The following is a 56,214-nucleotide window of genomic DNA, read 5'->3' as shown; positions in this document are numbered from 1 at the left end:
GCTGCATTTCCAGGCGGGACAGTACGTTCAACTGACGATTCCGGGCATCGCGCAAACGCGCGCATTCTCGATCGCGAACGCGCCGGCCGACGTCGCGGCAACCGGCGAGATCGAGCTGAACGTGCGGCAGGTGCCCGGCGGCCTCGGCACCGCGTGGCTGCACGAAAAGCTTGCCGTCGGCGACCGGCTGCATCTGTCCGGCCCGTATGGGCGTTTCTTCGCGCGCAAGTCCGCGGGCCGGCCGATGATTTTCATGGCGGGCGGCTCGGGATTGTCGAGCCCGCGCTCGATGATCCTTGATCTGCTCGCGCAGGGCGCGACCGTGCCGATCACGCTGGTCTACGGTCAGCGCAGCGCCGCCGAGCTTTACTACGACGACGAGTTTCGCGCGCTGAGCAAGCGCTATCCGAACTTCACCTACCTGCCTGCGTTGTCCGAAGGCGCGGCCGAAGCGGGCGCGGACGTCGGGCAGGGTTTCGTCCACGAAGTCGCGAAGGCGCATTTCGGCAACGACTTCGCGGGCCATCAGGCGTATCTGTGCGGACCGCCCGCGATGATCGACGCGTGCATCTCGACGCTCATGCAGGGTCGCCTCTTCGAGCGCGACATTTATCACGAGAAGTTCATCTCGGCGGCGGACGTGCAGCAGGTCCGCAGCCCGCTCTTTCGCAAGGTGTGACATGGGCGCGAGCGACACGAAAGCCACCGTCACGGTCGTGCAGACCGGCGAGCGTTTCCCGTGCCCGCCCGGCCAGTCGCTGCTCGCGGCAATGGCGCAACTGGGCCGGCGCGGCATTCCGGTCGGCTGCCTGAACGGCGGCTGCGGCGTGTGCAAGGTGCGCGTGCTGCGCGGCGAGGTCTGCAAGCTCGGGCCCGTCAGCCGCGCGCACGTGAGCGTGGAGGAAGAATGCGCGGGCTATACGCTCGCGTGCCGCGTCGCGCCGCTCGGCGACGTCGAACTCGAAGTGGCGGGAAAGATGCAGAAGCCGTTTTTCAAGGGATGCGCCCTCGCGGCCGTCCCCATTTCAACAAAGCAGTCTGGAGGAGACACATCATGGGTGTGATGCGTATCGGCCATGTCAACCTCAAGGTCATGGACATGGATGCGGCGCTTCGGCATTACGAGCGGGTGCTGGGCCTGAAGGTGACAATGCGCGACAGCGCGGGCAACGTCTATCTGAAATGCTGGGACGAGTGGGACAAATACTCGCTGATTTTGAGCCCCTCGGAGGAGGCGGGGCTCAGGCACATCGCCTACAAGGTCGAGAAGGACGCCGATCTCGACGCGTTGCAGGCGCGCATCGAGGCCTACGGCACCCCCACCGAAATGCTGCCCGAAGGCAGCCTGCCCGCGGTCGGCCGCACGCTGAAGTTCAATCTGCCGAGCGGGCACGAGATGCGTCTCTACGCGCACAAGGAACAGGTGGGCACCGACGTCGGCTCGCTCAATCCCGATCCGTGGCCCGACGGCGTGCAGGGTTCGGCGGTCCACTGGCTCGACCACGCGCTGCTGATGTGCGAGCTCGATCCGGAGCGGGGCGTGAACCGCGTCGCGGACAACACGCGCTTCATGGAGCAATGTCTCGACTTCCACCTGGCCGAGCAGTTGATGGTCGGCCCCGACCACAGCGTTCAGGCGGCGACGTGGCTGTTCCGCAGTTCGACGCCGCACGACATCGCGTTCGTCGGCGGGCCGCGCAATGGTCTGCACCACATTGCGTTCTTCCTCGACGACTGGTCCGACGTGCTGAAGTCCGCCGACGTCATGGCGAAGAACAAGGTGAAGATCGACGTCGCGCCGACGCGGCACGGCATCACGCGCGGCACGACGATCTACTTCTTCGATCCGAGCGGCAACCGCAACGAGACCTTCGCGGGGCTCGGCTATCTCGCGCAGCCGGACCGTCCGGTCACGACGTGGACCGGCGACGAGATCGGCCGCGCCATCTTCTATCACTCGGGTGAACTCAACGAAGCGTTCACCACGGTGTACACCTGATGCAAAAAAAGGAGCGTGCGCGATGAACTCCACCGTTTCCGGGCATAGCGTGGCGGCGCGCGCGATCGACTGGCCCGCTGCCCAGCGCGCCGTCGAGTCCGCCGCGCGCGAGGCCGTCCGGCTCGGCGTGCGCGTGAACGTGGCGGTGGTCGATGCGGCCGGGCATCTCGCCGCGTCCGTCCGGATGCCCGGCGCGCCGCTGCATTCGATCGACATCGCCATCGACAAGGCCTATACGGCGGCGAGCTTCGGCCTGCCGACAGGCCGCTGGCACGACGAGCTGCAGGCGCATTCGGCGGCCGTGCGCGAAGGCATCGTGCTGCGTCCGCGGTTCGTCGCGTTCGGCGGCGGCCTGCCCGTCGTCGAGGACGGCGGGTGCATCGGCGGCATCGGCGTGTCGGGCGGCAGCGAGTCGCAGGACGAAGCCTGCGCGCGCGCGGGCCTCGAAGCGCTCGGGCTCGCGGGGCCTTGACGGACTGCGGCGGCATTTTTTCAACCTCCCGACTACGACAACCTCGACGACAACTCGATAACAACTCGACAACTTCGCTGGAACGATCATGTACGAAACAGAACCGACCGCCGCCGTGCGCGGCGAACCAGGCAGCCAGGCCGGCGCAAAGCCGGTCCGCAACTTCATCGACGGCGAGTACCGCGACAGCGGGCGCTGGTTCGACAAGCGCTCGCCGCTCGACAACGCGCTGATCGCGCGCGTGGCCGAGGCGAGCCGCGAGGACGTCGATGCCGCCGTGCGCGCCGCGCGCGCCGCGCTGGCCGGGCCGTGGGGCGGCCTGACCATCGCGCAGCGCGTCGATCTGCTGTACGCGGTGGCGGACGGCATCGAGCGCCGCTTCGACGACTTCCTCGCAGCCGAAGTGGCCGACACGGGCAAGCCCGTGAGTCTCGCGCGGCACATCGACATCCCGCGCGGCGCGGCGAACTTCAAGGTCTTCGCGGACGTCGTGAAGAACGTGCCAGCCGAGAGCTTCGAGATGGCGACGCCGGACGGCGCGGGCGCGCTCAACTATGCGATTCGCCGGCCGGTCGGCGTGGTCGGCGTGATCTGCCCGTGGAATCTGCCGCTGCTGCTGATGACGTGGAAGGTCGGCCCGGCGCTCGCGTGCGGCAACACGGTGGTCGTCAAGCCCTCGGAAGAGACGCCGCAGACGGCCGCGCTGCTCGGCGAAGTGATGAACGCGGCGGGCGTGCCGCGCGGCGTCTACAACGTCGTACACGGCTTTGGGCCCGGCTCGGCGGGCGAGTTCGTGACGACGCATCCGGGCGTGAACGCGATCACGTTCACGGGCGAAACGCGTACGGGCGCTGCAATCATGAAAGCAGCCGCCGACGGCGCCCGCCCGGTCAGCCTGGAGATGGGCGGCAAGAACGCGGCGATCGTGTTCGCCGACTGCGACTTCGATGCCGCTATCGAAGGCACGTTGCGCTCGTGCTTCTCGAACGCGGGCCAGGTGTGCCTCGGCACGGAGCGCGTCTACGTCGAGCGGCCGATTTTCGAGCGCTTCGTGGCCGCGCTCAAGGAAGGCGCCGAGCGCCTGCGTCCTGGCCGTCCCGAGGAGGCCGCCACGGGCATCGGCCCGCTCATCAGCCACGAGCATCGCAACAAGGTGCTGTCGTACTACCGCAAAGCGGTCGAGCTGGGCGCGACGGTCGTGACCGGCGGCGGCGTGCCCGACCTGCCGGCCAATCTGCGCGAGGGCGCGTGGGTGCAGCCTACGCTGTGGACTGGCCTCGGCGACGACTCGCCGATCGCGCGCGAGGAGATCTTCGGCCCGTGCGCGCTCGTGATGCCGTTCGATTCCGAAGCCGAAGTCGTGGGCCGCGCAAACGCGAATGCGTACGGTCTCGCCACTGCGATCTGGACAACGAATCTTTCTCGCGCGCATCGCGTCGCGGCGGCGATCGAGGTCGGCATCGCGTGGGTCAACTCGTGGTTCCTGCGCGATCTGCGCACGGCGTTCGGCGGCGCGAAGCAGTCGGGCATCGGCCGCGAAGGGGGCGTGCATTCGCTCGAGTTCTACACCGAACTCAAGAACATCTGCGTGAAGCTCTGACGAACCCGTTGAACTATTTCGGATTACCTATGGAAACCACGTTGATCGAAACGCTGGGCGACCGGCTCTACGACGCGTTCGTCGCCCGCGAAGCCGTCGCGCCGCTGACCTCGCAGCACGAAGACCTTTCGGTGCGCGACGCCTACCGCATCCAGCAACGCTTCGTGCAGCGGCGGCTCGACGCCGGCGAAACCGTCGTCGGCAAGAAGATCGGCGTCACCTCGAAGGCGGTGATGGACATGCTGGGCGTCTACCAGCCCGATTTCGGCTATCTGCTGTCCGGCATGGTGTACGGCGAGGGCGAACGCATCCCGCTCGACACGCTGATCCAGCCGAAAGCCGAAGGCGAGATCGCGTTCATCCTCAAGCGCGACCTGCTGGGGCCCGGCATCACGAACGCGATGGTGCTCGCGGCCACCGAATGCGTGATGCCGTGCTTCGAGATCGTCGATTCGCGCATTCGCGACTGGAAGATCAAGATCGGCGACACCGTGGCGGACAACGCGTCATGCGGCGTATTCGCGCTCGGCGACCAGGCGGTGAGCCTGCGCCGCGTCGATCTCGCCACCTGCGGCATGGTGCTGGAGAAGAACGGCGAAGTGATCGGCACCGGCGCGGGCGCGGCGGCGCTCGGCTCGCCCGCGAACGCCGTCGCGTGGCTCGCGAACACGCTCGGCGAACTCGGCATTCCGCTCAAGGCGGGCGAGGTGATCCTCTCCGGCGCACTGGCCGCGATGGCGCCGGTCGCGGCGGGCGACAGCTTCCGCGTATCGATCGGCGGCATCGGCGCCTGCTCGGTGCGCTTCGCGTAGTTCGCCTGGATCGCTTCGATACGGCATCCCATCGATATTCCCAAGGACATTGCAATGACACAGAAAATCCGTTGCGCGCTGATCGGGCCTGGCAACATCGGCACCGACCTGCTCGCCAAGCTCATGCGCAGCCCCGTGCTCGAACCCGTGTGGATGGTCGGCATCGATCCCGAATCGGACGGCCTGAAGAAGGCGCGCGAACTGGGCCTCAAGACGACCGCCGACGGCGTGGACGGCCTCGTGCCGCACGTGAAGGCCGACAATGTGCAGATCGCGTTCGACGCGACGAGCGCCTACGTTCACGCGGAAAACAGCCGCAAGCTCAACGCGCTCGGCGTGATGATGGTCGATCTCACGCCGGCCGCGATCGGCCCGTACTGCGTGCCGCCCGTCAACCTGAAGGAGCACATCGGCCGGCGCGAGATGAACGTCAACATGGTGACGTGCGGCGGCCAGGCGACCATTCCGATGGTGCGCGCGATCTCGCGCGTGCAGCCCGTCGATTACGCGGAGATCGTGGCGACCGTGTCGTCGCGCTCGGTCGGTCCCGGCACGCGCAAAAACATCGACGAATTCACGCGCACCACGGCGTCGGCGGTTGCGCAGGTCGGCGGCGCGAAGCGCGGCAAGGCGATCATCGTCATCAACCCGGCCGAGCCGCCGCTCATCATGCGCGACACCGTGCATTGCCTGACCGAAGGCACGCCCGACGAGGCGCGCATCGTCGAGTCGGTGAACGCGATGATCGCCGACGTGCAGCGCTACGTGCCCGGCTATCGGCTCGTGAACGGGCCGGTGTTCGACGGCCACCGCGTGTCGGTCTTTCTCGAAGTGGAAGGGCTCGGCGACTACCTGCCGCGCTATGCCGGCAACCTCGACATCATGACGGCCGCCGCCGCGCGGACCGCCGAGATGTTCGCCGAAGAACTGCTCGCGGGCCGCATCACGCTTGCGCCGGTCGAGCGTGTCACGGCGTGATTTTTCCGCGAATTTCCGCGATCCATAGGGAATCGATATGAATCTCCAAGGCAAACGAATCACCGTCCACGACATGACGCTGCGTGACGGTATGCACCCGAAGCGTCACCAGATGACCCTCGACCAGATGCGCTCGGTCGCGCGTGGCCTCGACGAAGCGGGCGTGCCGCTCATCGAGGTCACGCATGGCGACGGGCTTGGCGGCGCGTCGGTCAATTACGGCTTTCCCGCGCACAGCGACGAGGAATACCTCGGCGCCGTGATCCCGCTGCTCAAGCGCGCGAAGGTGTCCGCGCTGCTGTTGCCGGGCATCGGCACCGTCGATCACCTGAAGATGGCGCACGAACTCGGCGTCCACACGATCCGCGTCGCGACGCATTGCACCGAGGCCGACGTGTCGGAGCAGCACATCACGTTCGCGCGCAAGCTCGAGATGGACACGGTCGGCTTCCTGATGATGAGCCACATGAACAGCCCCGAAGGGCTCGTCAAGCAGGCGAAGCTGATGGAGGGCTACGGCGCGAACTGCGTCTACATCACCGATTCGGCGGGCTACATGCTGCCCGACGACGTGAAGGCGCGCCTTGGCGCGGTGCGCGACGCGCTCGATCCGAAGACGGAACTCGGTTTTCACGGCCACCACAACCTTGCGATGGGCGTCGCGAACTCGATTGCCGCAATCGAGGTGGGCGCGAACCGCATCGACGGCGCGGCGGCGGGCCTCGGCGCGGGCGCGGGCAACACGCCGCTCGAAGTGTTCGTGGCCGTGTGCGACCGCATGGGCATCGAAACGGGCGTCGACGTGTGGAAGATCCAGGACGTCGCCGAGGATCTCGTCGTGCCGATGATGGACTTCCCGATCCGTATCGACCGCGACGCGCTCACGCTCGGCTACGCCGGCGTGTACGGCTCGTTCCTGCTGTTCGCGAAGCGCGCGGCGGCGAAGTACGGCGTGTCGTCGCGCGACATCCTCGTCGAACTGGGCCGTCGCAAGATGGTCGGCGGCCAGGAGGACATGATCGAGGACACGGCGCTCACGCTTGCGCGGCAACGCCGGGCGGGTGCCAGGAAGGAGGCTGCATGAAGCTGTCGAATGAAACGATCGAGTCGCTGGCGAAGCATCTCGACGATTGCGCGCTCGAAGCGCGCGATACGCCGAAGATCACCGACACGCACCCCGACATGGACTGGGACGACGCCTATGCGGTGCAGGACGCGCTGCGCCGCCGCCAGCTTGCGCGCGGCGCGCGCATCGTCGGCTACAAGGCGGGGCTCACGTCGCACGCGAAGATGCGGCAGATGGGCGTCGAAACGCCGGTGTTCGGCTATCTCGTCGATACGTTCGGCGTTGCCGATGGCGGAATCTGCAAGGTATCCGAACTAATCCATCCGAAGGTGGAGCCCGAGATCGCGTTCGTCACGAAGGCCGAGTTGAAGGGGCCGGGCTGCCACATCGGCGCGGTGCTCGCCGCGACCGACTTCGTGATTCCGGGCATCGAGGTGATCGACAGCCGCTATCGCGACTTTCGCTTCGACCTGAAGAGCGTCGTGGCCGACAACACGTCGGCGGCGCGCTTCGTCGTGGGCGGCCAGCCGCTCGCCGTCGAGGGCGTCGATCTGCGCACGCTCGGCATCGTGCTGGAGAAGAACGGCGAGCCGGTGGCGTTCGGCGCGGGCGCGGCAGTGCTCGGCCATCCGGCCGCGGCCGTCGCGATGCTCGCGAACCATCTCGGCGCACGCGGCGAATCGATTCCGGCGGGCAGCCTGATCCTTTCCGGCGGCATCACCGAGGCCGTGGCGGTCGCGGCAGGCGACCACGTCACGTTGCGCGCGCAGGGCATGGGCTCGACCGGCCTGCGCTTCGTCTGAGCTGTATTCCTTCATCCGACAAGGAGGCCACCGTGCCCATTGCCCATCTGTACATCCTCGAAGGCCGCGACGAAGAGAAAAAGGAGCGGCTGATCGCCGAAGTGAGCGAAGCGATTCACCGCGCGATCGACGCGCCGCTGGAGTCCGTGCGCGTGCTGATCGTCGAGATGCCGAAGGCGCACTTCGGCATTGCCGGGCAGAGCGCGAAGAAGCGCGGACGCTGACCGGCGCTCCATCCCCCGAAAGAGGCACCACAGGAACCAACATGCAGACCAATCCAGAAGTCGGCCGCAGCATCGTGGTCGACGGCATCCGGACCAACTATCACGATGTCGGCGAGGGCGTGCCGGTGCTGCTCATTCACGGCTCCGGGCCGGGCGTGACCGCTTACGCGAACTGGCGGCTCACGATGCCGGCGCTCGCGAAGTCGTTCCGCGTGATTGCGCCCGACATCGTGGGCTTCGGCGAGACGGATCGCCCGCAGGGCTTTCGTTACGCGATGGACCATTGGGTCACGCACGTGCTCGGGCTGCTCGACGCGCTCGGCGTCGAACGCGCGCACGTGGTAGGCAATTCGTTCGGCGGCGGGCTTGCGCTCGCGCTGGCGATCCGCGCGCCGGAGCGGGTCGGCCGGCTCGTGCTGATGGGCAGCGCGGGCGTGCCGTTTCGGATCACCGAAGGGCTCGACGCGGTGTGGGGCTACACGCCGTCGATCGCGAACATGCGCGCGTTGCTCGACATCTTCGCGTTCGACCGCTCGCTCGTGAACGACGAACTGGCGAAGCTGCGTTACGAGGCGAGCATCCGGCCCGGCTACCAGGAAGCGTTCGCCGCGATGTTCCCGGCGCCGCGGCAACGCTGGGTGGAGGCGCTCGCGAGCCCGGAGGCGGCCATTCGCGCGTTGACGCACGAAACGCTGATCGTGCACGGGCGCGAGGATCGCGTGATCCCGCTCGCGAGTTCGCTGCGCCTGATCGACCTGATTCCGCGCGCGCAGTTGCACGTGTTCGGACAATGCGGACACTGGACGCAGATCGAGCACGCGGCCCGCTTCAACGAACTGGTGACGCGTCACTTCCTCGAATAGAAGCGCATCGCGTACCGCGCAGCTTCATGCGCGGTACGAGAAAAGTAGTGCGAAGTAAATAAAAAAACCAGACAGATAATTCAAGGTCAGGAGACAAATGCATGTTCAGTCAACGAAAGTTCCGCATGGCCGGAATCGCCGGCATGGCGAGTGTTCTGTTCGCGGGCGCCGCGCACGCGCAGTCGAACGTGACGCTGTACGGCGTGATCGACGGCGGCCTGCTTTATACGAGCAAGACGCTCGATCCCGCGACGGGCGGCAATGCCGGCAAGCAGTTCTCGTTCGTCGATAGCGGCACGGCGCCCTCGCAGTTCGGGTTGATGGGGACCGAGGATCTTGGCGGCGGCCTGAAGGCGGAATTCAGGCTCGAAAGCGGCTTCAGCGTCGCAAACGGCGGCTTCAACGATTCGAACGGCAACCTGTTCGGGCGCCAGGCCTACGTCGGGCTTGCCAACCGCTTCGGCGAGCTGAAGCTCGGTTTGCAGTTCTCGCCGTTCTTCCTGTCGCTCTACGATCTCGATCCGCGCGGGTTGTCGCAGTTCGGCAGCGGCCTGCCGATCTACCTCGATCACGTGCTCGGCACCGGCGTCTTCAATGCCAACGCGGTGTCGTACTCGAGCCCGGTCGTGGCGGGTTTCTCGGGACGCGCGATGTTCTCGTTCGGCGGCGTGGCGGGCAATTTCCAGTCGGGGCGACAGTATTCGGTGAGCCTGAAGTACGACAACGGCACGTTCATGGTCGAGGGCGCGTTCTATGACGGCAACAGCGGCGGCTCGGTCAACACGGCGCCGCCGACCAACGTCGCGTTCGAGGGGCGCATGCTGGGCGCGTCGTACAAGATCGGGAAGCTGACCGCGAAGGCGTCGTTCACCAACTACAAGGTGGCCGGCGGCTTCGACAGCAATGTCTACGATGCCGGCCTCGACTTTCTCGCACTGCCGGACCTCGATCTCAACGGCGGCGTCTGGTACGTGAGCGACCGTAATGCGACGACCAACCATTCCGTGATGGGCGCGCTCGGCGCGCAGTATTTCCTCTCGCACAGAACGACGCTCTATGGGCAGGTGGCCGTGGTCAACAACCACGGGGCAATGGACACGGGGCTGTCGGTCAACAATGCGCTATTCAGCCCGTCCGGAACGACGACGGGCGTGAACATCGGCGTCCGCCACGTTTTCTGATCCGCTTCGGTAGCGGTCGGACATGGCTCAACGGGTACATCGAGGATATATGAGCGTGAAGATGAAAAGGCTTGATCTGTGGATGGCGGCGGCGCTGCTCGCCGCGATAATCGGCGTTCCGGGCGCGTATGCCCAGTCGCAGGGGGATTCGGGCGTCGCCGCTTCGGCGCCGGCTGCGGTCTCCGCGCCCGCGCAGAGCCGCAAGGAGAAACGCAGGGCCGACCGGGCGCTTGCGAAGACGGTGCGTCGTGCACTGGTCCGCGTCAAGGGGCTGGACTCGGGACGGATCGTCGTGATCGCGCAAGGCGGCGCGGTCACGCTCGGTGGCTCCGTGCCCGACGCGGGGCAGATCGACGTAGCGGTCGCGGCCGCAAAAGGCGTGAACGGCGTGCGCGACGTAACCAGCAGTTTGAGCGTGAAGGCGCCAGGGCAGTAGCAGCGCGACCGCACGAGAGAGAGGGCGAAGCGTGACGTTTGCCGATTGTGCCTGTACGCCGTTCACGCTTCGCGCCGAGCTGCGGTTGCTCTGGCTAATGCGCGGCAACGCGCCGGGGCGCACGGCATACGGCTCGTTCCGGAGCGATAGCCGCAACGGGCCGGTGAGGCGCGCTCGTGCATTGCTGATGAGCACGTTGCGCGCGCCGGGAAATCGCCCGGCGACGCGAAACGTTCTACATGCGCCGCCAGGCGGGAGACTGGAATGAACGGGTATCAGGCCCGGCTCGCCCCCGACGCCGCCGTCACCGACGCCGACGCCGCGCTCTGCGTCAGCGTCAGCACCGCTCCGGCCAGCAGCGCCAATGCGACGACGATCAGGCCGGCGTTCGTGCTGTGCGTCGCGTCCTTCATCCAGCCGATGATCGACGGGCTGACGAAGCCGGCGAGATTGCCGATCGAGTTGATCATCGCAATCCCGGCGGCGGCGGCTGTGCCGCTTAGCACGCTGCTCGGATAGGTCCAGAAAACCGGCATCATCGACAATACGCCGGCCGTGCCGAGCGACAGCGTGATCAATACGAAGGCCAGATTTCCCGTGTGGAGCGTGCTTGCGTACAGGCCCACTGCCGCGGCGACGGCCGCCGTTGCGAGATGCCAGCGCCGCTCGTTGCGGCGGTCCGAACTGCGCGCAACGAGAATCATCGATACGATCGCGACCGCATACGGCACCGCGGCCAGAAAGCCGACGTCGAGTGCGTCTTTCACGCCTGCCGCCTTGATCAGCGTCGGCAAATAGAAACTCACGCCGTAGAGACCCATCATGCAGCAGAAGTAAACCGCTGCGAGCTGCCATACACGGCCATTCGACACGATGCTTTTCAGCGACGCCTCCGCTCCCGCGTGCGCGTCGCAAGCGATGTTTCCTTCGAGCAGCTGCTTCTGCCGATCGTCGAGCCACGAGGCGGCGCGGATGCCGTTCGGCAGCACGAACGGCGTGATGACGCCGAGCACCAGCGACGGGATCGCTTCGAGCAGAAACAGCCACTGCCAGTTCGACAGGCCGCGCACGCCGTTGAACGCCTGCATGATCCAGCCCGACAGCGGGCCGCCGAGTACGCCGGCAACGGGAATGCCGATCATGAAAAGCGCGTTCATCCGGCCGCGGCGCATCGACGGATACCAGTAGGTCAGATAGAGCACGATGCCGGGAAAGAACCCTGCCTCGGCGATGCCAAGCAAAAAGCGTAGCGCGTAGAACGTCCCCGGCGACTTCACGAAGACCGACGCCGCCGATACGATCGCCCATGTCACCATGATGCGGCTGATCCAGACACGCGCCCCTACACGATGCAGGAGGATATTGCTCGGGACTTCGAACACGAAATAGCCGATGAAGAAAATCCCCGCGCCGAGCCCATATACCGACTCGCTGAACTTCAGGTCGCTGAGCATTTGCAGCTTCGCGAACCCGACGTTGACGCGATCCAGATAAGCCGCGACATAGCAGATGAAAAGGAACGGCAACAAACGCAAAGTCACCTTCGCGTAAGTTGCGGTTTCGAATCCGGCAGGTGCCGTCAGGGTTTGGGGGCGGTGGGTGGCAAGGCGAGCGGACACGCCCGTTGGGTCATGCGGGTTCATCGCGAGTCTCCAGATTCGTGTGCGGCTTCACGCCGCCGCTTAGTTTGCGTGCCCGCATTGTTCCGCGCCATTACGCGGCTGTCGAGACGCAACAGCGCTGGTCCTACCAGTTAATTTTTCGGTGCCAGATGCGATTTTCCGCGCGACTCAGTCGTGGCGCGGGCACGCGGCTGGACGCGTGGGCCCGCTTAGACGCGCCGCCTGTGCTATTCCCAGCCCTTGAGCCGCAACGCCGCCCGCACCAGACGTTGCTCTTCCGCTTCGATTTCTCTCAGACGGGCAATCGTGGAGGCGATGTGCGTGCTCGCAGCCCGGCGTGCCGGCGCGGGTTGTTTGCCGATCACGGCCTTGTAAAGACGGGCATGCTGCCTGTCGATCACGCGCTTTTCCGCTTCGCGATGGTAGAGATTGTTCACGGAGGCGAAGACCGAACTCAGCAGCAGGTCGGTGAGCGAACTTAACGTGTGCACGAGCACGGGGTTATGCGACGCTTCGCAGATCGCGAGGTGGAACGCATAGTCGAGCCGTGCCCTGGCCGATTCTCCAACCTCGCTTTGGTTTGCGGCGACCATCTCCTCGTATCGGCGGGTAATGAGCGCAAAATCCGCCTGCGTACCGCGCAGCGCGGCAAGCCGCGCGGATTCGGCCTCGAGCAGTTCGCGCACTTCGAAAATGTCGTAGAGCGTCCTCGGCTGCGAGCCGAGCAGATGCATCATGGGCGTGAGGGCGGGTTGCGTGGTCAGGGCAGCAACGAACGAACCGCGCCCCTGTTCAGTTTCGATAATCCCGTGCGCGCGCAGCACCTTCAGCCCTTCTCGCAGCGCCGAGCGCGATACGCCCAGTTTGACCATCAGACGTCGCTCGGAAGGCAGCGCCTGGCCCGGCTTCAATACGCCATCGACAATCAGGCTTTCCATGCGCTCCGCCACCACGTCGGCGATCTTCACGCGTACTTCCGGGTTGTCTTTTCGCATGGCAATTCTCACTGGTCCGACCACTTCAAGGCAACGTGCTTTTACTCGCCGATCCTAGCATTTTTGCCGCCAGACACGCCTGGCGTTCTTCTGACGACAAGAATTTTGCGCTAAGCAGCGGCGTTCCTTGGTATTCAGGAAATCGCGACGCGAATTGATCTGAAATCGTGCGATTCCGACGATTGAAACCCACGTGCGACACTACATCGCGTTTCCGGTTCTTCAGGCCCATTGTCCACGCCTGTTGCGGGTTTCTCCGGATTTTTACGGTTTTTTCGACCTCTTCCGCGCCGGACCAACGAATGCCGCCGCAGCAATTTTTCGCCGACCCATATAAGATGCGCTAAAAATGTATGTATATGCGGGAGCATCCATGAACGTCTATCGAATCGAGGAGCCTGCCCCGAGGGCCCGTGGCGGCTTCGCGCTGTGGGCCCTCGGCTTCCGGCCGTTCTATCTCGGCGGGGCGCTGTTCGGCGCCGCCGCGTTGCTCGCCTGGATGGCCGCCTATGCCGGGCACCCGTTGCCCGGATTCAGTTCGTATCTGCCGGGCATGTTCTGGCATGTTCACGAGATGATCTTCGGCTTCGGCGCTGCGATCGTCGTGGGTTTTCTGCTGACCGCAGTCCGCGCCTGGACCTCGGTGACGCCCGCACAGGGCAAGTCCCTGGCGGCGCTGTGGCTGTTGTGGCTCGCGGGACGAATCGCCGTCGCCTATGGCTCGCCGGCCGTTGCCGCGGTAGTCGACAGCCTGTTCCTTCCGGTGTCCGCTCTCGCGCTTCTGCGCGTGCTCCTTCGCGCGAAGAATAGCCACAACATCTTTCTGCCGCTTGCGCTCGGCCTGCTCGCCGCCCTCAACGTGGCGTTCCATCTCTCCATGCTGTTCGCGCGAGCGCCATGGGCGCTGCACAGTGCCTACCTCGCCGTGGGCATGCTGGTGCTGTTCATCACGATCATTGGCGGGCGCATCATTCCGTCGTTCACGGCCAATGCATTGCCCGGTTACGCGTCCCGGCGCTGGAGCGCGGTCGAGCGCGCAGTGATGCCGCTCAGCGCGCTGGCCTTCGTGCTCGATGCGGCGCTCGGTTCCGGCGTGCTCGCTGCCGCGGCGGCGCTCGCGGCGGCGTGCGCGCAGGGCGCGCGGCTTTGGGGCTGGCGTTCGTGGCAGGTGGGCAACCGGCCGATTCTTTCCATCCTGCACATCGCCTATGCGTGGATACCCGTGGGCTTCGTGCTGCTCGCGCTTGCCGCGCTGGGTCTCGTCGCGCATACGCTCGCCATGCACGCGTTCACGGTGGGAGCGATCGGCGGCGCAATCATGGCGATGATCACGCGCACGGCGCGCGGCCATACGGGCCGCAAGCTGGTAGCAGGCCGCTTCGATATCGCCGGCTATGCGTTGCTCGTGACCGCCGCGCTGATCCGCGTGCTGGGGCCGTGGCTCGCGCCGCAATGGCTCATGTTCTGGATCGAAGCTTCGGGTGCCTGCTGGGTTCTCGCGTTCGCCGCGTATTGCTACCGTTACGCGGGCTGGCTCATCACGCCACGCGTGGACGGAAAGGAAGGCTGAGCAATTCGGCGCAGACCCGGCAGCAGTCGGCGCGACTCAGGCAGACGACTACGCCTGCGCCATCTCCAGAATTTTCGCCACGGTATTCATGTTGCGCGCGGTGCCGGTTCTGGCTGCGGCGATCTTGAGCTTCGACTGACCGATGCCGTCCTTGTAGTTCACGTAAATCTCACGGATACCTAAACATATTTCCTCTGCCTTCCGGCCGCTCACCGCGTCGAGTGCATTGGCAGGCGGAGGGCAATCGAGAAAGATGGCGACGGTGCGATCGGGCGCGGCACCAGGGAACGGATTGCGCTGCAGCACGGCGGCCAGTTCCGCGGCTGAGCGCATGGCCACGCCGACCGGCTTGCCTGCGTACGTCGAGAGACTCTGTTCGAGCCGCTTCTTCACGGAAGCCTCGGCAAGCCGGCTTTCGAATACGACGTTGCCGCTCGCAATATAGGTGCGGACGCGCGTGAAGCCGAGCGCTTCGCACATGGCGCGAAGTTCAGGCATCGGGAGTTTGCCGGTGCCGCCGACATTCACGGCGCGTAAAAGGGCGATGTAGACGGGCATGGGAGCAGGCTAAGGTCGGTCACGGGCACAACCCCGACATGGCAAGCGAAAAGCGCCGAAATTCCGGCGGCGACATATCGAATGCGCGTCTGGACGCGCGCTTGAAATTCGAAGCACTCCGAAGTCCACGGCCATATGCAATCTCGATGACCGTCTTGTGGTGAGCGCGCCCCAGGGCGAGAAGCGCGATGGCGCGCGCCAATGCAGTGGCGTGCGGGCCAGGCGGCTGCACGGCGGCCGTGAACGGCACAGCCGCGGCAGCGGGCAGCGGATGTTCGGACATGCGCGGATGGTAGCGCACAAAGGCTTGGCGTGTCACACGCCGGTTCTGCGGGGCGGCAAGCTATTTCCCGCCAGCGCGCTCCGAAGCCGACACGAGGTACAGACGCACGAGACTACGAAGCTCCGTCAGCAGCATGGCGCGCGACGCCGGTTCTTCGCTGGCGACGCCTGTCACACCTTTGAGCATGTGAAGCAGCACGACCGCGACGACCTTGGCTTTGGCCGGCTTGAGACCGGCTATCGCCTTGGTCAGGATGCTTGCAACGCCGTTGCGCATGGCTTCACGAAAGCGCTTGCGATGGTCGTCGCTGCCGCTGCGGGCGTCGACCAGCGCAGTGGCATAACCGCGTTGCGATTGCAGCAGAAGCATGAAGTCGACGAGCGCATCGGCTATGCCTTCCAGCGTCATTTCCGGGACTTGCTGCTGGAGTTCGGCAAGTCCGTTCTTTGCCTGCAGCGCGTAGCGCAGCAGCAGCGCGTCCGCCAGTGCTTCCTTGGTCGGGAAGAAACGATATAGCGAGCCGATCGCGGTGGAAGAACGCGCCGCGATTTCGGTCATGGTGGCCGCGTCGTAGCCTTTTTCGGTGAAAACAGCAACGGCCGCCTCCATGATGGCGGCCACGCGCCGGCGGCCCCGTTCGCGTTTGGGTTCGGTGGGGCGTGCGGGTTCCATGAGGGGCGGGGATGAGCTCATGCAGCTAACCAGGTAAATGCGAGGATTTTTGAGGAATTCCTCGCATAGTAGCACGGTCAATTTCTCACTGTATTGTGCCGAATAAAACGCGTGGTTTATCCCGTGAATTGACTTATGCGAGGATGGCCTCTACTATTCACGCCGTTATGGGGCGTGATTCCTGGCGCCGCAACGATCATGACGCCGATAGCCGAATCATTCGGCGCGGATGCCTAACTCGTCGCGGTCATGCAATACCTTCGTGTATTGCTCGTCGCGGCTATTGCGTCCGTTCTCGCGCGGCTGCTGGGCGCGAGCCCTCACATGGCGCGCCGATCGTGTGGTTCCCCGCACTGGCGGCTACCGCTCGCGAAGACGCTTGCGCGCTGGCATCGATCCGCTTACGGCCTGTCTCGCGACAGGCCCGGGGGGGGGGCTGATTCCGTGGCCATCATCGCGGCGTCGACCAGCGTGGACGTTCGATTCGTGATGGCCATGCAGATGGCGCGCTTTCTGGCCGTGCTGGTCATCGGTCCCGCGGCTGCGCGGTTCCTTGCGCGCCGCAGGCGCGTCGGGGCGGAGCGCCTCGACCGGACCTGACGGGTGTTTTCCCTTTTACTTTTCCTTTCACACCGCGGAGGTAAGCGACATGCAGCACGTCTGGCTCTTTTTCGCTGGAGCATTCTTTTGCAATGCGATTCCGCACCTGACTTCCGGCCTGCAGGGGCTGCCGTTTCCCACGCCGTTCGCGCGTCCGCCGGGCAGGGGGGATTCGTCGCCCGCCGTGAACGTGGTTTGGGCCTTCGTGAATCTCTCGATCACGCTGGCGCTAGCCACGCGCCACTTCGACCACCTCATCACGATCGGGGACGTGCTGGCTGCACTTGCGGGCGGGCTTGTTACAGGACTCTTTCTGGCTTTTCATTTCGGCGCGGTGCAGCGCGACAGGCGTGATGCGGGGCCGCAAAAAAACGGTTGCATAGGTTAGGGGAAAACCCTATACTTTTCTCGTCTCCTCCATGTCTCCTCCAGATATGGATTCAGCCCGCCCTCTCAGGCGGGCTTTTTCTTTTGTGGCGCCGGATCGCATCGTTCGCTGGTCAGAGCAGGTCAATCTTTTACGAAGACGAAGCCGCATTTGCGCATGCCCGTACGCGAACCGCTGCCGGACGTTGCGTCGAACTGCGTGCTGACTTCGTAGGTGTAGGGCGACGGCTTGTCCATGCGGCCGATCGCGTGCGGTGTTGAAGTCGCCAGGCCCTGTGCGACGAGCGTGCCCGATCCGTCGGGCTCCAGCTTGCCGTCCAGCGTGAGCCAGCCGCCTGCATCCCTCGCGCCACGTTCGCCATGCAGCACGTTTTCCTGGATTTCGGCGGGGAACCGGTAGGTGTAGCCCGAAGCACCGTCGGCCTTGGGACATGTGAGCGTGACGCTCCAGTCGCCGTCGAAGGTTCCCGCTGCATCAACCGCCGGCGCGCCCGCAAGACTGGCGCAGACAGCCGAGCACTGCGCAATCAACGTCAATTTGCCCGGCCCCATGGCGGCTCCCATCATTTAGGCATCTGGACACTATTGTGTGCGCAAGCCGTATGCCAGTCTGGACGTCGCCGCACAGTCAATTTCGTTGAAATGGGGTCCCCACCAATCTTCTTTCAGTCCGGTGACGAGCCAGATCTCCACCGCAACTAACTGTCAACCCCGCATCCGTAGGCCAGTTTGGCAGGCGTCACTGCGAAACGTCCATCTGTTGATGGGTATCAAGCATGGCTGCCAAGGTGCGGGCCTCTGGCTGGAGATGCGGCAACGCGTCTCTGGAAGAGCGGATGGCGCGGTCTATATTGATTTGATCCCACTCGCCGCAGCACATCATTCCCACTCGCCGCAGCACATCATGGCCAAGAAGATTGCCCTCCATCCGAAGCATCCCGAACGTGTCTGCTGGGGCTGCGACCGCTATTGCCCGGCCGGCTCGCTCAGTTGCGGCAATGGCTCGGACCGTACACCGCATCCGATCGAGTTGCTTGGCGACGACTGGCTCGAGTATGGCGACTGGGGTTTTGAGGCAGAGGCCGATCCCGTCGCGCCGATAACCGGTCCGCGCTAGTTCCACAGCCCTCGATACGCCCGCATGCCGGGCGCACGCTCGCCGCCGGGCAGGTTGCGCGCAAGTGCACCACAGCCTGCATCCATGAGCGGTTCGATCACTGAAGTCCGCTCGTCCGGCTTGAAATCGCCGATCCAGACCACGCGGCAACATCCGGATACATCCGCGAGGTCGGGCGCGATCTGCATCGTCGCGTGATGATGCTAGAAGCGCCCGCCGCCCACGGTGTAGGCGAGCCGCACGGGGCGTCGTTCAAGCCAATCACGCGTTCCTCGATCACCGTGCCGTCGGCGAACGTCACTTATCACACGTCTTTTTCCACTCGCGCATTGGTCAGTACGCCCGCGAACGCGCGGGCGGCGCTGGTGGGGTCGCGCAGCGCGACGCATGCTTTTTCCGCCGCGGTTTCGACGGACATGTCCCGGCAGATGGTAGTCATCGCACCTGTCCCTTCGTTTCGTGTGACGGGTGCATCGTGCGCGCGGGAAGCGCGGCAATCCCGGGGGAATATTGACTTCGGGCGCAGCGGCTCACACGCCCTCAATGCGCGTGCCGGTGGTGGACGTCGGGGTAATGCGCGTGGCTATGCGTGATCGATGTGTGACGATGTGGATGTGTGTGCGGTTCAGTGCCGTCCCATGCGAAATCGTGCTCGTGCTGATGGTGGGCGTCGTGCCGGTGCGCGTGGGTGTGCTCGAGTGGCTCATGCGTGTGTACGTGGTCATGGCGCTCGCGTACGTGCAGCCACACGCCGAGCGCCATTAGCGCGAGCGCGAGCCAGAATGTCGGTGCAGGGCGCTCCGGCCACAGCAGCGGCGAAAGCGCCACGCCGAAAAGCGGCGCCACGGAGAAGTAGGCGCCCGTGCGTGCGGTGCCCAGATGACGCAGCGCGACGACGAAAAGCACGAGGCTCACGCCATAGCCCGCGAAGCCCACGGCCATCGCGCCGCTTGCCACGTGCCAGGCGGGCCAGTGCGCCCCCGTGCCGAGCGCGATGCCGATGTTTACCGGCCCGGCGACGAGCCCCTTCGTGCAGGCAACGACCATCGCGTCGTTGCTCGAGACCTTGCGGGTGAGATTGTTGTCGATGGCCCAGCACAAGCATGCGCAGGCCACGAGCAGTACACCGGGCGCGACGCCTGCTCGCTCGCCCGGCCAGGAGAGCAGCACGCCGCCCGCGACGATCGCCACCATGCCGAGTGCGATCTGCGCGTCGAAATTCTCGCGAAAGCAAAACCAGGCAATGAGCGCCGTCAGCACGCCTTCGAGGTTCAGCAGCAGCGTGCTCGTGGCAGCGGGCGTGGTGTTCAGGCCGAGCATGAGCAGCGCGGGCGCGGCCACGCCGCCCGCGGCGATCGCCCCGGCAAGCCATGGCAGCTCGGCCACGCGTAGCGGGGCGTGCGAGGCGGCCGCGCTGTCGCGGCGCGCCGCCACGCGGCGCAGCAGCAGCGCGATAGCGAGTCCCGAGCCGCTGCCGAGATAGAAGAGCCCGGCCAGCATGAACGGCGACACGTCGCCTAACAGCGCCTTGGCAAGCGGCGTGGTGATGCCGAACAGGGCGGCGGCGAGTAGTGCCGTGAGAATGGGGTGACGGTGCGACTGCATCGTTGGCTCGAAGCGCGGGGAGGACGAAAAAAAGCGTAGAGGAAGTGCGGTGTCGGTGCAAGCGCGGCACGGAGGAGGCCTGGTTCGGGAACCATAAAACTCTAACTTGGGAAGCAATTAAGTGCCGATTTTTCCTCTTTTGAGCCAAGTTTTTGGGCCGATGACGAAGGCCGCGAAGCATATAAGTCCGTATTGTTTCTGAAAGGTATTTTACGCATTTCGGCCAGCAATGTGGCGCATGCTTGCGTGCCGAGTGCGTAGACAAAAAAGGTTTCTGGTTACGCTGCCAGTTGGTCATTTTAATCATTTTGCTCCGAATATTTTTAATTTTAGACATATCTAAAGATAGATTGGAGTGCAGACAATTACCTTCCGCGTCGCTATCGGCGCGCACTAACATCTGCGGGAGCAGTGGAATCTGTCGTGTGTTGCGACAATTTCAGCGAAGAGCGTTGAAAATGCAAAATTAATAGTCAACTGGATTCAGAGTGCCCCGGAAGTGACGCGGGCTGCTGAATCATGCTAATAATTGGTTCTGGAACATCGGCCGATGCGCTTCTCAGTTCTCGCCCGAGGCGCCGCCGTCGCTGTCCGCTAATCGGGACGCTCGCCGAACGTTCGGTCAGTTCCTTTCATGTCGGCGCCCCAAACGCAGAGCAGGAGCCCCGAAGTGCTTCAGGCCTCGATGTACTTATCGGTCTTCTCCCGGACCGCCACATTCGATTGTCATCACCGAACCTATATGTTTGCGACCTCCGGGGACGCACGACGTCGCGACGACAACGAAACGTCCGCTCGTTTCGGTCGCCTCGACTTGAGGCTGGCAGCGCGACGCCTTCGGAGGCGAAGGCAAACCGTGAGGCGATTCGTCTCCACGGGAGAGGAGCGCGCAGTTGTGCCGATAAGAACCGAAAAGCAGTATCAATCAAATCTAATTGGCAATAGGTGCAGTATTTTAAATCTTTGTCTCATTTTAAATGATACATCCGCTTCCGCTTGGGCTGCTATTTTTTGTCGATTATATAAATAGACATCGCGTGCAAATCTGTGTGAGCGAAACATTCGAACTGAAGATCAATCGTTCAATGTTTTAGCGAATTGCGCGTGCTTTGACGCAGCGCGCAGATACTCCAGAAGTGAGTTGGAAGGGGCCATAAAAAAGGCTGGAGCGGTGCTCGCCCGCGCTGGCCACGCATTCGATTCGTCGTGAAGTCAGATTCTTTTAATTGCTTGTTATGCCCGAATTTCGCGCTATACGAAGTTGCGGATTCAGTCGATCTCTTCCGCTGAATAGCCCTTGATGCACATGACGGCAGGATTCCAGCGCGATACGCGTCCATCGGGGTCCAGCATAAAGATCGCATAATCACGTACTGCGTCGACAAGCACTCGATAGCCTTCTTCTAGTGTCCCGCTTGACCCGTTACCTGACCGAGCCAAACGATCCGCTGCGGATCGCCTTGCCAGTAATCAGCGCAAAGACACGCAAGACGCGTTCGACCTGGTTGAGCCACGGACCGTAAGTGAGGATGAAATGCATGTGCCAGGGCGGGCGTGCCGACAGCCACGCCTTGACCGTCGGATGCTTGTGACCGCCATAGTTGTTCACGATGCAGCGCATGTCGAGCTCGGCGGGAACGGCCTTGTCGATTTCACGCAGGAAAGACAGGAACTCCTGATGTCGACGACGCGGCTTGCAGGTGGCGAGCACAGCGCCGTTGAGCACGTTCGGGGCAGCGAACAGCGTAGTGGTACCGTGACGAGCGTAATCGTGCGTGACGCCTTCAGCTAGCCGAAACTCATCGGCAGTATGGACTGCGTGCGCTCGAGCGCTTGACACCGTCTCTTCTCGTCCACGCAAAGCACCAGCGCATTTTCTGGCGAACTCAGGTACAGGCCCACTACATCGCGCAGTTTTTCGATGAAGAATTGATCGGTCGAAAGCTTGAAGCTTTCGCTGCGGTGCGGTTGCAGACCCAGCAGCTTGAAGTAACGATGCACACTCGTGGGCGAGATAACGGTCTCGGCAGCGATCGTGCGCACGCGCCAGTGCATGGAGCCGTCCGCAGGTTTGGTGTGCAGCGTCTTCTGGATCCGTTGCGCCAGTCGCTTGTCGTCAATCGTACGCGGCTTGCCGGGACGTACCTCGTCATAGAGTCCGTTAACGCGTTGCTCCAGGAATCGCAGGCGCCACTTGCGCGCAGAGCGAATCAGGGCTGACCGGGCTAGTGCGATGCATTGCGATTTCTTTTCCATGCGGATGCAGTACAGCCGAATGTTGCCTGAAACCAGCGGGAAAACGAACTCAGACTGTTGAAGCCCACGGTCTCGGCAACGTCGGACAACGGGATGGTGCCCGCTTCGACGAGCTGCCTGGCGGTGTCGCTGCGAACCTGCTGCAACAGGCTCGAATACGACAGCCCTTTGTTTGCCAGCCGCCGGTGCAACGTGCGCCGGTTCATTCCGAGGCTGCTCGCCAGCGTGTCCGCATTGCACGTGGAGTCGCGAAGTTGCCGGACCATGATCCGCGTCACCTGCATTTCGAAATGCTCCGGCGAATCGGGGAGCGTATGTTCGATCAGGTTCCGCGCGTGCCGTCTGAGTACTGCCGCCGACGTGATGACCCGCAGGTCGAGCGCATCCTTGCCCAGCAGAATGCCGCCCATCACCTGGTTGTAGCGCAGTTCGCTGCGCATGAAACTGCCTTGTACCGAGGTATGGAGCGGCCGCGCATGTTCATAACACACGGCGTCGGGGCGCCACTCGGGGCCGACCAGCCAGCGGATGCTCTGGACCAGCCCGCACGCGCAGAACTCGGATGCCTGGATGGACGGGGTATCGGAGACGATCTGGTACGACAGGAAGGGCTTGCCGAAGCGTGTGTCCAGTTCAAGGTAGATGCCGTTGCAGTGAAGGTGCAGCCGCGCGGAGATCGTACGCAGTGCATCCCTTAGCGTTTCTTCTTCCCTCAGCAGCAGGCTGACCGCGCCGAAATCCGGGACACCTCTCGCGATCGCGGCACGCGCGCCAAAGTCCGACCGGCCCGAGGCCGCGACGGACAGGTCGAGCAACCGGATGAAAGAGTCGACCGGAATCAGGCGGTCAGGGTCCGTCGTGTAGTCCGTTGTCAGACCAACCGCGGCGATCAGCGCTTCGCCGTCGACGCCGACTTCCTGCGCCGCATTCAGATAGCCAATCAGCGTTGCACTTCTGACAACTCTCGCTTTCATCTCCGACCTCTCGCGTCGACGGTCATTTCTCGTCGTGTCCCAGATTGGAAAATTTGTGTCCCGCAATGTCAACTGGAAAAAAATTGTCATCTCTACAGTGCTTGCTATTCGTAGCGCGACAGAAAAAGGGGGCGAAGACCCGCTTTACATCGCGCTGCAACTGAGTGGAGCCGGCAATCTGAAGAATGCCGCGGGCCTCACGTATCGCTGATACACGCAACCCGATCTGAAACAGGTGACATATGCATCATGCAGATGAAGCAGGCGCACGCTCGCGCGATAGTGAACAACGGCGGGCGTTGGATGCAGTCTTCGATTACGTCGACAGGAATGCGCAGGACTTCGTGTCATGTCTGATGGCGTACGCGTCGCATCCGAGCATCAGTGCGCAAAACATCGGTATCGACGAAGTGGCGCATCTGCTGAAAGAGCGCTTCCTGGCGATGGGAATGACGGCGGAAATCCTGCCGACCAAAGGCAATCCGGTTGTTCTCGCGCAATGGAACAGGCAGGCGGGCGCGCCGACGGTATTGCTGTATGGCCACTACGACGTGCAGCCGCCCGAGCCGCTGGAGGCGTGGACCACGCCGCCGTTCGAGCCGACGATCCGCGATGGCCGCATCTTTGCGCGCGGCATCGGCGACAACAAAGGCCAGCATTTCGCGCAGATTCTCGCGATCGAGTCGCATCTGAAGGTTCATGGGAAATTGCCATGCAACGTGATTTTCATGCTCGACGGAGAAGAGGAAGTCGGAAGTCCCAATCTGCCGTCGTTCGTGCTCGAACATCGCGAGCGTCTCAAGGCAGACCTCGTTGTGACCGCGGATGGTTCAGTTCATCCGTCGGGTACGCCGATCGTTCAGTTCGGTGTCCGTGGGCTGCTCAATTTCGAGCTGCACGTGCACGGAGCAAAGCGCGACGTGCACTCGGGCAATTACGGCGGCGTGGTTCCAAACCCTGCGTGGACGCTCGTGCATCTTCTGGCGACGATGAAAAATGCCGCCGGGGAAATCACCATTGACGGCGTGTACGACCGGGTCGATCCGCCGTCGGCCCGCGAGCTGGAAGCGATTGCCGCGTTGCCGGTGAACGTTGCCGGTCTCTGCGAAGAACTGGGCATGACGCAGCTCGATCAACCGCAGGAGCGCGGCTACTTCGAACGCCTGATGTTTCATCCGACATTGACGATCAACGGACTTCACAGCGGCTACGGCGGCCCTGGAATGAAAACGATCATTCCGGACAGCGCATTCGTCAAATGCGACATGCGGCTCGTCGAATCGCAGACGCCCGACGAAGTATTCGCGCTGGTCGTCAAACATGTGGCGCGCCATGCACCCAGTGTCGAAGTCGTCAGGCTGAACAGCATGGAGCCGTCCAAGACGTCCATCGAATCACCGTACACGCAAAACATCGTGACGGCGATCGAGAGGGCTCAGGGCAAGCGGCCGCTGTTGTATCCAGTGGTCGGAGGCAGCCTGCCGGATTACGTCTTTACAAAGACACTCGGCCTGCCGGCCTTCCTGATTCCCTATGCGAATTCGGACCAGGCCAATCACGCGCCCAACGAGAACCTGAGCATCGACTGTTTCCTGAAGGGCATCAAGACCGGGGCAGCGCTGCTCGCGTGCTTGTTCGATCGCGACGTGGTTGGGTCGTCGACCTGACGCGGCGCGACCGCGCTGTTCATCTATCAATTAAAAGGATGTGGAAATGAACGATCACGAGCCGGGTCGGGAATCGACGGTGTCAACGTGGCGGGCCGTTCTGGTCACGGCATTGCTAGCGCTGTCATTTTCGTTTTCGTTCCTGGACAGGCAGGTTTTGCCGCTGCTTCTGGAGCCTGTCCGGCACACGTTCGCGATAAGCGATACACAGATCGGTTTGCTGCAAGGGCTGGCGTTCAGTACGTTCTACGCATGCGCCGGCATCCCGTTGGGATGGATGGTCGACCGGTTCCATCGCGTGCGCATCGCCGCGGCGTGCGTCGCCGCGTGGGGACTGGCGACGGCGGCGTGCGGTCTGTGTTCGAGCTTCGTCCAGTTGCTTGCCGCGCGCACCGCGACCGCAGTCGGCGAGGCGGGGTGCTCGCCGGCGTCATGGTCGATACTGTCGGATCTGCTGACCGGGCGCGCGTTGCTGCGTGCGACGGCGGTCTATAACACCGGCCCCTACATCGGCGGCGGCATGGCGCTGATTCTCGGCAGCATCGCGCTGCGCTACTTTACGGGGCTCGGCGGTCCGGCGTTGCCGTTGTTCGGACACGTCGCGCCATGGCAGGCCGTGTTCGTGGTGGTCGGTTTGCCAGGGCTGCTGCTTGGCGGATTGATCCTGATGCTGCGTGAACCGGCGCGCCGCGTGCCCGAGGTTCAGCACACGGATATCTCGACACGCGCCACACTGAAAGTGCTGCTGGGATCTCCTCAACTGATGTTCTATTTCGCGGGGTTTCTGTTCGTCACATCCGGGTTCTATGTGCTGGTGACATGGTTCCCGAGCGTGATGATTCGCGAGGGATTCGGCACCGTCTCGACGGTCGGGCGTCCTCTGGGCACGGTGTTTCTGTCGGTCGGCCTGACCGGCTGTCTGCTGTCCCAACTGCTCGTTCGCAAGCTCGATAACCGCGAGCTGCTCGGCGCGCTGCTCAGACGTCTGTCGATCGTGCTGTCGATTCAGATTCCGATCATTGCTATGTTCCCGATGGTCGGCACGGCGGCATCCGCCTACTGGTTTTACGGCTGTGAGGTCGCGACGTTTTCGATCGTGACGACATTCATGTCCAGCCCGATCCAGCTTGCCGTGCCCAACCGGATGCGCGGCCGTGCAACGGGACTCTTCCTCGTGTCGAACAACGTCCTCGGCGCGAGCCTGGGACCGTCCGCGGTCGGCGCGCTCAGTGACAGGCTGAAGGGTCATCCGCATGGACTGGCGGTTGCCTTCGCAATTGTCCTCGCGGTGTCGAGTATCTGTTCCGTCATTCTGATTTACCTCTCGTCGTCGCGGAGATCGGTCGCCGGCGCAGTCGATGCGCTGCAGACGAGCGCCATGCACAACAACTCGTAATTGCCTGCATCTTTCAAATAAAGGTTTGGAAAAGACCATGGAGATCGAAATGAGTCAATTAATCGATTCGGAATGCAAAATAAGTAAATTTGAACAAATCGCATGCATCGCCAGGAAAATCGTCACGGCCAGTCTGGTAATCCTGTCGATGGCGCCGGCGCTCGCGCGTGCGCAAAGCAGCGTCACCTTGTTCGGCTCGCTCGACGAGGCGATCGAGTATTTGACGAATTCGGGAAAGACATCGCATTCGGTCGTGCAGGCCGCGGCGGCGGAGATCTACGCGAATGCGATTGGCCTGAAGGGCGTCGAGGATCTGGGCGGCGGCATCAAAGCGATCTTCCGTCTGGAAGGCGGCATCAGCCCGAACACGGGTGCCTCTTTGCAGGGCGGTCGGCTGTTTGGCCGGCAGGCATGGGTGGGTCTGCAAAACGACAACAACAAGGTGGTGTTTGGCCGCGTCTATACGCCGCTCTACGACGTGATCGGCTATCTGGACCCGTTGCAGGGTTCGAACGTCAGTCTGTGGAGCATGGACGGCGGCTTCGTGTCGCGAATGGACAACGCGGTGCGCTATACGCGCACGGATGGACCGTTTCACGAGAACCTGCAGTACAGCTTCGGCAGCGACGGCATCGATGCGCCGCTCAACGGCGTCGCCGGCGGTGAAGCGAAGTCAAAGGAATACAGCGTCGCCGCCGATTACACGACGGATCAACTGATGGCCGCCGTCGTGTACGACTACGTGCACGGGCCGATGACGTCGGCGCAATACGGGATGAGCCTGTACGTGCCTTCGCTGGTTCCCGCCGCGCCGGTTTCACCGGAGCGCGCCGAGCGGCTCGCCACGGCGCTCCGTTACACGTGGGGCGGCACGTCCGTGTTCGCCGGGTATCGCCATCTGAAGACGGAGGTACAGGGCGTCGATCATGACTCGAACCTGTACTGGACCGGTCTGACCGAACGGATTACACCGGCCTGGGTCGCCACCGCGGGCGTCTATCACGAGCGCGTGGCCGGCATCGACGCGCGGCCGACGCTGGTCGCGCTGCAAACCCAATATTTCCTGTCGAAGGCGACCGGGCTATACGCGAACGTCGCGAAGGTCTGGAACACGAAGCTCAGCGACATGGGCGTGGACCTGCAGACGCAGACCTCGACGGGCGCGGGCCAGCTAGGTGCCAGCATCGGCCTTTTTCACTTTTTCTGATGGATGGAGTCACGGTTCTATGGAGGTTGATGTGAAACACGAGAAACACGAAATGCAGGCCGGCGGTTTCGCGCCGCAGGACGTCGATGCGGTGACGCTCGAAATCATCGCCGGCGCGGTGAGGGCGGCACAGGACGAAATGGGCGCGCTGCTGGAGCGGACCGCGATGTCGCCGATGATCCGCGAAAAGAAGGATTACTGGACCGCGCTGTACGACGCGAAAGGCCGGATGGTCGCGGGTACGCTGCTGCCGCTCTTTGGCCGCGTGCTCGAACCGATCATCGAGTACTACCCGCTGGAGACGATGCGTAGCGGCGACATCTACTGGTACAACGACTGCTACGGCTCACGCGGGGCGATCACACATAGCCCCGATCAGCTGCTTCTGTCGCCGGTGTTCGTCGACGGCCGGCTCTGCGGCTTCGTGCAAAGCTGGGCGCATCTGACCGACATCGGCGGCGCGACTCCCGGCTCGCTGTCTCCGCAAGCCACCAGCCACTTCGAGGAAGGCATCATTGTTCCGCCGGTTCGGCTGTTCCGCGAAGGCGTCGCCAATGAAGAGATCCTGCGGATTTTCGAGCGCAACACCCGCTTTCCGGTAATGGTGCGCGGCGACATGCGCGCACTGGTCGCCGCGCTGCGGCTCGGCGAGCGGCGCCTCGCGGAGCTGGTCGGGCGCTTCGGCCCGAGCGCCGTGGCAAGCGCGTTCGAACAGATTCAGGACCGCAGCGAGAAGCGCGCGCGCAAGCTGCTCAAGGAGACCTTCAAGCCCGGCATCTATCAGTTCGAAGACTACGTCGACAACGACGGCGCTGGCGGCGGCCCGTACGCGATCAACGTGCGGCTGGAAATCACCGACGACAAGGTGATCGTCGATACGACGAGGAGCGCCGATCAGGCGGCGGGGCCGATCAACTACATCATGAATCCGGTGGTCCCGTCGCTGATCCTCGGCATTTACCTGACGTCGCGCGACCCGCTCGAACCGCTCAACGACGGACTGATGCGTCTCGTCAACGAAGTGCGCACCCGCGAAGGCAGCCTGCTGCAACCGACGTTTCCGGCGCCGGTCGGGCTGCGCAGTCTGACCTGGCTGCGTCTTCAGAGCACGTTCATGGGGCTGTTCAATATCGCTTCGCAGGGCAATGCGCTCGCGTCGGGGCCCGCGTACAGCCTGTCGCTGTTTCGTGGACTGGACCCGGCGTCGCAGGAGCCGTTCCTGATCACGGACGGCTGCGCGGTCGGCAACGCCGCGCGGCCTTTCGCCGACGGTATCGACGCGGTCTACTTCGTCGCGCAAAAGAACTATCCGGCCGAATTCATCAATGCGAGCTACCCGGTTCGTCTGCTGCGTTACGGGATCAATCCGGATACCGGTGGTCCCGGACGTTGGCGCGGAGGCTGCGGCGTCGTGCGTGAGATTGAAATTCTGGCGGACGAAGTCGTGATGTCGATCAGGCTGGACAGCACCCGCAAAACGCCGTGGGGAGTCGCGGGCGGCATGAGCGGCCGCGCGGGCAGCGCGACCGTCAATCCGGGACGCGCGGACGAGCGGCGCCTGGACCCGCTCGCGGACCAGATCCGTCTGCGCAAGCACGACATCGTGCGGCTGGAGACGGGCGGCGGCGGCGGCCATGGACATCCTTACGACCGGCCGCAGGAGTCGGTGCGGCTCGACGTGCTGCGAGGCTTCGTGTCGGTCGAGGCCGCCCGCGCGGACTACGGCGTGGCGCTGGGAGACGAGGTGGACGGCTATGCGATCGACGCCGCGGCGACGGCCGCGCTGCGCGCGGCGCGGCCCGAGTCGAAGCTGTTCCACCGTGAGATTTACCTTGATCAGGTTTGAAACAACATGACGCAGATGAGCAAGAAACCGAACGAGCTGTCCGTGGCCATCGACATTGGCGGTACCTTTACCGACGTCACGCTGTTCGACCGCTCGACGGGGCGGGCGTGGACGGTCAAGACGCCGTCGACTCCGGCCGATCCGTCCGAGGGGTTTGTGAACGGCGTAGCCGAGGCGCTGAAGCTGTCGGAGTTCCAGCCGGCCGATCTGGTTCAGGTGCTGCATGGAACCACGGTGGCCACCAACCTGATCCTCGAAGGCAAAGGCGCAAAAGCCGTCCTGCTGACCAACAAGGGCTTTCGTCATGTGCTGGAGATCGGTCGACACGATGTGCCGCGCGACGCGAACCTCTATTCGTGGATCAAGCCGAGCCGCCCGGTTCCGCCTGAGCTGATCTTCGAGATCGGCGGCATGCTGGACGCCGACGGCGCGGAACTTGAAGCGCTGGACGAAGCGGCGATCGCCCGGCTGACGCGCCGGTTGCGGGACGACGGCGTGGAGTCGATCGCCGTGTGCTTCCTGCATGCGTATCTGAACCCGGTGCATGAGCAGCGGGCCCGAGACATCATCGTGTCGAACTGGCCCGACGCGATGGTGTCGTTGTCGTGCGAAGTGCTGCCGGTGATGCGTGAGTACGAGCGCAGCATGGTCACCATCCTGAACGCGTATGTCGCTCCGGCCGTATCGACGTATGTGCATCGGCTCGAACAACGGCTGCTCAGATTGGGCGTGTCCGCGCCGTTGCTGCTGATGAAGTCCAACGGCGGCGTCGCGGGGGCGGCCGTGGTGCGGCGCGAGCCAGTGCAGACCGCACTGAGCGGTCCGGCCGCGGGCGTCGTCGGCGCGCAGGAAATGGCCAGCCTTGCGGGCTTCGGCAACGTGATCGGCGTGGACATCGGCGGCACCTCGGCCGACATCAGCCTGATCAAGGACGGTGTGCCGGGCACCACGATGGAAGGCCAGGTCGGCGCATGGCCGCTGACGTTGCCGATGGTCGACATCAACACGATCGGCGCAGGCGGCGGTTCGATCGCGCGCGTGTCGGCCGACGGCGTGCTGACGGTCGGCCCGGAAAGCGCGGGCGCGCAGCCGGGGCCGGTCTGCTACCGGCGTGGCGGCACCGAGCCGACGGTCACGGACGCGCATGCGGCGCTCGGACACGTGCCGCCCACCTTGCTGAAGGGTGCGATGTCGCTCGACGTCGACGCGGCCCGCCGCGCGATCGAGGACCGGATCGCACGTCCGCTGGGACTGTCGATCGAGGACGCCGCGCGCGGCATTCTGGCGCTCGCGGACAACGCGATGGTCAATGCGATTCGCGTCGTGTCGGTGCAGCGCGGTCACGATCCGCGCGAGTTCGCACTGGTGCCCTTCGGCGGCGCGGGACCGCTGCACGGCTCGTCGCTCGCGCGGCTGCTCGGCATTCCGACCGTGCTCGTGCCGCCGTCGCCGGGTGTGCTGTCGACGATCGGGTTGCTCACGTCGAAGCTGAAGTCGGATTTCTCGCGCACGTCGGTGCAGCGCGCCGGACGTTTCGACTTCGACGCGATCGAACGGGTCTTCGAAGAGATGGAGCGCGAGGCGATCGCCTGGCTCGACGGCGAAGGCGTCCCGGAACATGGACGCATGATCGTGCGCAAGGCCAGCATGCACTACGCGCACCAGGGTTCCGAACTCAGCGTGCCATGGCCTGGCGGCAAGCGCGGCGAGGCGGCGTTGGCGGACGCGATCGACGCGTTCCACCGGTTGCACGAGTCGCTGTACACGTTCGCGCAGCACGACATGCCGGTCGAAATCGCCACGCTGCACGTCGAGGCGAGCGGCGAACTGCAACCGCCGCAGTGGCCGCACATCGGCGCGAACACGGACACCGCGTCGGCCATCATCGGCCGTCAGCCGGTGCATTTCCCGGACGGCTCGCTCGACACGCCGATCTACGACCGCAACCGACTGGGGGCGGGGGCGGTGGTCGAGGGGCCGGCCATCTTCGTGCAACTCGATACGACGACGCTGATGCTGCCCGGCCAGTATGCCGAGGTGCATGAGTTCGGCAGCCTTATCGTACGAGAGCAGGTCTGACCGGACAGCGCTATCGAGAACGCCGGCGGGACGCGAGCGCCCCCGCCGGATGGCTATGGAGTAGACGGATGAGAGTGCTGATCGCTGGGTATAAGCACGAAACCAACACCTTTGCGGCGGAAACGGCGGACTGGTCCGCATTCGAGCGCGGCGAGATGCTTCCGGCCGCGGTACGCGGGACGTCGATGCTGGACATGCTCGAACAGGTCGCCGTTCCGGGCACCGGCTTTCTGCGCTATGCGCGCGCGCAGGGATGGGAGCCGGTGCCGAGTCTGTGGTGCGGCGCCGCGCCGTCTTCATATGTGACGTCGGCGGCGTTCGAGCGTATTTGCCATGAGATATGCGGCGACGTGCAGGCCCATCGGCCCGATGCGATCTACGTCGATCTGCATGGCGCCGCGGTCGCCGAACATGTGGACGATACCGAAGGCGAGCTGTTGAGCCGGATTCGCGAGCTGGTTGGGGCGAGCGTGCCCATTGTCGCGAGCCTCGACCTGCATGCGAACGTGACGCGGCGCATGCTCGAGTGTGCAGATGCGATGGTGTCGTACCGCACGTATCCGCATATCGATTATGTCGAGACCGGTGAGCTGGCGGGCGAGCTGCTTCGGCGACGGCTGCTGCGGGGGCGTCGCGAAGCGCTCAGCTCGCTGCGCGTGCCGTTTCTGATTCCGCTGAATTCGCAGAGCACGACGGCGGCGCCCGCGAAACCGATTTACGAGCGGCTTGCGAAGATCGACGCAGCGTGCGGCACGGTCTCCAGCTTTTGCATGGGCTTTCCAGCGTCCGATTTTGCGGAATGCGCGCCGATGATCTGGAGCGTCGGCGCCGATGCGGCGAACGCGGTTGCGCACATCGGGGCGCTCGCATGCGAGCCTGCGCAATGGCGGATCGACGTCCTCGATGCGGACGAGGCCGTGGCCCGCGCGATCGATCGGGCAAATCTCAGCGCGGGACCGGTCGTGATCGCCGACACCCAGGACAACCCCGGGGCAGGCGGCAGCGCGTCGACCACCGGCATGCTTCGCGCGCTGCTGGACGCGGGTGCCGGCTGCCGGTTCAGGCAGCGCGTCGCGCTTGGCGTGTTGTGCGATCCGGTTTTCGCGCAACGGGCCGTGCAGGCGGGCGTGGGCGCGAAACTGCAAGCGAGTCTGGGCCAGCCGGGCATGCTCTGGGACGGCCCCGCCGATCCCGCCGTCGACGGCGAGTTTACCGTGATGGCGGTCAGCGATGGCCGGGTCAGATACAAGGGGCCGAAGATGACCGGCTTCGTCGCCGAGCTGGGGCCGAGCGTCGCCGTGGAGATCGATGGCGTGCTGGTGGTCGTCGCGAGCGGCAAGATCGGCGCTCAGGATCGGGAACTGTTCCGCTTCGTGAACATTGAGCCGGAGCAGATGAAGATCATCGTCGTGAAGAGCAGCAATCACTTCCGCGCGGATTTCACGCCGCTCGTCGAGGACGCGCAGCGCGACGTCGTGATCGCGAAGGCACGTGGCGCGGCCGCGGTCGATCCCGGCGACCTGCCGTGGCGCAAGCTGCCGGACTCGATCAGGCGCCGTCTGTGACAGACGCGCAGCGGCGAATTCGCGCGGCCCGGGAGAGTCAGCCGGTGAAAGGGATGCTGCGCAGGATAGGGGCGGAGGTCGATTCGCGTGGCGCGTGGCGGGGAATGCTTGCGTTCGCGCCGGTTGCGGCAGTAGCCGGACGGTTCGCGACCGACGGACTGGGCGCCGTCATCATGTGCATCGGCCTGTTCGTTTCGTTGGAGCGATGCAGCCTCGCACCATCGGGCGTGTTGCTGCTGGGCGCCGTGATGTTCGGCACGTCGATGGCCGCATGCGCAGCCGTGGCGAGTCCGGTGCAGTTCATTGCGTGCACCACCTGTCTGGCAGCGGCCACGACGTTGCTCTCCGCCCGTTTCGCGGCGATCCGCACGGTGTGCACGCTGATATTCGTAGTCTCGGTCTATCTTCCACTGGAGCTCAGTGCGCAAACCAGCCCGGCTGCTGCGCTCGGCGCCTATATGCTGATCTCCGGACTGCTCGGTTTCGCGATCGCGGTGCCACTGGCCTTGAGCATCGTCGATCACAGTCGCCGCGAGCGGGTAACGTCACTGGTCAAGCATTGGGCACGGCTCCGCCATACGGACGACCGTCTCGCGCCCCAGTCGGACGTCGTGCTCTGGGTGTTTGCGATCATCGTCGGTATCGGGGTTGCAACCGCGGTCGTCGAGACGATGCACGTCCGGCACGGCGAGTGGATGATCTGGTCGGCTGCGAGTGTCTTCACGGGCGACTTCCTGAGCGCTGGCAGGAAGATTCGCGACAGGACGACGGGCGCGCTGCTGGGCGTACCCGCCGGGATGCTGATGTCCCACTACGTGGTGTCGTCTACGTGGCTTTCCGTATGCCTGTCGCTTGGCGCCGCGCTTACGATCGTGTCGTTTCGTCGCTACGTGGTCGGGTTCGGCCTGCGGTGCGCGCTGATCACGCTCGATCTGAGCGTGACGACACACTCGCTGCCATCGGGACTGGAGCGTGGCATCAACGTCGTTTCTGGATGCCTGCTGGGCGGATTATCGCTGTTCGGCGCCAAGCTCTGTGCGCGCATGTTTACATCTATGCGGCAGTACATGAATCGCGATGCGACGGAGAGCGATGGCGGCAAAGGCTCCTGAGAGGCCTCTCGTGATTTGGCTAGCCCCCAGATAGCTGTGGCTCTGGCAGGCGGGAAACAAATTTCAGCGAGCGGCCGTTATTTGAGCCCAAGCCGATGTTCCTATGACTACGCAACGGCACAAGCGAACGGCAGATCATGGCCGGAACTGAGTCCGATCCGACAGCGTCCGGTTCAGTTCGACCCGAAGCGGTCTATCGATCGCAGAAAATCGAGTGGCCGCTATGCGAACTCATCCGGCGCCTCGGCCAAGATCAGAACCGGTTCTCATACGGAGGTTACGCGAGATGCCCGGCTGGGCACCGGACGTGCCGCTTGTGCAAGGCTACCCTGCAGTTCCGGGTCAGTACCGCTTTTTTGGTGGCAACGAGCGTTTGATCTGCTTGCGCAGGCGTGCCACTGCAGCGGCCTTTTTGCGCTTGCGCTCTGCGGTAGGTTTTTCATAGGCTGTCCGGGCACGAAGCTCCGGAATCAGGCCTGTGCGTTCGATCGCGCGACGGAAACGGCGTAACGCAACTTCCACGGGCTCGTCGGGTTTCAGAATTACAGTGGTCACTATTTTCCTTGATTGAGGTCCGCCAGCAATGGCGAACCGTGATGTGGATGTGCGCGCAGCGTCGTCACAGGTAAGGGTCACAGCCAACGGCCGCGTATCGCTCCGTTAACGACGGCGAAATGCGGCTCTTGGCGTTGCGGGACTGCTTCGCTCATCCTTATGACGGAAATTGATTCGTCCTTTTGTCAGGTCGTACACCGAAAGTTCCAGCGTTACCCGATCGCCCGCAAGAATGCGAATGTGATTCTTGCGAATTCGTCCGGACGCGTACGCCCCTACAACCACGCCATTGTCGAGCGTGACGCGGTAACGGCTGTCTGGCAGCACTTCGTCAACGATACCGTCGAGTTCCAGCAGTTCTTCTTTGGCCATTCAAGGTTCCTGATCAATTGGCGGGACACGGGTTCGGACGCCGCATTGTGGAAGACGCCGCGCGCGTTGATCGACAAGCGCTCGAGCGGTAGTGGGAAGCATAAAAACTACTGGGTCGCCCTTGCGTCCCGGAAGTCATGGACACCGCCTTGTCCGGGCGGCGAATCAGGTACGCGAGGGGATGGGTCAGACGCGTGGGCTCGCAATACCGGTCCGATGCGCGTCGGGGTATACAGTCCAGCGCACACTGTTATCGCTGGACTATCAATCAAAGGCAGATTCGCGACTTACCAACACGCGTGTTTTCTGTGCTGTGCGAAGCGAACTAGTCGTGCATTGTAACCGAAGGCAGCGATCCATCCCGCCACTATCGGCGGGGCCAGAAGGATGTGGTGTTGTCGGCGATGCGTATCGGCGATGTGCAGTTCGGGTTCCCGCGTGATGTTCGGTGTTTGGGCGCATCTTGTTGCACCCGCCCTGGCGCTTCAGGTGCGTTGAGTGTTTCGATCTGCGGCGTCGCCTTTAACCGCGCGTGTCGACCCAGATGCGTGCCCACTGGGCCGAGTGCTGTAACGCTTGCTCTTCACTCTTGAAGTAATCGAGCGAATAGAACGAGTAGCGGCCTTCGGCTCGCTCGCCGTCGATGAGTTCGAGCAACAGGTTGGATGAAAAGCTGCCATCGGGCAAACGATGCGCCGAGGATTGGACGGCATAGCCGTTGTAATGTTGAATTTGTATGTTTTGCATTTTAATTTTAATGATATTTGAGTGCGCACACGCCGTGCGAAAAGTGCATGGGCGTGCCGCTTCAAAGCCATTCGAGCCGAATTCTTCAGCAGTCGAAAAGCGAAAAAATGGCGTTGAAGCCTGAGGGCAGAATGGGCGCAACGAGGCGTATGGCGCAGGCACGCTGCTGTACAAACAGATGCCAATCAGGAGTGATCGCGCCAACTGAGGGAGATAAAGCTCCGCGAGGGTGTCGCTGCAACCCGGCGTCCGTCGCAGGAGGCCGGGTCCTTCAACTTTACAGCGGCTTGATGTTAGCCGCTTGCAGCCCCTTCGGGCCTTGCTTCGTTTCGAAGCTCACTTTCTGATTTTCAGCCAGCGTCTTGAAGCCTTCGCTCCTGATTTCGGAGAAATGAGCGAACAGGTCGTCACCGCCCTTGTCCGGGGTGATGAAGCCGAAGCCCTTGCTGTCGTTGAACCACTTAACGGTGCCGGTATCCATGAAGAATCCTTGATGAAAAAATGCAGAAATATGCTCTATTAGTGAGCGCGTGAAGCTTCAAGGAGGGAGAGGGCAACGAATACCGCGGGGGAGCGAGCAATTGATGAACAGCAATCGAACTTCTTGAACTTCGGAGCGAACAGTACCGGCCGGATGGAGTGGCGTCAATACTTATCTTGTAACTGTTTCACCGGGCGGTCCGTTCTGCAGACGAAGCGATGCGGGCCGACTTTGCTGCGCCCGCCTTGTCTGGCATGGCATTGCGCAAAGATTAGACAGGGGTGGGGGTAAGAACAAGCCTGCGACTGCACGGCACCTACCGCTACGAGATCGGTCAGATGGAGCAGCGCACCGCGCCCCGAAATTTGCACCAGACCAGCGAATTGACTGGCCCTTTTCCAATGCGGAGCTGGCGCCGGGATGACAGGCCCGCGGTTCAGTTGAAGGGCGCTTCCTGGCCGCGTACCGCCCGACGACTGAGTGCAACGATTGCCGCGGACGCGGCCTCTCATGCAAAGGGCATAAATCTACCACAACGGTCCTACGTATTTCTCCAAAGCGGACGGCCATGCGTGGCATCAGGTCCCTTGCGGCGCCCGGGCCCGGTCGACGTCAGGGCTGCGATAAGCAGTCTCCGGAATGCCTGCGAGTCTTGACTCATGAACTTGTCCCGCCGACAGACCATAAAATTTCTGGAAGCTCATTATCAGGGGATTCCACTTGTCGGGATCGATACGGTTACGGTCATCGACCATCAAAATGTCCGACCGTACATGTATGCGCACGACCCGCAATTCGAAGATGCGTATCGTGCCCCGAAGTTCGGGCGTGTCGTCGCCGATTCCATGTTGTGCGGCTAGTACTGATTCCATTTGGACCGGACACTCGCGGACCCTGGGCGCATCGACGGTGAGGGCTGCGATCGGTGTGAGTCCGGCCCGCTCGAATTTGTTGGGTTCGAACACATAGCCGCGCACCCGTTTCGCTGAAGGAACTGGATTCCTGCCAGTCGTACAGGCAATGCGATCCACCGCCGCGGCTTCGTCTCTCGATGGGAGGTTGAGCACGCACTCACCCGTTCTAATCAGGTTCTCGGTTGTTTTCGACGAGGCTGCAATTCCTATCACGCACCGCCATCCAAGCCAGAACGCGGACGAGATCGGCGCGATGTTGTCGGTTCTATCTTCATTTCTGGTGCCGATCAACACCACGGGCGTTCCAAAGTAAAGTATTGCGGGCTCGCTCAGCACATGCGAATCAGACATATCGACTCCTGCACGGTGGTAACAGGACGTCAGTATCGGTGGAGCGTTTCGTTTCGACTTCCCGGTTCTTGCTGTTTCATTTTGAATGGTCAGGAGTAGCAGCGCTTTTGCTTTGTTGACAATCTGACTCGCGTTTTTTGAAGGTCGGGTTTTGGCCGACTACCATCTGACGCAGTTGGCCCCAGTCGACTGCGAATTCAGAGGTGGCCTCAGTCATTCGAACAGTATTCTGAGATTTTTAAGTGGAACGTCCGAGGCAATCATGCTGCCGATGGAGCGCCGGGCATGGCTGACCGACTCGTACGCTTTCAGGTAGATCTCCTCATACTTGATGCTGCGCCACACCCGCTCGACGAACACGTTATCGCGCCAGGCCCCCTTGCCGTCCATCAACAGTTGCACGCCCCGGCCCAGCACGGCCTCGGTGAACGCGCCCGCCGTGAACTGGCTGCCCTGATCGGCGTTCACGATGTCCGGCAGTCCGTAACGGGCAAGCGCTTCTTCCAGCGCCTCAACGGCGTGCGAGGTTTCCAGCGTGACGGCGACCCGGTGCGCGAGAACCTTGCGGCTCGCCCAGTCGACCACCGCAGTCAGATAGACGAATTCGCGCGCCATCGGAATGTACGTCGTGTCGAGGGTGAAGACCTGATTGGCGCGCTCGATCTTCAGGCCGCGCAGCAGGTACGGCCAGATTTTGTGCTGTGCGTTGCGCCGACTCGTGCTCGGCTTGCAGTACAGCGCCTCCACGCCCATGCGCTTCATGAGCGTGCACACGACGGCGCCCGACTTCATGGCCCTCCCGACGCAGCAGGCGCGCCAGCATCCGCGACCGGGCAAACGGGAACTCCATATGCAGTTCATCGATGCGGCGCATCAGCAACTGATCGGCTTCGCTCACCGGCTGTGGCCGGTAATACGCGCTCGATCTCGCAATGCCGACCAGCCGCGTCTGTTGCGAAACCGGCAGCGCATGCGTACGGTCGATCATCGCTTCGCGCCCGGCAATCCGGCCTTGCCGAGCGCTCCTGACAAAAATCGTTCTTCAGCGTCAACGGGCCGATTTTCGCGTGCAGCGTTTTCACATCCACCGGCGGCTCGCTCGACGGCACGCCCGCTGCACCAAACACGTCCGCCGCGCGCTCCTGCAACTGCCGTTTTCATTCCGTGATCTGGTTCGGATGCACATCGAACTGCTGCGCCAGTTCGGCCAGCGTGCGCTCGCCCTTGACCGCTGCCAGCGCCACCTCCGCTTTGAACGCCGCTGAGTGCGTGCGTCGGGTTCTCTTCGTCGTTTCCCCGCTTCCTTTGCCAGTATTGTCGCTGGCTCAGGCCCCGGCAGATCCACTTATCCGGCTGTCCGAATTTGCTCGGCCACCTCTATCGCTACCACACGTCAGTGCGGGGAATTCTGGCGCAAACTGGAGGGGTCCAGCCCTCACCGTGCCCGGACAGGAGGCCTACCGCTGCACCAAGGCTAGCTTGACCCCGACCCCGACGAACGCCGCGGCAAAGCTCCGGCGCATCCACTTGAGAACATCGGGGCGTGAAAGAATGCGGTCACGGACCCTCGCCGCGAAGACGCCGTATGCCACGAACACGACGAACGTCATCGCCATGAAGACGAGTGATAGTTCCAGCATGCGAAGCGCAGGCTGGTTTTCGCCGCGATCGATGAATTGCGGCAGGAACGCGAAGAAGAAGATCGAGAGTTTAGGGTTGAGAATATTCACGAGGATCGCGTGCAAGATCACATCCCGGTCGGTGCGGGCGGGGCTGTCGAACGTGATCTTCAACGGTCCTTTTTCCTCAAGTGTTTTCCATGCAATGAAGAGCAGGTAGGCGACGCCCACATATTTGATCGCTGAGAACGCGACAGCGCTCGCATGCAGGAGCGCAGCCAGACCGGTGATCGCCGCCACCATGTGCGGCAGGATGCCGAACGTGCAGCCCAATGCTGCGACGATTGCTGCACGCCCTCCACGCGACAAACCAGCGCCCACTGTGAGGAGTGCGCCGGTTCCGGGCGAAGCTACGACGATCAGCGACGTGACCAGAAATCCGATGCTCATGGCCTCTCCGTCATGGATGCGCAAAACCGGAGCACGCGTGCGACGCGCGTTGGGATGCCGCGACGAGAACAGGGTAAAAAGAAAAATAGCAAGATCGTGCCTCACGCCGGGGAAAGAGGTTAAGCCTCGATTCTCGGCGTCGGCGGTCCGACGGTCTTGAACAAAATTGCAGGCGCAGGCGGTCAGCCGACTCCCGTGGCATACGTACCCGGCGTCATACCAAAACTACGGACGAACAGCCGCGTCATATGGCTCTGATCGGAGAAACCGCTCTGCGCGGCAGCTTCGGCGAGCCGCGCACCATGACGGATCAACTGGCGTGCGTGATGAATACGGCGCTGCAGGATGTAGGCGTGAGGCGTGAGGCCGGTCGCTTTCGCGAAAGCGCGCAGGAATTGATAGCGGCTCAGCCCGGCTTCGTCCGCGAGTGCCGTGAGCGTCAGCGTCCCTGGGGGATCGTCATCGATCAGGGCGCGGGCCGAAGCGATTCCGGCTGGAGTGCACCGGTGCGTGGCGGATGCAGGCTGGAGCAAGCCAGCCAGTACGAGCAGCAAGGTCTCGTCTGCCCGGACTCCGTGCGGGTCTGCAATGCTGCCAGTCATTGCACGAAAGAGCTGGCCGAATAGCGCTGCGATTCGCCGGTCGCTGACTTTCGGTTGGCTGAACTCGCAAGTCGCGCCTTTGCGGCCTTCCGTAATGTCCGCGGCCAGCTCGGCAACGATCGCCGGGTCGAGATACAGCATTCGCCATGAGCGCCCGCCGTCGCCGATCGGTGCCCCGTCATGCACTTCACCAGGGTTGACAGTGATTACGTCACCCGCACTGGCTTCGACGAGACCACGGCCGCTCGCCGATTTCTGTGCGCCGCGCTCGATCAGCCCCACGCCAAACTGCTCATGGGTGTGGCGGCCAAAGACGAGCGTGGTGTCGGCTTCCACGGCTTCGATGCCGCTTCTTTGGCAGCTCAACAGCTTGAATGTCGTCCGTTGCATTTCCCTCATGGCCTCCGGGTGTCTTTGCACACCTCCACATTGCCAGTGCGAGTCATTTCGTATGATGTATCCAACTGCGTGGATTGAGGCCACGTCTACGTCTCGATTTTGGGGATTGTCAGTGATCCAGACGCCGCAGTCGAATGTCTGTTCATGGCCGGACTTTGCCTCACGACGCTCCGTGTCTGCGAGGCAGTTGGATGCGCGACCTGGCAGGCGGAAGTCGATCCCAGCGGTCGATCAACATACGCAACCAAACGTCCGCTGTCGTTTCGACTTCGGCTCTTCAACGCGGTGTCGTCGATCGCCGCTTCATAGACATGCTGCGGATGATGAAGGGGCATGCAAGCCGGTAGAGGCAATCCGCTTGGCCGCGACCGGACGCGTGATGCGCCTTTTTGCGCAAAAGTGATTTCGACGTTCGGTACTTCTGGCGCCAAGGCCCTCCCCCCTACAGTCAGGTCAGCCTTCGGACGCGCCGCTCTCCAACAGAACGAACCCGCACGAAGCTTCTTAACACCCGGAAGGAGCAAACATGCTGACCAGAACATCTCCCGTACTTCTCGCCGAACCCGACGTGGCGACTGGGGACGCGCAGTACTTTGAATACACGTCGTCCGCCAATCCGATCGGCGCGAAACTCATCTCGCGCGTGCCGTTCCGCAGCTTCCCACCGTCGCTCTATGCCGACGGCGCAACCCGCGTCGTGCCGCTCGATCTGTCCGCCGAACTGGAGTGTCCCGGTCCCGCGACCGGTCCGGGCTTGAGCGCGAGCTTCCTGCGTATCGAGGCGGGCGAAGCGTTGACGCTCGATCCGAACGCGACCTCGCAGGTCTGCTACGTGATCGGCGGAACGGGCAGCGTGAAGCAGGGCGCAACGCGCTTTCCGTTTGCGCAAGGCGACTTCTTTACGCTTCCGGGTGGCCTCGCCGCCATGTTCTCCGCGGATACGACCGCTACGCTATATTACGTGAATGATGCGCCGCTGCTGACCTATCTTGGCACAACCCAGGTACAGGCGCGCTTTGCGCCCACACGCTATCCGGCCGCCGACGCGCAGGCAGCATTGCGCGAAGTCGCGGAACAGAGCAACGCGGGCCGACGCAACCGCATCAGCGTGCTGATGGGCAACGCCAACTTTCCGCAGACGCGCACAGTCACGCACGTGCTGTGGGCAATGTTCGGCATCGTGCCGCCGCATTCGGTCCAGAAGCCGCATCGACACCAGTCGATTGCGCTCGACTTTATCGCCGGCGGCGGGCCGGGCGTCTATACGCTGGTCGGCACCGAACTCGACGCAGAGGGCAATATCGCGAATCCGACTCGCGTCGATTGGGAAGCAGGTATGGCATTCGTTACGCCCCCAGGATACTGGCACGCGCATTTCAATGAAACGAACGACAACGCGTATGTGATCCCGATCCAGGACGCGGGCTTGCAGACGTATCTGCGCACGCTGGACATCCGCTTCGTGCGTTAAGGCGCACGTGCCGGCGCGAGTCCGTCGTCCCAGTACGGCGGCTCGCCGAACGCTTCGGCGTAGAAGTCCACGAACACGCGCACTTTCGACGAAACGACCTTCTTGGGGGGATAGACCGCCCAGACCGCGGGGTCGGCTCGTCCGGTACGCGCCTCCCACTCCGGCAGCACCTGCTGCAAGCGTCTGGCGCGCAGGTCTGCGGCAGCGAGCCAGGTCGGCAGGAGCGCCACGCCGCAACCGGCCACGGCGAGCGCGAGCACGGCTTCCTGGTCGCCAGTACGCAGGCGTCCCTTCAGTTCGACCACCGTCAATTCCGGTGCATCCCGTGACGACTGCAAATTCGCGGGGCTTCGTGCGAAGGACCATTTGTCATCCGGTATAAGCGACAGGCGAAGTGCGTCGTGCGCGGAAAGTTCGTCAGGCGTGCGCGGTATACCGCGGCGCTCAAGATAGGCGGGGCTGCCGCAGACGACACGACGATGCGGCGCGAGGCGTCTCGCCATCAATGATGAATCTGGCATCACGCCGGTACGGATAGCCACGTCAATGCCTGCGTCGATCATGTTGAGCGTTTCGTCCGTCGAGACGATGTCGAGGTCGATGTCGGGATAGCGCGACATGAAGGCCGGCAGATGCGGAACGATATGCAGCCGTCCGAATGCAGGTGGTATCGTCACGCGCAGCACGCCTTGCGGCGTGCGATTCAGTGATGATGTGACTTCCCGTGCGTCGTCGAGGGCTTGCAACGCAAACATTGCGTGTTCGCGAAAGAGGCGGCCGCCTTCTGTAAGGACTAGCCCGCGTGTCGATCGGTTGAATAGCGCGATGCCGAGGTCTTTTTCCAGCTCGCTTATGTAGCGCGATACAGTCGAGGTTTTGACGGACAGTTCGTTGGCGGTCTTGCTGAAACTCTGTAATTCGGCTGCGCGAACGAAAGCTCGTGTTGCGGCGAAGTAGTCCATAGGGGGGCGAGTTTGATGGTCGGGCTTTTGGCTTCCCTGGGAGTGTACTGGGTCGGTACAGTCGAGGTGATGGTACGGTCGAATGTGACCCGTTAGCGGTCGCTCAAATTTTGTCTTTCAATGACGCGTCATGGCCGCACTCCGGCCGATGAGGCCAGATCGACGCTCGTCCTCGCGGGGAGGTCGCATCCGGACCCATTGCTGACTCTGGCGGCCACTATACGAACGTCGTTTGAGTCCGAGGAAGCGGTCATTTGCGCCACCGACGCAAAGTAGAACACGATCACTTTGGCACTGAAGTGGGCCGTGCACGGCGCTCTCCCGAAGCTATCTGTATAGTCGACGTGTGAGCTTCGCGCCGACGCGACGTCCATTCACTCTCTTTTGCGACGCGCCATGATACAAAAAGCTGCATCCATGCGCCCAGACTGGGTGGTGCGCGCCGAGCCGACAGAGGGCATCGAGCGCATCGAGGCCTGGTTTCATGGCAAAGCATATGCCATGCATCGCCACGATACGTACGCGATCGGGCGCACGCTCGCAGGGGTGCAGAGCTTCAGCTATCGACGCAGCCGGCGCGACAGCCTGCCGGGTAACACCATCGTGCTTCACCCCGACGAAGCGCACGACGGCCAGGCGGGGACGGACGAGGGCTTTCGCTACCGCATGATTTACGTGGAGCCCGCGCTTTTTCAGGAGGTATTGGGTGGCCGGGCACTGCCGTTCCTCGAAGGTCACTTCAGCGGGGGAAGGTCATAAGCACCACGATCATCAACAATCCGCACTGTCAGCTAGCGTGCGTTTCCCAACCGGCATCTGAAATATCGAGCAACTGAGCGACTGAAGCACGAATTCCGTTAACCCTCGATTCCTGCTCGCCACGGCCGAGTCCGTATTCCTGTCGGGATAAGTAAGTCGTCTGCACCTCGATTGTGTTCCAAGAGTTTTGGGCACCAAGCTCCAATGTTATGCCTTGGCCGGTCCAGCGAGATCGAATCCAACGTACCGCATCGATGTCGATCGGCTTTGTGTGCACCCGCCTGTCGACGATCCATCGTTCGACGCGCATTGATCGTGGGTCACTTGTGAACACACAGACTTCTTTCGATAAAAGACCGAGTAAGCCGATCACACTGCACAGTGCGATAGTGACAGTGGTCCCCGTGGTCCCAGGAAGGTGGCCTTTATGCAAGGCCGAAATCACTATGAATCCGAGAAACAACAGGACAAACACAAAGAACCCTTTCCCTGTTGTGTGCGGCACCGTCAGCGACTTGCCCTTATCGTCGGCATCGTCCATGATTCCCGTCCCCGTTCGCAATATTCATTCTTTTTCGGCTCAATACACAGGCGATATTAACACTCCATCAGTGCGAGCGGGCACGTCAGTCCGTTCGCACTGGGCATTCACAGGTCAAGCTCAATGGCTGCTTTCTGGAGACCTGACGGTCCGCAACGGGTCGCTTTATGCTTTCTGCATGAGAAGCGGCGCCCATGCGATTGAGGCGCCGCTCGTCGGGCACTTGCCGGCCACGAGGCGTCACTCGCCCATCTCGGCGGTTTGCCCTTCGAGCGGTGGCTTTGGACTCAGTAAAGGTCGTAAATCAGGGGCCGAACAAGTCACACCGGCGGACGTCGCCCCGAGTGCTTCGGCAAAGCGTCGGCCAAATGCATCCACGGCAACCGACTCGCGGTGTGTACATGGTCTGTTGGGGGAATAGATTCAGGCATGTCCAAGCTGCAAGTCGTCACATCAACTTCTCCCGGCAATTCAGCGTGAACGAACGTGAGTTGCGTACCGCACTCCGAGCAGAAACTTCGTGTTCCCCAAGCGCTTGACGCGAAGGTCCTGGGCGTGCCACGGGTGAGATGAAAATTTTCGCTCTTCACTGAGAAGCACGCGACAAGCGGTGCGGCAGCCGCTCTTCGGCAGTCGCTACAGTGACAGACGGTGGAATTGAACGGTCGACCATCGACCATATAGCGCACATGCCCGCAGAAACAACCGCCCGTTAATATGTGCGTCTGCATCGTCGTTCTCCATAAGTGCATGAGGTTTGGGTTATTCGCCGCTGCTCGGTCAGCCGAGTGCCGTTTTCAGATCGACTACGCGAGGCTATCGACCGCAAGTCGTAAAACCGGCGCGGGCGTGGCCCTGAAGCTTGAACTACGCTTCAGCCTCGTAAAGCAGACCATATTTGCCCCTCGTTTGCTTTATTCGCGCGAAACCGGGTTCCCCCAAATGCATGCCGGCAATCAATAGCCCGTCCGAACTGACCATGTCCAGAAGCCTTGAGCGTGTGGAGGCGGCCAGGGATTGGTCTTGATCGAATGCAATCGATACGTCCGGCCGTTCAATCTGGATATGAGGAAAATGGACAATATCTCCCCAGACAAGAAGGCTCTGTTCACGGGATTCGAAAATATATCCGGTGTGTCCATCCGTGTGCCCCGGTAGCGGCATCGCTTTGATACCGGGAAGCACTTCCCCCTCATCGAATGTACGGAGTTTGTCGCTATAGCCGTCAAACACCTGGCGTGCTATCAGGAAGTTTCCGCGTGCCCGCTCGCTGGCACGCCCTAGATTGCCATCGTCCTGCCAAAATCTGACCTCTCGCCGATGAGCAACAAGCTCGGCATTCGGAAAGGCAATTTGTCCTGTTGGGTCCACTAGCCCTCCGACGTGGTCGGGGTGGGCGTGTGTGAGCAGGATTGTGTCGATCTCGGATGGTTCGACGCCAGCAAGCGATAAATTGGTTCTCAGGCGACCGCCCCACTGCTTGACGCCTCCCGCCCCACCGTCGATGAGAATTGTCCGGCCCGCTCCGCGTACCACGTAGCAGTTGATATGCACGGTGGCAGGCTCCTTTTGTCCTCCACGACTTTGCATTCTGGCGGCCTCGGACGAGTCGATATTCGAGAGGAAGTCCAGGCTGGCTGTGAGGTAGCCGTCGCTGATTGCAGTGATCGTGAAATCCCCGGCACGCTGACTTGGGAACGAAATGGTGGACACAATGATTCTCCAGAAGACTGCTCAATTGCGAGCGTGAATATGCGTCGCGGCATAACCAAAACAACGGATGCGCGCCGTGAGACCCGTGCGGTGCACGATGGCGCGGTCCAATGCTTCCGTGAACTGGTTCATTACGCGGGGCGTGCGAAACGCCTCAAGGCGATATCGCACTTCCGCGAAGACGGGATGTCCGTGCCCATGCCGAACGTCGACATAAATGACATGAACGTTTTCGCGTGCCGCTTCAAGGACACTCGTACAGAGTTTGACGCAGTCGCCGGCAAGCTCGGCAAGCCTCTCGTCAGATGGCATCTGTCCCGTCGGAATGTAGATCGTGACATTGGGCATCGCGGACCTATTCTTCCTGGTCGGCTGAAACGGAGCGGGAGGTCGTCAGTTGTTGCGTCATCGGCGAGTAGAGATGGACGCCTTCGGTCATGCTCTCGACAAGCTGGGCATTGCGCCGAGGCAGCTTTGCGAGCCAACGGCGTTCCGGAGACTTCTCCAGCGCAACGGCTCGCATGGCCAACGGCGCGAGGCCCATCTGGAGCAGCGGTTCGGGGCTGCTCGCGCAAAGCGCGAGGAGTTCGTCCGCGTTTACCGCTGGCGCAAGGCCGATATCGCTGTAGAGATTCCGGTGCCAGTCGGTGATGTGTTGCTGCCACCTTGCAAAATTGCCGCCGCCTTTCTGGCGATATTCCTGTCCCGTCAGGACATCGAGACCATCGATCGTGTGGACGGCAAGGTAGACCGGGCAACCATCGCTTAACGACTTGAAGCGCTGCGACGTGTAAAAGCCAGTAACCGAGATGAGGGCGGGCAGCTTTTCAAGGCTGTAAAAATCGTTCCAATCGGCTTCGCTGTTGGGATCGGCGAAGCTGCATTCCACGGTGTAGATCATCGGATTATCCTTCGCGACGGCTGAGTATATTGCTGCAAACGATCCATGTTCGTTGCGGTAACGTAATGCTAATCTGCTGTTTCCAGCTTAAATAGCGATATAAAGTCAGCCTTCAGTGAAATTTTCTCAAGCTGACGACGAACGCATTCCAACCGACGAAACTCCAATGCGACGCAAGATTCCAACCAATTCCGCGCTCCTGGCCTTTGAGGCTGCGGCTCGACACGGCAGTTTCGCCCGCGCGGCCGAGGAACTGGCGCTGACTGAGGGCGCCATCAGTCGTCAGATCGGTCGCCTGGAAGCGTTTTTGGGGGTCGCGCTGTTCGAGCGCGTTGGAAATCGCGTACGGCTTGCGTCGAATGGAATGCGATATGCAGTGCAGGTTCGCGAGATTCTGGATCGTCTGGAACGGGACAGCCTATATCTGATGGGGCAGCCCATCGAGGGTGCGAGCATTGATATCGCCGCCATTCCAACCTTCGCCACCCGTTGGCTCATCCCTCGACTGAAACGCTTTCAAAATTTGCATCCGAACATTACGGTGCATATTGCCGAGCGTATGGAGCCCTTCATTCTTGCCGGTAGCGGTTTCGACGCAGCAATCCATTTTGAGCACCCAGCATGGGCGGGTATGCATCCACATCACCTGTTGGAGGAGGTGCTTGTGCCCGTGTGTAGTCCGGCGCTCCTCGCTGACGCCGGCTCGAACATATCGCTAGATGAACTGCCACGCCTTCACAGGCGGCAAAATCCGGACGCCTGGCAGCTTTACGCGCAAGAGGCTGGCATCGTGCTGACCAATTCGGCGGTTGGCGCACGTTATGACCTCCATTCGATGCTGATAGAGGCGGCGCTAGCCGGCCTGGGCGTTGCGTTGGTGCCGCGTCTTTACATCGGGGCGGAGCTTGAACAAGGCCGTCTGGTCGCGCCTTGGCCGGACGGCAAAGCGATTAGCAAAAACTTCCGCCTCGTGCTTCCTGAGCCGATTGAGTTGTGCGAAAAGCCGTTGCAGGCATTTGCGAAATGGATTCTTCACGAAGCCCGGGGTTTAGCGCCTTGAAGCAGCGTCGAGAGTTGCAGTTGCCGGGTGATCGCCGTGCTACGAACTGACCATCGCGAGTCGACGAACGGCTGTTGTACCTTGAAAGCCATCTCAATGTGATGCCGGGTCGATGGACCGCTTCGGGTCGAACCGAGCCGACCGCGTCAGTCGAACGTCAGCCAATATCGCCTGCTCGAGAAAATCGCAGCGGTGTCATCGAAATGTCCATTTCGCGCAGCAAGCAGTCACTGGATTCATCTGGTCGTCAAGGCTGCAGTGCGGCGCTCAATGCGCGAAGCTGATCGGCATGCCGCCGTCCGGATGCGCAACAGTGCCCATCGGTATGCCATAAATCGCACTAAGGGTATCCGCTCGCATCAAATCGGGAGACGGCCCGTGCGCGAGTAGGTGTCCGGTCTTCAGCGCGATAAGCTCGTCGCAGAAGCGAGCCGCCATGTTGATGTCGTGCAGCACCACAACCACGCCGATGCCGCGTTCCTCGCTGAGGCGTCGCACGAGCGCGAGCACCTCGATCTGATGTGCAATGTCGAGCGCCGAAATGGGCTCGTCGAGCAGCAGGCAATCGCTGTCCTGCGCGACGAGCATCGCGAGCCACACGCGCTGGCGCTCGCCGCCAGAAAGGCTGTCTACGACGCGGTCGGCGAAGCAGGCCACGTCAGTCTGCTCCATCGCTTCAAGCACCTTATGCGTGTCGGTGCGCGAAAAGCGCCCTAGCGCGCCGTGCCACGGATAGCGCCCGAGCGCGACAAGTTCGCGTACCGTCAAGCCATCGGCGGCAGGCAGTTGCTGTGGCAGATAACCGACCTTGCGCGCGAACGCGCGGCTTTCCCACCGCGCGAGGGGGCGGTCGCAGAACGTGAGCTTGCCTGCGGAGGGTTGCTGCTGGCGTGCGAGCAGCTTCAGGAGCGTCGACTTGCCTGAACCGTTGTGCCCGATAAGTCCATATAGGCGTTGCTTCCTGAGCGTCAACGACAAGGGCTTGAGCAGCACGCGGCCATTTGCCTCGAACGAAACACTGTCGAGCGTGAAAAGCGCCTGCGCGGTATGGTTCCGCGGGCGAGCAGGATCGTGGCCGTTGATGTGTGGAGGCGTTTCGGGAAACGTCGCGTCGTCGGAAAGCTTCATGGGTGGTTCTTCGAAAATCGTTTCGGTAAACGCATTAGAAAAAAGAACGGCGAGACGATTCAACCAGGAAGACGCACGGGCGTTGATTCACTCGCAGCGCTTTCGCCCATATATCGCGCACCCAGCGACGCGCCCGTGCCGGTTTCCACAAGCTGCCCATATTCGAACTTGATATAGCGGTCGGCGAGATGAAAATAGCGGTCGTCGTGCGAGATGACCACCACCGTCTTGCCCTTTGCCTTCAGTTCGGGCAACAGCTTGCGGTAGAAAACTTCCTTGAAGAGCGGGTCCTGATCGGCAGCCCATTCATCAAACAGATAGAACGGCCGGTCTTCCAGATACGCAACCAGCAGCGCAAGACGCTTTCTCTGCCCTTGCGAGAGTTCGAGCGTGGAGAACGTACCGTCCCTGATGCGGACCTTGTGATCGAGCTGCAGGTGTGTGAGCAGGTCTTGCGCCATCTGATCGAGGCCTGCGAAGCGCATGCCAAGCAGGGTGTCGAACAGGAAGAAGTCGCTGAATACCACCGAAAACAGCTGTCGATAACTGTCGCGATCGGCGTCGTTCAGGAGCTTGCCGTCGAGCACGATGCGTCCGCTTTCGGGCGCGTATAGTCCCACGATCATTTTCGCGAGCGTGGTTTTGCCGCTGCCGTTGCCGCCAATCAGATAGACCAGTTCGCCGGGTTCGAAAGTGAGATTGACCGGCCCGAGCGTGAACACGTCGTTCTCTTTCTCGCGGAAATAACGATGCGTGATGCCGTCGAGCACGATGCTCTCGAATGAGCCCTTCACCGGCGCATCGAGTCCATTTTCGAGCGGCAGTTCGGCGTTCAATGCCTCGATACGCTCCAGCGCCACGCGGGCGGTGCTGATATTCGGGATCGCAGAAAGCAGCGACTCGATCGGCACGATCATGTAGAGAAACAGCATCGCGTAGCCCGACATCACGTGCGCATTCACGGGATAGCGCCGCGCGACCACGAACAGCGTGATACCGATGAAGGCGAACAGGATGAAGCTGCCCCAGCTCGCCGCCGCCGAATAAAGCACGTAGCCGCGAGTTCGTTGCACGCGCACGGCTTCGATGTTGGCGGAAAGTGTGTTGTCGATGAAGTCGGTGCGGCGCTGGCGATGCAACTTGAGTTCCTTGGCCCCGTCGAACAGCGCGCGAAAATAGCGTACCAGATCGTCCTCGCGCTGGCGCGACGCGCGCAGATGGAAGAGCGCGCGTCCGTTGGCGACACGAAAGCCCGCCGCGCCGATGCCGATCGTCACGATGGCCACCAGCAGGATTTGCCACGACAGCACGCTCAGATAGGCAAGACAGCCGACGATGATGGCGCTTTGCATCGCCAGCGCGGGCATGCGCACGAACAGCATCACGATGGCGTCGAGATCCTGCGTGAGCACGGCGAGCGAACGCGCCGCGCCCTGCAGTTCGAGATGGCGAAACGAGGCGTCGCCGAGACGGCGGATGGTCTGCATGCGCAGGTTCGCCTTCGCGCGCTGGCCGAGGCTCATGAAGAGCGTCTGCGAGAGCGTACGGGTTGCGAGGACGGCCACGCCGAGCATGGCGAACTGCCACCCAAGCCGGGCGAGCTGTGCCGTAGATGCCGACAGCGCCTGGTTGATGAGTGCGACGAGCGCGGCATTGCCGAAGCCGCTGACGATGCTGGTGACGAGCGCAACGAACAGGGTCCAGCGTGCGTCTCGCGCAAGCTTCAAAAGCAGAGTCATGACACTCCTTGAGAGGGTGCGTCAGGAACCGGGCCAGTCTTGCGCCGGTCGCCGGAACGTTGTGAGGATCAGATAGAGTCCGCCGATCAGCGTGGCCATCACGCCAGCGGGCATTTCCTGCGGGAACAGCACCCAGCGGCCGAGCCAGTCCGAGCCGATCATCAGCGTCGCGCCGAACGCTGCGGCGACGAACAGCAACGGCATGGCGCGGCGGATGCCGAGCATGCGCGCCATATGCGGCGCCATCAGGCCGATGAACGAGAGCGGCCCGATCACGAGCGTCGCCACGGCGCTCAGCATCGCGCTCAGCATCAGCAGGCCGAAGCGTGCCCCGGCAATGCGCACGCCGAGCCCCACCGAGACCGCATCGCCGAGCGGCAGTATGTCGAGCCAGCGGCGGCACAGCGGCACGGCCGCGAGCGCGAGCAGGGCGCAGGCGGCCACCAGCGCAGCCATCAACGGACCCACGTTGTAGGTCGAGCCCGCCAGCAGGTTGTAGAGAACGACGACTCGCGGGTCGCCACTCGATATCGCGATCACGGAGATGGCCTGGAACGCTGCGCTCAGTGCCATGCCAGCGAGGATCAGCGTATCCGGCGAGAACGACGAGGCGCGCGCGATCAGCACGAGCGCGCACAGCGTGAGCATTGAGCCGGCCGCGCACCAGACGAGAAAGGTCGGGAGACCCGGATGCGCGGTGAGAAAGAGCGCGCCCGTCAGGCCAAGCGCACCGCCCGCCGAGATGCCGAGCAGATCGGGGCTCGCCATTGGATTGCCCGTCATGCGCTGCACGATGCCGCCCGAGAGCGCGAGCAGCACGCCCACGCCCGCTGCCGCCACGACGTGCGGCATGCGCAGGAACAGCAGCGCGCCCGCCTCGTGCGCGTCGCTCAGATGCCAGCCCGCGAGGCCGCGACCCAGGCTCAGCGAGATTGCCGTCACCGTCGCCGGTGCCAGCACGCTCGCGAGTGCCGCGACGCGCAGGCCGCGCGGCGAGAGCGGCGCGCTGTGCAGCGCGGGCGTTCGCGCGAGATCGGGACGGCCGCGCAGACGCCGCAACATGACGATCAGAAGCGGCGCACCGATCAGCGTTGTGATCGCGCCGGTCGGAATCGTCAGGCTGAAATGCGCCGTGCACAGTTGCGCGAGTTGATCGGCAAGCCACAACAGTGCCGCGCCCGTCAGCGGCGACCAGATGACGCGCCCGCGCAGGCGTCGCGCGCCCGCGAGCCGCGCGACGGCGGGCGCCGACAGCCCGACGAAGCCGATTACCCCCACCGCGCTCACGACACAGGCAGCGATTATCAGCGCGAGTCCCAGCGTGATCGCGCGAGTGGCGCGCAGCGAGACGCCAAGCCCCGACGCGATCGTATCGCCGAGATCGAATACCGCCATGGGCCGCAGCAACAGCCGCAACAGTAACGCGCAGGGCACGAGGCGCGTCGCGAGCGCGAGCGCCACGCTCCAGTTGTACTGCGCAAACGAGCCGCCGCCCCAGATCAGCAGGCCGCTTAGCAGGTCGTAATGGGAAATCGCCAGCGCGAGACAGAACGCACCGCCGCACAGGTTGACGATCATGCCTGCGAGGATCAAGGCGAGCGGCGACATGCCGCGCCGCGCCGCCAGCGCGAACACGGCGGCGAGCGCCGCCGCGCCGCCCGCGAGCGCGACGGCATCGCGGCTTCCGGCCAGCAGGAATGGCGCGTAAACAGTGGCGAGTGCGAGCGCGAGCCATGCGCCCGAGAAGATGCCGAGCGTCATTGGTTCGGCGAGCGGATTGCGCAGTACCTGCTGGGTCGCGACGCCCGCCAGTCCGAGCGCCGCGCCGCACAACAGCGTGACGGCGACGCGCGGTAAATCGCTGTAGTGGACGAGCAGTTGTGCGACGTCGGTGTTCGTCGGCGCGACAAGCGCTTGCCACCAGAACGCCGGTGCGAGCCGGGCGTCGACGCGTAACGCGAACAGCAGCGTCGCGAGCGCGAACAGCGCGCAGACCGGCAGTAGCGGCGTGCGGCGCAGCGACACGACGGAGGTGAGCATGGACGCACTCATGTGGCCTCCGCAGCGTTCGGATCAGGGCACGCGGCAAGCGCGTCGACGAGTGCATGCGCGAAGGAGGCCGCGGTCAGAATGCCGCCTTCGGGGGGGACCGCCGCCATGCCAGTCATCCGGCCTTTGCGAGCGAACGGCATCGCTTGCCAGACGCGGCTTGTGTGCATCATCGTCGATGTGAGGGCGGGCAGCGGCATCACGTATACGAGCGTTGCGCGATAGTCAGCATCGAGCGCATCGAAGCCGATCATCGCCGAGCCTGCCCCGCCATCTTTTCCACGCCATGCGTTGCGCAAGCCAAGTTGCGCGAGCAACTCGCCGAACAGGCTGTGCGTGCCGAATACACGGAGATGGGATTCGTCGATAAAGCGCGTCATATAGACGGACGCGCCGCTGCCTGCATCCGCATAGGCGGGCAGTGCGGCGAGCCGCGCGCGCGCCTGTGAAATCGCGCGCCGCGCTTGCGCCACGGCGGCTTTGCCTTGCGCTTCGCGACCGAAGAGGCGCGCGAGGCGCATCGTCTCCTCGCAGGCGCCTGTGTACGGCGTGGGACTCGCCCGGAACTGGCCGAGCGTCGCAGTAGGCGCGACACGTTCGAGCGCGTCGCGCATCGGCGCATGCGCCGGCGTGATGAGAATGAGGTCGGGTTTGAGCGCGAGGATCAACTCCATGTTGGGCTGGAACATCAGGCCCAGATCGACCACCGAATCCGGCACGGGGCAAGCCGTGAAATTGCGCCGGAACCCCGGTGTGTTCGCCATGCCGACGGGCACGACGCCGAGCGTCAGCACCAGCTCAGCGAGACACCAGTCGAGCACGATCACACGGCGCGGCACGTCTTCCCGCGCCTGCGCTCCGGGGCTGACGGAGGAGAGGAGGGCGCCGGCCAGTAAGGCGGCGATCAGAGTCCGGCGCTTCATCGCTACCACTGATACTTCGCGCCCGCGGTAAGCAGACGGCCTTGTCCCCAGTAGCAGTAGTTCGCGCCCGTGCACGAGGCGAAGTACTTGCGGTCGAGCAGGTTCGACACGTTCAGCCACGTCGTCCAGCCTTGCAGGTTGGAAAAGCGACGGCCAGGGTCATAACGCAGCGAAAGATCCACGAGCGTCGCCGACGAAGTCATGAACGCGTTCGCCGTGTCGCCGTACGAGCCCCCGATGTATCGCACGCCGCCGCCGAATAGCAGCCCCGCGAGCGGTCCCGCCGGGACCGTATAGTCGGCCCACAGCGAAGCCGTGTTACGCGGTATGCCGACCGGCGCCTTATCCAGTGTCGCTGAGTTGCTCTTCGTGTTGAGCAGGTTGGTGTAGGTGTAGCTCGCGATCAGTTGCAGGTTGTTGGTGAGGCTCGCGTGGCCTTCCACCTCGAACCCCTGTGAGCGCACCTGGCCGGTGAGCACGCTGAAGCCGCCATGCAGCGGGTCGGTGGTCTGGACGTTGTTCTCGGTGACGTGGAATGCCGACACCGTGACGAAGCTGTTGTAGCCCTTCGGCTGGAACTTCACGCCCATTTCGTACTGCTCGGCCGTGAGCGGCGCGAACGCGTCGCCGCCATACGTCGTGCCGACCTGCGGCTGGAACGAGCGCGAATAGCTGAAGTACGGCGCAATTCCGCTGTCGAACTGATACACGCCGCCCGCGCGCCACGTGAACGCACGGTTGAACTGCGTCGTGGTGGCGCCCGTCTTGTACGAGGTCTGATCTTCGTTGGCCCAGTCCTCGCGTACGCCGAACAGGAACGACCATTTGCCGATGTCGAGCTGGTCCTGCGCATACACGCCGAGTTGCTTGATCGAGGTGGCATTCGACGTCGCGAACATGAAGTTCGGATAGGGAATCGACTGCCCATAGATCGGGTTGCTCTCATCAAGACCCGGCGTGGAAGTCAGATTGCCGTAAAAGTAGTGGTCGAACTGTATGTTCTGGTAATCGAGCCCGACCGTGACGTTGTGCTTCACCAACCCCGTATTGAACTTCGCGTTGACCTGGTTATCGACGGTGTGCGAGTTCACGCTTCCGAAGTTCAGATACGCGGTACGCGCGAGCGTATCGGTGCCCGCCTTGAAGCCGTCGTTGCCCACGTACTGGATCGTCTGCGTGTTGCGCATGAAACGATAGCTCTGCTTGAACGACCAGGTGTCGTTAAAGCGGTGCTCCAGCTGATAGCCGATCGATGCCTGGGTTTTGCGGAAGCTGTCCCACGTAGGCTCGCCCGGATAGTCGCCGCGGCTCGACCAGGTGTAGGGCACCGAGTTGTAGATGCCCGCTTCCGGGTCCGACTGGTAGTTCGCGAAGATCGTAAAGGTCGTGTCTTTCGTCGGGCGAAACTGGATCGTCGGCGCGATCGAGAAACGCTGCTGGTTCACGTAGTCGGTCTGCGTGCCGGTGTTGAAGCCGTCGGCGGTCAGGCGGTAAAGGACCTTGCCGTCCTTGTCGATCGGGCCGCTCATGTCGAAGAAACCCTGGATGCGGCCATAGCTGCCCGTTTGCATGCCGATTTCATGGTACGGCGTGGCGGTGGGCATCTTGCTCACGAGGTTGATGGTGCCGCCCGGAGAGCCCTGGCCGTACAGCACGGAAGCGGGGCCGTGCAGCAGTTCGATGCGCTCGAACATGTATGGATCGAAGCTCGTGACGTTGAAGCCGAAGCCGCCGTTCGGGCCGGGCGTGCGCAGTCCGTTCCAGAACTCGTCGACGAGAAAGCCCCGAGCGTAGAGGTATTCGAGCGAATCGGTATTGGTGCCGCGTTGCTCCGGGTTGATGCCCGATGTGTAGCGCAGGGCCTGCGCCACGCTTTGCGCTCCTTGCACGTCCATCTGGTCGCGCGTCACGACCGAGATCGCTTGCGGCACCTTGATGATCGGCGTGTCGGACTTGGTCCCGGCCTCGCTGTGTGTGGCTACGTAGCCCACCACCGGTCCCGTGGCCGTTTGCGCGTCCCGCGTGCCTTTCACGATGACGGCCGGCAATTGCTGGCCCGGCTGCGCCGCCGCGTCCGACGCCGCCGCAGGCACTGCCGCCGTCTGCGCGCTCGCGAGCTTCGCGATCGCCAGCGCCACGAGCGCCGTGATGCTGCGCAGCTTCATCCGCCGCGTCCTGGCGACCTCGTTAGCCATGTTGTTCGACGATTTCCCGCCCCGTCCCCGATTCATCCCACGCACCCCGTTAAAAATTTAAAATCGTCAAAAAGCAAATACGAATCATTACGATTTGTATTGGTAAATCGACAGACGAACGATAGAATACGGTCGAAGCTTTGCCGACGTCCTGTCAATTTGCTACGCAAAGCCGGCGATATTTGACGGTTTTGCCGTGTTTCTTCCCGAAACTCACAAATGACCGATATCTGGCAGCGCATGACCGGTACGCAGAGGCGATATCTCAAACGTCCGGTCATCGCGAAACGGTACGATTTCGAGGCTGGCGACAGCGAAAGCTGGCATTCGCATACGCA

At 62.9% G+C, this 56,214-nt stretch carries 55 protein-coding genes and 4 pseudogenes (2 of these 59 cut by a window edge); 29 read left to right on the top strand and 30 right to left on the bottom strand.

What is annotated here, in order from left to right; translation table 11 throughout:
* The 13 genes from BLU17_RS13570 to BLU17_RS13510 form a co-directional block, all read left to right on the top strand.
* Positions 1-679 carry the 3' portion of an NADH:ubiquinone reductase (Na(+)-transporting) subunit F gene (locus tag BLU17_RS13570; RefSeq protein WP_091997235.1) on the top strand. Its footprint begins 386 nt before the window's first position, so only the last 679 of its 1,065 coding nucleotides appear in the window; its start codon lies beyond the left edge, outside the window; it ends in the stop codon at positions 677-679.
* Position 680: 1 nt separating this feature from the next.
* A complete protein-coding gene (locus BLU17_RS13565) occupies positions 681-1,064 on the top strand; it encodes a 2Fe-2S iron-sulfur cluster-binding protein (RefSeq protein ID WP_091997234.1) in 384 nt (127 codons plus the stop codon).
* On the top strand, positions 1,055-1,999 hold the full coding sequence (locus BLU17_RS13560) for a catechol 2,3-dioxygenase (protein ID WP_091997233.1): 945 nt from the start codon (positions 1,055-1,057) through the stop codon (positions 1,997-1,999). The genes BLU17_RS13565 and BLU17_RS13560 overlap by 10 nt, the downstream gene beginning before the upstream one ends.
* 22 nt (positions 2,000-2,021) lie before the next feature.
* Complete coding sequence (locus tag BLU17_RS13555) at positions 2,022-2,471, top strand: GlcG/HbpS family heme-binding protein (protein ID WP_091997232.1); 450 nt, start codon at positions 2,022-2,024, stop codon at positions 2,469-2,471.
* A gap of 88 nt (positions 2,472-2,559) precedes the next feature.
* Positions 2,560-4,071: a 2-hydroxymuconic semialdehyde dehydrogenase gene (locus tag BLU17_RS13550; protein WP_091997231.1), complete on the top strand. Its 1,512-nt coding sequence runs from the start codon at positions 2,560-2,562 to the stop codon at positions 4,069-4,071.
* A gap of 29 nt (positions 4,072-4,100) precedes the next feature.
* Entirely contained in the window at positions 4,101-4,883 is a 783-nt protein-coding gene (gene dmpE, locus BLU17_RS13545) for a 2-oxopent-4-enoate hydratase (RefSeq protein ID WP_091997230.1), read from the top strand.
* Between the two features lie 54 nt (positions 4,884-4,937).
* On the top strand, positions 4,938-5,861 hold the full coding sequence (locus BLU17_RS13540; RefSeq protein WP_091997229.1) for an acetaldehyde dehydrogenase (acetylating): 924 nt from the start codon (positions 4,938-4,940) through the stop codon (positions 5,859-5,861).
* Between the two features lie 37 nt (positions 5,862-5,898).
* Complete coding sequence (gene dmpG / locus BLU17_RS13535; protein WP_091997228.1) at positions 5,899-6,945, top strand: 4-hydroxy-2-oxovalerate aldolase; 1,047 nt, start codon at positions 5,899-5,901, stop codon at positions 6,943-6,945.
* Positions 6,942-7,730, top strand: coding sequence for a 2-oxo-3-hexenedioate decarboxylase (gene dmpH / locus BLU17_RS13530; protein ID WP_091997227.1), 789 nt, complete (start codon positions 6,942-6,944; stop codon positions 7,728-7,730). The genes dmpG and dmpH overlap by 4 nt, the downstream gene beginning before the upstream one ends.
* A 32-nt stretch (positions 7,731-7,762) precedes the next feature.
* Positions 7,763-7,954 (top strand): 2-hydroxymuconate tautomerase, encoded by a 192-nt coding sequence (locus tag BLU17_RS13525; RefSeq protein WP_091997226.1) that lies wholly within the window; start codon positions 7,763-7,765, stop codon positions 7,952-7,954.
* Positions 7,955-7,995: 41 nt separating this feature from the next.
* Entirely contained in the window at positions 7,996-8,817 is an 822-nt protein-coding gene (locus BLU17_RS13520; protein ID WP_091997225.1) for an alpha/beta fold hydrolase, read from the top strand.
* Positions 8,818-8,942: 125 nt separating this feature from the next.
* On the top strand, positions 8,943-9,998 hold the full coding sequence (locus tag BLU17_RS13515; protein ID WP_091997224.1) for a porin: 1,056 nt from the start codon (positions 8,943-8,945) through the stop codon (positions 9,996-9,998).
* 49 nt (positions 9,999-10,047) lie between these two features.
* Entirely contained in the window at positions 10,048-10,434 is a 387-nt protein-coding gene (locus BLU17_RS13510) for a BON domain-containing protein (protein ID WP_245746843.1), read from the top strand.
* A 275-nt stretch (positions 10,435-10,709) separates the two neighbouring features.
* Here BLU17_RS13510 and BLU17_RS13505 read toward each other — a convergent pair whose 3' ends face one another.
* Positions 10,710-12,077 (bottom strand): MFS transporter, encoded by a 1,368-nt coding sequence (locus BLU17_RS13505; RefSeq protein ID WP_091997223.1) that lies wholly within the window; start codon positions 12,075-12,077, stop codon positions 10,710-10,712.
* Between the two features lie 206 nt (positions 12,078-12,283).
* On the bottom strand, positions 12,284-13,051 hold the full coding sequence (glcC, locus tag BLU17_RS13500; RefSeq protein ID WP_091997222.1) for a transcriptional regulator GlcC: 768 nt from the start codon (positions 13,049-13,051) through the stop codon (positions 12,284-12,286).
* 373 nt (positions 13,052-13,424) lie between these two features.
* On the opposite strand from glcC, the gene BLU17_RS13495 reads away from it, so the two are divergent.
* Positions 13,425-14,621, top strand: coding sequence for an NnrS family protein (locus BLU17_RS13495; RefSeq protein ID WP_091997221.1), 1,197 nt, complete (start codon positions 13,425-13,427; stop codon positions 14,619-14,621).
* Positions 14,622-14,669: 48 nt separating this feature from the next.
* Here BLU17_RS13495 and BLU17_RS13490 read toward each other — a convergent pair whose 3' ends face one another.
* Both BLU17_RS13490 and BLU17_RS13480 read right to left on the bottom strand, forming a co-directional pair.
* A complete protein-coding gene (locus tag BLU17_RS13490) occupies positions 14,670-15,179 on the bottom strand; it encodes a DUF1697 domain-containing protein (RefSeq protein WP_091997220.1) in 510 nt (169 codons plus the stop codon).
* A 343-nt stretch (positions 15,180-15,522) separates the two neighbouring features.
* Positions 15,523-16,134: a TetR/AcrR family transcriptional regulator gene (locus tag BLU17_RS13480; RefSeq protein WP_245746842.1), complete on the bottom strand. Its 612-nt coding sequence runs from the start codon at positions 16,132-16,134 to the stop codon at positions 15,523-15,525.
* A 444-nt stretch (positions 16,135-16,578) separates the two neighbouring features.
* On the opposite strand from BLU17_RS13480, the gene BLU17_RS34540 reads away from it, so the two are divergent.
* Together BLU17_RS34540 and BLU17_RS13470 are read left to right on the top strand one after the other, a co-directional pair.
* Positions 16,579-16,734: an AbrB family transcriptional regulator gene (locus tag BLU17_RS34540; RefSeq protein ID WP_245746841.1), complete on the top strand. Its 156-nt coding sequence runs from the start codon at positions 16,579-16,581 to the stop codon at positions 16,732-16,734.
* Between the two features lie 49 nt (positions 16,735-16,783).
* Positions 16,784-17,122: a hypothetical protein gene (locus tag BLU17_RS13470; RefSeq protein ID WP_091997217.1), complete on the top strand. Its 339-nt coding sequence runs from the start codon at positions 16,784-16,786 to the stop codon at positions 17,120-17,122.
* A 122-nt stretch (positions 17,123-17,244) separates the two neighbouring features.
* Here the strand turns inward: BLU17_RS13470 and BLU17_RS13465 are convergent, their stop codons facing one another.
* Positions 17,245-17,673, bottom strand: a complete 429-nt coding sequence (locus BLU17_RS13465; RefSeq protein WP_091997216.1) for a hypothetical protein — start codon at positions 17,671-17,673, stop codon at positions 17,245-17,247.
* A gap of 352 nt (positions 17,674-18,025) precedes the next feature.
* Here BLU17_RS13465 and BLU17_RS13460 point away from each other — a divergent pair, with 352 nt between their 5' ends.
* Positions 18,026-18,238 carry a DUF3079 domain-containing protein gene (locus tag BLU17_RS13460; RefSeq protein WP_091997215.1) on the top strand — a complete coding sequence of 71 codons (213 nt, stop codon included), beginning with the start codon at positions 18,026-18,028 and terminating at the stop codon, positions 18,236-18,238.
* Here the strand turns inward: BLU17_RS13460 and BLU17_RS33780 are convergent.
* From BLU17_RS33780 to BLU17_RS13440, 5 genes and pseudogenes are all read right to left on the bottom strand, one after another.
* The gene (locus BLU17_RS33780; RefSeq protein ID WP_245746840.1) at positions 18,235-18,426 is read right to left on the bottom strand and encodes a hypothetical protein; all 192 of its coding nucleotides are present in this window, start codon (positions 18,424-18,426) and stop codon (positions 18,235-18,237) included. The genes BLU17_RS13460 and BLU17_RS33780 overlap by 4 nt on opposite strands.
* Before the next feature lie 116 nt (positions 18,427-18,542).
* A complete protein-coding gene (locus BLU17_RS34240; RefSeq protein ID WP_281247817.1) occupies positions 18,543-18,677 on the bottom strand; it encodes a hypothetical protein in 135 nt (44 codons plus the stop codon).
* A gap of 101 nt (positions 18,678-18,778) precedes the next feature.
* Positions 18,779-19,843: a DMT family transporter gene (locus tag BLU17_RS13450; RefSeq protein WP_091997214.1), complete on the bottom strand. Its 1,065-nt coding sequence runs from the start codon at positions 19,841-19,843 to the stop codon at positions 18,779-18,781.
* 1,426 nt (positions 19,844-21,269) lie between these two features.
* Positions 21,270-22,039, bottom strand: a pseudogene (locus BLU17_RS13445) (IS630 family transposase); the annotation flags it as partial.
* A 29-nt stretch (positions 22,040-22,068) separates the two neighbouring features.
* Positions 22,069-23,073: an AraC family transcriptional regulator gene (locus tag BLU17_RS13440; protein ID WP_176929081.1), complete on the bottom strand. Its 1,005-nt coding sequence runs from the start codon at positions 23,071-23,073 to the stop codon at positions 22,069-22,071.
* Positions 23,074-23,128: 55 nt separating this feature from the next.
* Here BLU17_RS13440 and BLU17_RS33130 point away from each other — a divergent pair, with 55 nt between their 5' ends.
* From BLU17_RS33130 to BLU17_RS13405, 8 genes are all read left to right on the top strand, one after another.
* Positions 23,129-23,284 carry a hypothetical protein gene (locus BLU17_RS33130; protein ID WP_176929079.1) on the top strand — a complete coding sequence of 52 codons (156 nt, stop codon included), beginning with the start codon at positions 23,129-23,131 and terminating at the stop codon, positions 23,282-23,284.
* A gap of 31 nt (positions 23,285-23,315) precedes the next feature.
* The gene (locus BLU17_RS13435) at positions 23,316-24,740 is read left to right on the top strand and encodes a M20/M25/M40 family metallo-hydrolase (protein ID WP_091997212.1); all 1,425 of its coding nucleotides are present in this window, start codon (positions 23,316-23,318) and stop codon (positions 24,738-24,740) included.
* Positions 24,741-24,786: 46 nt separating this feature from the next.
* Positions 24,787-26,136: an MFS transporter gene (locus BLU17_RS13430; protein ID WP_091997211.1), complete on the top strand. Its 1,350-nt coding sequence runs from the start codon at positions 24,787-24,789 to the stop codon at positions 26,134-26,136.
* Between the two features lie 49 nt (positions 26,137-26,185).
* Complete coding sequence (locus BLU17_RS13425; RefSeq protein ID WP_176929077.1) at positions 26,186-27,343, top strand: porin; 1,158 nt, start codon at positions 26,186-26,188, stop codon at positions 27,341-27,343.
* A gap of 31 nt (positions 27,344-27,374) precedes the next feature.
* The gene (locus BLU17_RS13420) at positions 27,375-29,189 is read left to right on the top strand and encodes a hydantoinase B/oxoprolinase family protein (RefSeq protein WP_218137008.1); all 1,815 of its coding nucleotides are present in this window, start codon (positions 27,375-27,377) and stop codon (positions 29,187-29,189) included.
* Between the two features lie 15 nt (positions 29,190-29,204).
* On the top strand, positions 29,205-31,268 hold the full coding sequence (locus BLU17_RS13415; RefSeq protein ID WP_091997317.1) for a hydantoinase/oxoprolinase family protein: 2,064 nt from the start codon (positions 29,205-29,207) through the stop codon (positions 31,266-31,268).
* Between the two features lie 68 nt (positions 31,269-31,336).
* Positions 31,337-32,833, top strand: coding sequence for a M81 family metallopeptidase (locus BLU17_RS13410; RefSeq protein WP_091997209.1), 1,497 nt, complete (start codon positions 31,337-31,339; stop codon positions 32,831-32,833).
* Positions 32,830-33,945, top strand: coding sequence for an FUSC family protein (locus BLU17_RS13405; RefSeq protein ID WP_176929075.1), 1,116 nt, complete (start codon positions 32,830-32,832; stop codon positions 33,943-33,945). The genes BLU17_RS13410 and BLU17_RS13405 overlap by 4 nt, the downstream gene beginning before the upstream one ends.
* Positions 33,946-34,287: 342 nt before the next feature.
* Here BLU17_RS13405 and rpsU read toward each other — a convergent pair whose 3' ends face one another.
* The 8 genes and pseudogenes from rpsU to BLU17_RS13365 all read right to left on the bottom strand — a co-directional run bounded on the left by rpsU (position 34,288) and on the right by BLU17_RS13365 (position 40,435).
* The gene (gene rpsU, locus BLU17_RS13400; protein WP_091997207.1) at positions 34,288-34,500 is read right to left on the bottom strand and encodes a 30S ribosomal protein S21; all 213 of its coding nucleotides are present in this window, start codon (positions 34,498-34,500) and stop codon (positions 34,288-34,290) included.
* A gap of 105 nt (positions 34,501-34,605) precedes the next feature.
* Positions 34,606-34,872, bottom strand: a complete 267-nt coding sequence (gene infA, locus BLU17_RS13395; protein WP_091997206.1) for a translation initiation factor IF-1 — start codon at positions 34,870-34,872, stop codon at positions 34,606-34,608.
* Positions 34,873-35,394: 522 nt separating this feature from the next.
* Positions 35,395-35,619, bottom strand: coding sequence for a hypothetical protein (locus tag BLU17_RS13390; RefSeq protein WP_091997205.1), 225 nt, complete (start codon positions 35,617-35,619; stop codon positions 35,395-35,397).
* Between the two features lie 277 nt (positions 35,620-35,896).
* Positions 35,897-36,100, bottom strand: a complete 204-nt coding sequence (locus BLU17_RS13385) for a cold-shock protein (RefSeq protein WP_091997204.1) — start codon at positions 36,098-36,100, stop codon at positions 35,897-35,899.
* Positions 36,101-36,678: 578 nt separating this feature from the next.
* Positions 36,679-37,365, bottom strand: coding sequence for a flavin reductase family protein (locus tag BLU17_RS13380; protein WP_091997203.1), 687 nt, complete (start codon positions 37,363-37,365; stop codon positions 36,679-36,681).
* Between the two features lie 255 nt (positions 37,366-37,620).
* Positions 37,621-38,609, bottom strand: a pseudogene (locus BLU17_RS33775) (IS3 family transposase); the annotation flags it as partial.
* A gap of 213 nt (positions 38,610-38,822) precedes the next feature.
* Positions 38,823-39,434 (bottom strand): LysE family translocator, encoded by a 612-nt coding sequence (locus tag BLU17_RS13370; protein WP_091997201.1) that lies wholly within the window; start codon positions 39,432-39,434, stop codon positions 38,823-38,825.
* A gap of 182 nt (positions 39,435-39,616) precedes the next feature.
* Positions 39,617-40,435 carry an AraC family transcriptional regulator gene (locus BLU17_RS13365; protein ID WP_218137007.1) on the bottom strand — a complete coding sequence of 273 codons (819 nt, stop codon included), beginning with the start codon at positions 40,433-40,435 and terminating at the stop codon, positions 39,617-39,619.
* A gap of 526 nt (positions 40,436-40,961) precedes the next feature.
* Between BLU17_RS13365 and BLU17_RS13360 the strand changes: the two genes are divergently transcribed.
* Positions 40,962-41,906 (top strand): cupin domain-containing protein, encoded by a 945-nt coding sequence (locus tag BLU17_RS13360; protein WP_091997200.1) that lies wholly within the window; start codon positions 40,962-40,964, stop codon positions 41,904-41,906.
* Here BLU17_RS13360 and BLU17_RS13355 read toward each other — a convergent pair.
* Both BLU17_RS13355 and BLU17_RS34400 read right to left on the bottom strand, forming a co-directional pair.
* On the bottom strand, positions 41,903-42,661 hold the full coding sequence (locus BLU17_RS13355; protein ID WP_342713824.1) for a substrate binding domain-containing protein: 759 nt from the start codon (positions 42,659-42,661) through the stop codon (positions 41,903-41,905). The genes BLU17_RS13360 and BLU17_RS13355 overlap by 4 nt on opposite strands.
* A 30-nt stretch (positions 42,662-42,691) precedes the next feature.
* A pseudogene (locus BLU17_RS34400) lies at positions 42,692-42,868 on the bottom strand (LysR family transcriptional regulator); the annotation flags it as partial.
* Positions 42,869-43,264: 396 nt separating this feature from the next.
* Between BLU17_RS34400 and BLU17_RS13350 the strand changes: the two are divergent.
* Positions 43,265-43,603: pseudogene (locus BLU17_RS13350) on the top strand (AraC family ligand binding domain-containing protein); the annotation flags it as partial.
* A gap of 52 nt (positions 43,604-43,655) precedes the next feature.
* Here BLU17_RS13350 and BLU17_RS13345 read toward each other — a convergent pair.
* The 5 genes from BLU17_RS13345 to BLU17_RS13325 all read right to left on the bottom strand — a co-directional run bounded on the left by BLU17_RS13345 (position 43,656) and on the right by BLU17_RS13325 (position 46,782).
* Positions 43,656-44,168: a hypothetical protein gene (locus tag BLU17_RS13345; protein ID WP_091997198.1), complete on the bottom strand. Its 513-nt coding sequence runs from the start codon at positions 44,166-44,168 to the stop codon at positions 43,656-43,658.
* 320 nt (positions 44,169-44,488) lie between these two features.
* Positions 44,489-44,899, bottom strand: coding sequence for a GFA family protein (locus tag BLU17_RS13340; RefSeq protein ID WP_218137006.1), 411 nt, complete (start codon positions 44,897-44,899; stop codon positions 44,489-44,491).
* A gap of 136 nt (positions 44,900-45,035) precedes the next feature.
* On the bottom strand, positions 45,036-45,881 hold the full coding sequence (locus BLU17_RS13335) for an MBL fold metallo-hydrolase (protein ID WP_091997197.1): 846 nt from the start codon (positions 45,879-45,881) through the stop codon (positions 45,036-45,038).
* 21 nt (positions 45,882-45,902) lie between these two features.
* A complete protein-coding gene (locus BLU17_RS13330; protein WP_091997196.1) occupies positions 45,903-46,229 on the bottom strand; it encodes a tautomerase family protein in 327 nt (108 codons plus the stop codon).
* A gap of 7 nt (positions 46,230-46,236) precedes the next feature.
* Positions 46,237-46,782 carry a sugar ABC transporter gene (locus BLU17_RS13325; RefSeq protein WP_091997195.1) on the bottom strand — a complete coding sequence of 182 codons (546 nt, stop codon included), beginning with the start codon at positions 46,780-46,782 and terminating at the stop codon, positions 46,237-46,239.
* Positions 46,783-46,948: 166 nt separating this feature from the next.
* Here BLU17_RS13325 and BLU17_RS13320 point away from each other — a divergent pair, with 166 nt between their 5' ends.
* The gene (locus BLU17_RS13320; RefSeq protein ID WP_091997194.1) at positions 46,949-47,842 is read left to right on the top strand and encodes a LysR substrate-binding domain-containing protein; all 894 of its coding nucleotides are present in this window, start codon (positions 46,949-46,951) and stop codon (positions 47,840-47,842) included.
* A gap of 267 nt (positions 47,843-48,109) precedes the next feature.
* On the opposite strand, the gene BLU17_RS13315 is transcribed toward BLU17_RS13320, so the two are convergent.
* The 5 genes from BLU17_RS13315 to BLU17_RS13295 are packed head-to-tail and all read right to left on the bottom strand — an operon-like array spanning position 48,110 to position 55,846.
* Complete coding sequence (locus BLU17_RS13315) at positions 48,110-48,970, bottom strand: ATP-binding cassette domain-containing protein (RefSeq protein ID WP_091997193.1); 861 nt, start codon at positions 48,968-48,970, stop codon at positions 48,110-48,112.
* Positions 48,971-49,029: 59 nt separating this feature from the next.
* Positions 49,030-50,709 carry a cyclic peptide export ABC transporter gene (locus BLU17_RS13310; protein WP_091997192.1) on the bottom strand — a complete coding sequence of 560 codons (1,680 nt, stop codon included), beginning with the start codon at positions 50,707-50,709 and terminating at the stop codon, positions 49,030-49,032.
* Positions 50,710-50,730: 21 nt separating this feature from the next.
* On the bottom strand, positions 50,731-52,761 hold the full coding sequence (gene fhuB, locus BLU17_RS13305) for a Fe(3+)-hydroxamate ABC transporter permease FhuB (RefSeq protein ID WP_245746839.1): 2,031 nt from the start codon (positions 52,759-52,761) through the stop codon (positions 50,731-50,733).
* Complete coding sequence (locus BLU17_RS13300; protein ID WP_091997190.1) at positions 52,758-53,681, bottom strand: ABC transporter substrate-binding protein; 924 nt, start codon at positions 53,679-53,681, stop codon at positions 52,758-52,760. Before BLU17_RS13300 ends, fhuB begins: the two co-directional genes overlap by 4 nt.
* Before the next feature lie 2 nt (positions 53,682-53,683).
* Positions 53,684-55,846 (bottom strand): TonB-dependent siderophore receptor, encoded by a 2,163-nt coding sequence (locus BLU17_RS13295; protein WP_176929072.1) that lies wholly within the window; start codon positions 55,844-55,846, stop codon positions 53,684-53,686.
* Between the two features lie 249 nt (positions 55,847-56,095).
* Here BLU17_RS13295 and BLU17_RS13290 point away from each other — a divergent pair, with 249 nt between their 5' ends.
* Positions 56,096-56,214: the beginning of an AraC family transcriptional regulator gene (locus tag BLU17_RS13290; protein WP_091997188.1), read on the top strand. The gene runs 703 nt beyond the window's last position; only the first 119 of its 822 coding nucleotides appear in the window; it begins with the start codon at positions 56,096-56,098; the stop codon falls past the right edge of the window.

This window comes from Paraburkholderia lycopersici (assembly GCF_900096975.1).
Classification (GTDB): domain Bacteria; phylum Pseudomonadota; class Gammaproteobacteria; order Burkholderiales; family Burkholderiaceae; genus Paraburkholderia; species Paraburkholderia lycopersici.
Note: the sequence above shows the minus strand (reverse complement) of the source record. Positions and strands in the feature narration are given on the sequence as shown.

Coding starts and splice junctions, on each gene's coding strand:
- BLU17_RS13565 (WP_091997234.1), top strand. CDS start 681: ATGGGCGCGAGCGACACGAAAGCCACCGTCACGGTCGTGCAGACCGGC.
- BLU17_RS13560 (WP_091997233.1), top strand. CDS start 1,055: ATGGGTGTGATGCGTATCGGCCATGTCAACCTCAAGGTCATGGACATG.
- BLU17_RS13555 (WP_091997232.1), top strand. CDS start 2,022: ATGAACTCCACCGTTTCCGGGCATAGCGTGGCGGCGCGCGCGATCGAC.
- BLU17_RS13550 (WP_091997231.1), top strand. CDS start 2,560: ATGTACGAAACAGAACCGACCGCCGCCGTGCGCGGCGAACCAGGCAGC.
- dmpE (WP_091997230.1), top strand. CDS start 4,101: ATGGAAACCACGTTGATCGAAACGCTGGGCGACCGGCTCTACGACGCG.
- BLU17_RS13540 (WP_091997229.1), top strand. CDS start 4,938: ATGACACAGAAAATCCGTTGCGCGCTGATCGGGCCTGGCAACATCGGC.
- dmpG (WP_091997228.1), top strand. CDS start 5,899: ATGAATCTCCAAGGCAAACGAATCACCGTCCACGACATGACGCTGCGT.
- dmpH (WP_091997227.1), top strand. CDS start 6,942: ATGAAGCTGTCGAATGAAACGATCGAGTCGCTGGCGAAGCATCTCGAC.
- BLU17_RS13520 (WP_091997225.1), top strand. CDS start 7,996: ATGCAGACCAATCCAGAAGTCGGCCGCAGCATCGTGGTCGACGGCATC.
- BLU17_RS13515 (WP_091997224.1), top strand. CDS start 8,943: ATGGCCGGAATCGCCGGCATGGCGAGTGTTCTGTTCGCGGGCGCCGCG.
- BLU17_RS13510 (WP_245746843.1), top strand. CDS start 10,048: ATGAGCGTGAAGATGAAAAGGCTTGATCTGTGGATGGCGGCGGCGCTG.
- BLU17_RS13505 (WP_091997223.1), bottom strand. CDS start 12,077: ATGAACCCGCATGACCCAACGGGCGTGTCCGCTCGCCTTGCCACCCAC.
- glcC (WP_091997222.1), bottom strand. CDS start 13,051: ATGCGAAAAGACAACCCGGAAGTACGCGTGAAGATCGCCGACGTGGTG.
- BLU17_RS13495 (WP_091997221.1), top strand. CDS start 13,425: ATGAACGTCTATCGAATCGAGGAGCCTGCCCCGAGGGCCCGTGGCGGC.
- BLU17_RS13490 (WP_091997220.1), bottom strand. CDS start 15,179: ATGCCCGTCTACATCGCCCTTTTACGCGCCGTGAATGTCGGCGGCACC.
- BLU17_RS13480 (WP_245746842.1), bottom strand. CDS start 16,134: ATGGAACCCGCACGCCCCACCGAACCCAAACGCGAACGGGGCCGCCGG.
- BLU17_RS13470 (WP_091997217.1), top strand. CDS start 16,784: ATGCAGCACGTCTGGCTCTTTTTCGCTGGAGCATTCTTTTGCAATGCG.
- BLU17_RS13465 (WP_091997216.1), bottom strand. CDS start 17,673: ATGGGGCCGGGCAAATTGACGTTGATTGCGCAGTGCTCGGCTGTCTGC.
- BLU17_RS13460 (WP_091997215.1), top strand. CDS start 18,026: ATGGCCAAGAAGATTGCCCTCCATCCGAAGCATCCCGAACGTGTCTGC.
- BLU17_RS33780 (WP_245746840.1), bottom strand. CDS start 18,426: ATGCAGATCGCGCCCGACCTCGCGGATGTATCCGGATGTTGCCGCGTG.
- BLU17_RS34240 (WP_281247817.1), bottom strand. CDS start 18,677: ATGACTACCATCTGCCGGGACATGTCCGTCGAAACCGCGGCGGAAAAA.
- BLU17_RS13450 (WP_091997214.1), bottom strand. CDS start 19,843: ATGCAGTCGCACCGTCACCCCATTCTCACGGCACTACTCGCCGCCGCC.
- BLU17_RS13440 (WP_176929081.1), bottom strand. CDS start 23,073: ATGAAAGCGAGAGTTGTCAGAAGTGCAACGCTGATTGGCTATCTGAAT.
- BLU17_RS13435 (WP_091997212.1), top strand. CDS start 23,316: ATGCATCATGCAGATGAAGCAGGCGCACGCTCGCGCGATAGTGAACAA.
- BLU17_RS13430 (WP_091997211.1), top strand. CDS start 24,787: ATGAACGATCACGAGCCGGGTCGGGAATCGACGGTGTCAACGTGGCGG.
- BLU17_RS13425 (WP_176929077.1), top strand. CDS start 26,186: ATGAGTCAATTAATCGATTCGGAATGCAAAATAAGTAAATTTGAACAA.
- BLU17_RS13415 (WP_091997317.1), top strand. CDS start 29,205: ATGAGCAAGAAACCGAACGAGCTGTCCGTGGCCATCGACATTGGCGGT.
- BLU17_RS13410 (WP_091997209.1), top strand. CDS start 31,337: ATGAGAGTGCTGATCGCTGGGTATAAGCACGAAACCAACACCTTTGCG.
- infA (WP_091997206.1), bottom strand. CDS start 34,872: ATGGCCAAAGAAGAACTGCTGGAACTCGACGGTATCGTTGACGAAGTG.
- BLU17_RS13390 (WP_091997205.1), bottom strand. CDS start 35,619: ATGCAAAACATACAAATTCAACATTACAACGGCTATGCCGTCCAATCC.
- BLU17_RS13385 (WP_091997204.1), bottom strand. CDS start 36,100: ATGGATACCGGCACCGTTAAGTGGTTCAACGACAGCAAGGGCTTCGGC.
- BLU17_RS13380 (WP_091997203.1), bottom strand. CDS start 37,365: ATGTCTGATTCGCATGTGCTGAGCGAGCCCGCAATACTTTACTTTGGA.
- BLU17_RS13370 (WP_091997201.1), bottom strand. CDS start 39,434: ATGAGCATCGGATTTCTGGTCACGTCGCTGATCGTCGTAGCTTCGCCC.
- BLU17_RS13365 (WP_218137007.1), bottom strand. CDS start 40,435: ATGAGGGAAATGCAACGGACGACATTCAAGCTGTTGAGCTGCCAAAGA.
- BLU17_RS13360 (WP_091997200.1), top strand. CDS start 40,962: ATGCTGACCAGAACATCTCCCGTACTTCTCGCCGAACCCGACGTGGCG.
- BLU17_RS13355 (WP_342713824.1), bottom strand. CDS start 42,661: ATGTTTGCGTTGCAAGCCCTCGACGACGCACGGGAAGTCACATCATCA.
- BLU17_RS13345 (WP_091997198.1), bottom strand. CDS start 44,168: ATGGACGATGCCGACGATAAGGGCAAGTCGCTGACGGTGCCGCACACA.
- BLU17_RS13340 (WP_218137006.1), bottom strand. CDS start 44,899: ATGCAGACGCACATATTAACGGGCGGTTGTTTCTGCGGGCATGTGCGC.
- BLU17_RS13330 (WP_091997196.1), bottom strand. CDS start 46,229: ATGCCCAATGTCACGATCTACATTCCGACGGGACAGATGCCATCTGAC.
- BLU17_RS13325 (WP_091997195.1), bottom strand. CDS start 46,782: ATGATCTACACCGTGGAATGCAGCTTCGCCGATCCCAACAGCGAAGCC.
- BLU17_RS13320 (WP_091997194.1), top strand. CDS start 46,949: ATGCGACGCAAGATTCCAACCAATTCCGCGCTCCTGGCCTTTGAGGCT.
- BLU17_RS13315 (WP_091997193.1), bottom strand. CDS start 48,970: ATGAAGCTTTCCGACGACGCGACGTTTCCCGAAACGCCTCCACACATC.
- BLU17_RS13310 (WP_091997192.1), bottom strand. CDS start 50,709: ATGACTCTGCTTTTGAAGCTTGCGCGAGACGCACGCTGGACCCTGTTC.
- fhuB (WP_245746839.1), bottom strand. CDS start 52,761: ATGAGTGCGTCCATGCTCACCTCCGTCGTGTCGCTGCGCCGCACGCCG.
- BLU17_RS13300 (WP_091997190.1), bottom strand. CDS start 53,681: ATGAAGCGCCGGACTCTGATCGCCGCCTTACTGGCCGGCGCCCTCCTC.
- BLU17_RS13295 (WP_176929072.1), bottom strand. CDS start 55,846: ATGAAGCTGCGCAGCATCACGGCGCTCGTGGCGCTGGCGATCGCGAAG.